Here is a 56,463-nt window from a genome sequence, read left to right as displayed (position 1 = left end):
GCCCGGACGGCGCGCGTTAATTCGCGTTGACACGTTTCCGGGCCCCTCCGTACGGTGTACGAGGTTCTGTTGCCGCCGATTGGAGAAGGACGTTGCTCGTCTGAGGTTCTGAGACACCGCGCTCACACCGGTGAGGTGTGCGTGGCGTACGACCTCGGCGTCCGAGCCGTCCTGCGGCACAGGCCTTTTTTCATGGCCTCCTGGCCCCTTTCGGGGCCTGCCTGCGTGCCCGGTCCTTCGGTTTCCGCCTCGCGGTGTCTCGACACGCGCTCGCCCGACCGCACCCAGCAACCGCGAGGCTCTCATGTCCACCTCCCTCACCTGCACCTCCCTCTCCTTCGCCTGGCCGGACGGCACCCCCGTCTTCGACGGCCTCGACATCGCCTTCGGCCCCGGCAGAACCGGGCTCGTCGGTGTCAACGGATCAGGAAAGTCGACCCTGTTGAAGCTGCTCGCCGGGGAACTCACCCCGACCGGCGGCACCGTCAAGGTGACGGGCGAGGTCGGCTACCTGCCGCAGAACGTCACCCTGGACACCTCGCTGCGCGTCGACCGGGCGCTCGGTATCGCCGAACGGCGTGCCGCCCTGCGCGCCATCGAGGCGGGCGACGTGTCCGAGGAACACTTCGAGACGGTCGGCGACGACTGGGACGTGGAGGACCGCGCCCTGGTCACCCTCGGCGAACTCGGCCTCGGCCACGTCGGACTCGACCGCACGGTCGGCGAGTTGTCCGGCGGCGAGTCGGTGCTGCTGCGCCTGGCCGCGCTGCTGCTGCGCCGCCCGGACATCCTGCTCCTGGACGAGCCGACCAACAACCTCGACCTGTACGCGCGCCGCCGCCTGTACACGGCCGTCACCTCCTGGTCCGGCGTCCTGGTCGTGGTCAGCCACGACCGTGAACTCCTTGACCTGGTCGACCAGATCGCGGACCTGCGCTCCGGTGAGGTCACCCGCTACGGCGGCAACTTCTCCGCCTACGAGGAGGCCCTCGCCGTCGAACAGGAGGCGGCGGAGCGGATGGTGCGCGTGGCCGAGGCGGACGTGCGCAGGCAGAAACGCGAACTGACCGACGCCCAGGTCAAACTGGCCCGCCGCAAGCGGTACGGGGAGAAGCTCGGCGAGTCCGGGAGCCTGCCGAGGATCCTCGTGGGCGGCCGTAAACGCGCCGCGCAGGAGTCTGCGGGCAAGCACCGCGTCATGCACGAGGAACGGCTCGCCGAGGCCCGGGAGCGGCTCGACGAGGCGGTGGAGGCCGTACGGGACGACGACGAGATCCGCGTCGAACTGCCGTACACGGCCGTGCCGCCCGGCCGGCAGGTGCTCACCCTGGAGAACCTGGAGACGGCCCACGGGGTGCGTGTCGAGGGGATCCTCGATCTGCGCGGCCCGGAGCGGATCGCGCTCGTCGGACGCAACGGCGCCGGGAAGACGACCCTGTTGCGGACCATCGCCGGGGAACTGGCGCCCGTGGCCGGTGAGGTGCAGGCGCACGTGCCGCTGCGCTTCCTGCCCCAGCGGCTGGACGTCCTGGACGACGAGGCGACCGTCGCCCAGAACGTGGCCCGGTTCGCGCCGGGTGCCACGAACAACCGGCTCCGGGCGCGGCTGGCCCGCTTCCTGTTCCGGGGTGCGCGCGCCGACCAGCAGGCGGGCACGCTCTCCGGCGGCGAGCGCTTCCGGGCGGCCCTGGCCGCCCTGATGCTCGCCGAACCCCCGACGCAACTGCTCCTGCTCGACGAGCCGACGAACAACCTCGACATGGCGAGCGTCCGGCAGCTGACCTCGGCGCTGGAGGCGTACCAGGGCGCGCTGTTCGTGGCCGGCCACGACCTGCCGTTCCTGGAGTCGATCGGCATCACCCGCTGGCTGCTGATCGAGGACGGCAAGCTGCGGGAGACGACCCTGGAGGAGATCGAGGACCCGGCGTAGCGGTTGCGTGAAGGGGGGATCCCCGGCGGCGTGTGCGGGCCCGGCGCCGGGGAGGGGACCCCTGCGCCGGGCCCGGGAAGCGTCTCAGGAGGGCCACATACGGACGACAAGGGTTTTGTGCGGGCCGGGGCGCCCTGCATGATGGCGGACCGGCGCCGCGACACGGGCGCCGAAGCCGCATGCCGATACGGAGATCGCTCGTGCCCAGCAAGAAGGCCCTCGTACGCCGTCCCAGCCCGCGCCTGGCCGAGGGCCTGGTGACGCACATCGAGCGGGAGAAGGTCGACGCGGACCTCGCCGCCGAGCAGTGGGAGGCCTACGTCGAGGCGCTGCGCGCACACGACTGGCAGACCGTCGAGGTCGAACCCGCCGACGACTGCCCGGACTCGGTGTTCGTCGAGGACACCGTCGTCATGTACAAGAACGTGGCGCTGATCACCCGGCCCGGCGCCGCGTCCCGGCGCCCGGAGACGGCCGGCGTCGAGGAGGCGGTGGCGAGCCTCGGCTGCTCGGTGAACTGGGTGTGGGAGCCGGGCACGCTGGACGGCGGTGACGTCCTCAAGGTCGGGGACACGATCTACGTCGGCCGGGGCGGGCGTACCAACGTGGCCGGCGTGCAGCAACTGCGGGCGGCGTTCGAGCCGCTCGGCGCGCGCGTGGTGCCGGTGCCCGTGAGCAGGGTGCTGCATCTGAAGTCGGCGGTCACCGCGCTGCCGGACGGGACGGTCGTCGGGCACATCCCGAAGGTGGACCGGCCGTCGCTGTTCCCGGGCTTCCTGTCGGTGCCCGAGGAGTCCGGCGCGCATGTGGTGCTGCTCGGCGGGCACGAGCTGCTGATGGCGTCGAGCGCGCCGAAGACGGCGGAGCTGCTGACCGACCTCGGCTACGACGTGGTCACCGTCGACATCAGCAAGTTCGAGAAGCTGGAGGGGTGTGTGACGTGCCTCTCGGTGCGGCTGCGGGGGCTGTACGCCTGATCCGATGATCCCTTCAGTTCGGCAACCCCGGGACCTGCGGGTCCCGGAGCCGCTGCGCGCGCCCGGGAACCACGGCCCGGTCGGGCTCTGACGCGTTCCTTACGGCGAACTTAACCTACGGCTTCGTAACCTACGGCTTCGTAGCTTACGATCTCGTAGGTTTCCCGGCACCGCTCGCCGGAACGTCCCCCTTCTCCCCGTTTGTTCGGCGCCATCTGGAGTTCTCGTGACGATCACCTCCCCTCACCTCGGCAGCCCGTCCGTCTGGACCGACGCCCGGCTGCTGTACGCGCTGGAAGAAGTGGTCGAGAAGGAGCTGAACCGGCATCTGCAGGTCGCCAAGGACTGGATGCCGCACGAGTACGTGCCCTGGAGCGACGCCCGTAACTTCCCCGGCCTCTTCGAGGACGGTGTGGCCTGGGAGAAGGAGCAGTCCCAGGTGACCGAGGTCGGCCGGATCGCGCTCATCGTGAACCTGCTGACCGAGGACAACCTGCCGAGCTACCACCACGAGATCGCCTCGCTCTTCGGCCGTGACGGCGCGTGGGGTACCTGGGTGCACCGCTGGACGGCCGAGGAGGGCCGGCACGGCATCGTCATGCGCGACTACCTGCTCGCCTCGCGCGCGGTGGACCCGGACAAGCTCGAAGCGTTCCGCATGTCGCACATGAGCGAGGGCTTCGAGTCCGACAACCGGCACTCGATGCTGCACTCGGTCGCGTACGTCGCCTTCCAGGAGCTGGCGACCCGGATCTCGCACCGCAACACCGGCCACCAGTCGGGCGACCCGGTCTGCGACCGCATGCTGGCGCGCATCGCCACGGACGAGAACCTGCACATGGTTTTCTACCGCAACCTCCTGAAGGCCGCCTTCGAACTCGCCCCCGACCTGACCATGCAGGCCGTCCGCGACGTCGTGATCAACTTCCGTATGCCCGGCCACGGCATCCCCGGCTTCGAGCGCGCCGCCGCGCAGATGGCGATCGGCGAGGTCTACAACCTGCGCATCCACCACGACGACGTCCTCCAGCCGGTGCTCCGCTTCCTGAAGATCATGGAGATCGACGGCCTCGGCCCCGAGGGCCGTCAGGCGCAGGAGGAACTCGGCCTGTTCATGGGCGGCCTGGACGCGGAGGCCCTGAAGTTCGACGAGAAGCTGGCGGCCCGCAAGGCCCGCATGGCGGCCCGCGCCGCGAGCTGAGGCGTTCACCGACCGCAAGACGTTCGCGCGCGTGGGGGCCTCGGTCCGCACGCGCGCGTGTCGTTCACCGTCCGGATACGCGCGCGTTGCGGCTCCGGAGCCCCGACGACGGCGCGGGAAGCGTCAGTTCGAGGTGCGGCGCAGGGCGAGGCGTTCCTTCTCGGACAGACCGCCCCAGACGCCGAAGCGTTCGTCGTTGGTGAGGGCGTAGTCGAGGCAGGCGGACCGCATCTCGCACATGCCGCAGATGCGCTTCGCCTCGCGCACCGAGCTGCCGGGCTCGGGGAAGAAGAAGTCCGCCCCGGTCTGCGCGCACAGGGCCTGGGCCTGCCAGGCGGTGTCGGCCGGGGTGATCGTGTCGATGTGCATGGCCAGGATCGTGCCGTGCGGCGAAAAACGTTCGATCAACGCGCGCTCAACGGCACGGCCGAAGGCCCCTGGCCGCCCCGATGATGCTCCGCCGCGACCGGCCCGCGCACGGCGGCGCGCGGAAGCGGAAGGAAATCGCGGGAGAACCCGCCGGCCCGCCGAGCGGGCGGCGGACATCCGTCGGGCGCGGCGTGCTGGGGCGGCGATTGTCAGTGGGCGGTGCCAGACTCGGCAGTGCACAGGACAGGAGCCCCTTCGCCGACCCCCTGTCGCCGGCCCCTATCATCGACCCCTTGCACGTACCCCCTCTCACCGGCTCACTTTCACCAACTCCCTTCCAAGGAGGGCGAGATGCTCACCACTCGTTTCGTGAACGGCGCCCCGAACTGGATCGACGTCGGCTCCCCCGACCTCGACGGCGCCATTTCCTTCTACGGCGGCCTCTTCGGCTGGGAGTTCCGGTCGGCGGGTCCGGACGCCGGCGGCTACGGCTTCTTCCAGCTGGACGGACGGACCGTCGCCGGTGCCATGCAGACCGGCCCGGAGCAGGGTCCGCCGGCCTGGACGGTGTACTTCGAGAGCAAGGACGCACAGGCCACCGCCAAGGCGGTCGAACAGGCCCACGGCACCGTCCTGTTCCAGCCCATGGACGTGATGGGGCAGGGGCACATGGCGGTCTTCGCCGACAGGACGGGCGCGCCGTTCGGGATCTGGCAGCCCGGCATGACCAAGGGTGTGGACGTGGCGGGCGACCCGGGCTCGCTGTGCTGGGTCGAGCTGCACACCACGGACGTGGCGGGGGCGTCCGCCTTCTACCACCAGGTCCTCGGCCTGGAGACCTCGTCCACGCCGCTCCCGGGTGGCACGTACACCTGCCTGAACCCGGTCGGTGCCGATGAGGAGGCAGTGTTCGGCGGCGTCGTCTCGCTGTCCGACCTCCCGGCGGACGAGGGGGTCGCCCCGCACTGGCTGCCGTACTTCGAGGTCGAGAGCACCGACGCCGTCGTCGCGGACGCCGAGCGGCTGGGCGGCACGGTGCGGATGCCGGCGACCGGCGTGGCGGGCGTCGGCCGTATGGCCCATCTCGCCGACCCGTACGGCGTCCGCTTCGCCGTCATCACGAGCGAGGCGCCGCAGGCCTGAGCGGATGTCGGGGCTAGGCGGACGCGCGCCGTACCAGCGTCGTCGGCAGGACGACGCTCGACGGCGCCGGGTCCGCCGTCGCCTCGGAGGTACGCAGCAGGAGGCGGGCCATCAGGCGTCCCATCTCCTCGATGTCCTGGCGGACGGTGGTCAGTGGCGGGTCGGTCTGCTCGGCGACGGGCAGCACGTCGTCGAAGCCGATCACGGCCACGTCCTCGGGCACGCGCCGGCCGCTCTCGCGCAGCACGCGCAGGGCGCCCATCGCGGTGAGGTCGTTGGCGGCGAACACCGCGTCCACGTCCGGGCGGCGGTCGAGGAGGAGGCGCATGGCACGTTCGCCGCAGTCCGGGGTGAAGTCGCCCTCCACGACGAGGCGGGGGTCTCCGTCGCCGACGACGTCCCGGTAGCCGTCGAGACGGTCGACCGCCGAGGTCTGGTCCAGGGCGCCGGTGATGTGCGCGATCCGGGTCCGGCCGAGGGCCACGAGATGGCGTACGGCCGCGCGGGCCCCGCCCCGGTTGTCGCAGTCGACGTACACCGGGCTGCCGCCCGCATCCTCGCTCCAGTCGGGCCGGCCGCCGAAGACGGTGCGGACGCCTGCCTTCCGTATCAGGCCGGGCAGCGGGTCGTCGACGTGGAGGGAGAAGACGAGGGCGCCGTCGACGTGCCCGCCGGCGAGATAGCGGGCCACGCGGGCGTGGTCGTCCCTGCCCTCGGTGAGCAGCAGCACGAGCTGGTTGTCGTGAGCCGTCAGTTCCTTGCTGATGCCACGCAGCTGGAGGGCGAAGAAGGGGTCGGCGAAGACCCGGGTCTCGGGTTCGGCGATGACCACCGCGACGGCGTCGTGCCGCCTGGTGACCAGGCTGCGCGCCGCCCGGTTGGGGACGTAGCCGAGTTCCTCGACCGCTTCCAGCACCCTGGCGACGACGGGCTCCCGGACGCCGTCCCCTCCGTTGACGACCCGGGACACGGTGGCCCGGGACACTCCGGCCCGCGCGGCCACGGCCTCCAGCGTGGGGCGCGGCACTGCCTCGGTCACTTCCGACTCCTCATCGGCGGCGAACGATCAGGATAACCGCGGGCCCGCGGGACGGTACCGGTCAAGGGCATTGGTCGAGGAAGGCCACCGGTCACGGAAGCGCACCGGTCGCGGAAGGGCACCGGTCGCGGGCGTCCGGAGGGCGTGGTCAGGAAGCCTCTTCCCGGCGGGCCCGGCTCGGCTGGACCCGTTTCGGTTCGCCGGGCATCTTCGGGTACTCGGGCGGGTACGGCAGGTCGCCCAGGCCGTGGTCCTGCTCGTCGCGGCGGGCCAGTTCCAGGAGGGCGTCCAGGGAGTAGGCGTGCTCGTCCATGCCGGCGTGGACGTCGCCGAGTTCGGCGAAGCGCGCCGGCATGGTGACGATGTCGAAGTCACGGGGGTGGGCCACGCCGACCTCCTCCCAGCGCAGGGGTGCGGAGACGGGGGCGCCGGGGAGGGGGCGTACGGAGTAGGCGGAGGCGATGGTGCGGTCGCGGGCGGTCTGGTTGTAGTCGACGAAGATGCGCTCGCCGCGCTCCTCCTTCCACCACTTGATGGTGACCTGATCGGGCATCCGGCGTTCCATCTCCCGGCCCACGGCGATCGCGGCGCGCCGCACCTGGGTGAAGGTCCAGCGCGGTTCGATGGGCACGAAGACGTGCAGGCCGCGGCCTCCGGAGGTCTTGGGCCAGCCGCGCAGACCGCCGAACTCGTCCAGGACGGAGCGTAGTTCGAGGGCGGCGCGGGCCGCGTCGGCGTAGTCGGTGCCGGGCTGCGGGTCGAGGTCGATGCGGAGTTCGTCGGGGTGGTCGACATGGCCGCGGCGCACCGGCCAGGGATGGAAGGTGAGGGTGCCGTACTGGGCGGCCCACACCACGGCGGCCTCCTCGGTCGGGCACATCTCGTCGGCGCTGCGCCCGCTGGGGAAGGTGATGTGGGCGGTCGGGATCCAGTCGGGCATGCCCTTGGGGGCCCGCTTCTGGTAGAACCACTCGCCGTCGATGCCGTCCGGGTACCGCTGGAGGGTGGTGGGACGGTCGCGCAGGGCGCGAAGGATGCCGGGGCCGACGGCGATGTAGTACTGGGCGACGTCCAGCTTGGTGTATCCGCGTTCCGGGAAGAAGATCTTGTCCGGGCTGGACAGCCGTACGGTCCGGCCGGCCACGTCCAGTTCCACAGCAGCACCCATGCGGCCACCGTAGGCGTCCCCCGCAAAGCTCGCATACCGGGCGATATCGGATGCGGGCGAGCAGAATCGGACCCATGGATCTGCCGGTGATGCCGCCCGTGAGGCCGATGCTCGCCACGTCGGTGGCGAAGATCCCGCCGGGCATGCGGTACGAGGCGAAGTGGGACGGGTTCCGGGCGATCGTGTTCCGCGACGGGGACGAGGTCGAGCTGGGCAGTCGTACCGGAAAGCCGTTGACCAGGTACTTTCCCGAGCTGGTCGGGGCGTTGAAGGAGCGGTTGCCCGCGCGGTGCGTGCTGGACGGGGAGATCGTGGTCGCGCGGGGCGGGCGGCTCGACTTCGACGCGCTGTCGGAGCGGATCCATCCGGCGGACTCACGGGTGCGGATGCTGGCCGAGAGGACCCCGGCCTCCTTCGTCGCCTTCGACCTGCTGGCGCTGGACGACCAGTCCCTGCTGGACGTTCCGCTGACCGGCCGGCGGGCCCTGCTGGAGCGGGCGCTCGCCGGCGTCACCGCCCCCGTGCATCTGGCGCCCGCGACGACGGACGTCGAGGTGGCGCGGCAGTGGTTCGAGAGGTTCGAGGGCGCGGGCCTGGACGGGGTCGTCGCCAAGCCGCCCGGCCTGCGCTACCTCCAGGGCGAGCGCGCCATGTTCAAGATCAAGCACGAGCGGACGGCGGACGTGGTCGTCGCCGGTTACCGCTTCCACAAGAGCGGCCCGGTGGTGGGCTCGCTGCTGCTCGGTCTGTACGACGACCGGGGCGCCCTCCAGCACGTGGGCGTGGCGGCCGCGTTCTCCATGAAGAGGCGCGCCGAACTGGTCGAGGAATTGGAGCCGTTGCGCATGGAGGACGTCTCCGGGCACCCGTGGGCGGCCTGGTCGGAAGAGGCGGCGCATGAGACGGCCCGGCTGCCCGGGGCGCCGAGCCGCTGGTCGGGCAAGAAGGACCTGTCGTGGGTGCCGCTTCGGCCGGAGCGGGTCGCCGAGGTCGCGTACGACCACATGGAGAACGGCGCCCGTTTCCGTCACACGGCCCGCTTCCGCCGCTGGCGCCCGGACCGCACCCCGGAGAGCTGCACGTACGCCCAGTTGGAGGAGCCGGTGCGGTACGACCTCGCGGAGATCCTGGGGACGGCCGGGCAGAGCTGACACAGGGCTCGCCGCCTCTCCCCCACGTCTTGCGCTACGCGGGTGATCGGCACCGGCCGGGTATGGCCTGCGGTGAGTCGACGAGCGCACAATCGACCACACGAACGGGGTGGGAACAGTGGGCATGAGACACAGGGCGCGGACGCGACGCGCCGTTTGGGCGGCGGCGCTCCTGGCCGTGACGATGGCGGCGTCCCTCACGGCGGGCTGCTCGCTGCGGGGCGCGAGGGACGACGGCCGTCCGGGGACGAGCACAGCACCGACCGCCGGAGGCAGCGGCGGCTCCGTACTGGCCGTGAAGATCGACAATGTGGGCGCGGCCCGCCCGCAGACCGGGCTCGACGCGGCGGACGTCGTCTACGTGGAGCAGGTCGAGGGCGGCCTGAGCCGGCTGATGGCGGTGTTCGCCACAAGGCTCCCCAAGGCCGTGGGCCCGTTGCGCAGCGCCCGCGAGTCCGACCTGGAGCTGTTGCGTCAGTTCGACGAGCCGACGCTGGCCTTCTCGGGAGTCCAGCGCAAGCTGCTGCCGCTGGTCCGTCAGGCGCCGCTGCGGGCGAAGTCGCCGGACGAGGCCTCCGACGCGTACTACCGGTCCACCGGCAGGGCCGCACCGCACAACCTGTTCCTCCACCCCGGCCGGCTGCTGCCCTCCGCGCCCGGCAAGGCGGCGCTGACCACCGGCTTCCACTACGGCGCGGCCCCGTCCGGCGGCACTCCGCGGACCACGCGCACGGTGCGCTACCCGTCGGCCCGCTTCACCTTCGACTGGTCCGCCGGACAGCACCGCTGGCTGGTGTCGATGGACGGCACCGCCGCGACGACGACCGACGGGGGGCGGATGGCGACGGCGACGGTCGTCGTGCAGTACGTGAGGATCCGCTCCTCGCAGTACCACGACGTGCTCGGGAACAGCACGCCGTACACCGAGACGGTCGGTGCGGGGAAGGCACAGGTGCTGCGGGACGGGCGGTCCTTCGACGCCACCTGGTCACGGCCGGCGGCCACGGACGGTACGACGTTCACCGCGGCGGACGGCAGCCCGATGAACTTCGCCGACGGCCAGGTGTGGGTGGTGTTCGCCCAGGCCTAGAGCGAGGGGGGAAGTCTGCTGGGGCAGGCTCGAAGAAGGGAACCCTGCTGGGGCAAGCCCGAAAAACAGAGGGCCTGCTGTGGCAGCGGGCTCCCTCAGCGCAGTCCCCGCCCCGTGTCCAGCGCCTCGCGGGCCCGGGCGGCCAGCCCGTCCGCGCCGCAGGTGTCGGCGAGGGCCAGGCCCCGGTTGAGTTCGGCGACCGAGCGGGTCGCGATGCCGTACTCGACGCGGGCCGCCGCGTGTTCGTACTGGCAGGGGGAGGCCTCCAGGTAGGCGACCGCCTGGGCGGCGAGGCGCACGGCGGCCTGGCCGGTCTCCAGGGCGGCGGCGCAGCGCAGGGCCTCGCCGATGGCGGTGTCCGTGCCGAAGCGTTCGGCCTGCCGGCGGGCGTCCGCGGCGAGTTGTGCGGCTCGGGCGGGGTCCTGGGTGGCGAGGGCCTTGGCGAGGTCGATGGACCAGGGCGAGAGCACGGGGTTGTGGCCGCCGCGGGAGGCCGCGGTCTTCTCGGCGGCCTCGAGTTCGTTGATGCCTTCCTCGGTGCGGCCGACGGCGAGCAGCAGACGCCCGCGGACGGAGCGGATGTCGGGGAGCACGATGGTGGACGGGTAGGGCGGGGCGAAGCCGTACTGCTCGGCGAGCCTGAAGGCCTCGTCGACGTGGCCGCGGGCCAGCAGGGTGTCGACGAGTCCGCAGGTCGCCGACCAGTACAACGGCAGGCGCCGGCCCACGCGTTCGGCGAGGGTCAGCGCTTCGCGCAGGGCTTTCTCGGCGTCGCGCAGCCGGCCCTGCCGGCGGTAGGCGAGGCCGAGGAAGGCGTTGGCCAGGGAGAGGTGGCCGCCGCGCCAGCCGGCGCCGGTGTAGGCGCGCAGTGCCTCGGCGAAGAGGCTCTCGGCGCGGTCGAGCCGGTCGGTGTAGGCGTACGCGCTGCCGAGCATCATCAGCAGCTCGATGCCCCACTCGCCGTCGGTCCAGCCGAGACCGGGGGCGAGACGGCCGTTGACCAGGGCCCGGTCGCACAGTTCGACGACCTCTTCGGCGTTCTCGCCGTGGGTCATCGCGTCGAAGCCGCGCAGGATCAGCAGGGCGCGCTCGGAGTTGTCGCGGCCGGTGCAGGTGGCGGCGAGTTCGGCCAGGCGCCGGGAGCGTGCCGGGGAGACGGTCTCGCCGTGGATGCCCTCCCACATGAACTGCACGGCCTGGAGCCGCAGCCGCACGGGGCTCGTCTCGTGCCGGGCGGCCTCGGCCTCGACCGTGCGGACGGCCTCTTCCAGCTGGTCGTTGTGGAGCAGCGCCTGGCTGAGCCGGATCACGGCGTCCACGCGCCGGTCGCCGTCGAGGCCGGGCATGCCGAGTGCGTACTGCAGGTGCTCGATGGTGACGGCGGGCGCGGTGAGCAGGGTGGCGCAGCCCAGCTCGTAGAGCACGTGCGCGTGCACGTCGGGGCGCGGCGGCTCAACGAGGGCGCGTTCCAGACAGCGGCGGGCGGCGTCGGGCGCGCCGACGGCGAGGTGTTCGCGGGCGGCCTCGCGCAGCTGCTCGACGAGTTCCTCGTCGTCGTCAGGATGGACCTTGAGCAGGTGCCGGGCGGCCTCGGCGGCGCCGCGTCCGGTCTCGGCGACGATCTGCGCGGCGATGCCGTGCATGGCGGTGCGCACGCCCTCCGGGATGGAGTTGTAGACGGCGGAGGCGATCAGCGGGTGGACGAACTCCAGCGCGACGTCCTCTATGCCGGGCACCAGCGGTTCGGCATCGGTCTCGGTGAGGATACGGGCGTTGCAGAGCAGTTCGGCGCAGTACCCGGCGGTGTAGGGGCTCATGGAGGCGAGTTGGGCGACGAGGTCGACGGAGATGCCGGTGCCGAGGATGGCGGCCGCCCACGCGAACCGGGTCGCCTCGATGCCGAGGCCCTTGAGGCGGTCGACGAGTCCGCCGCCGCGCGCGGAGCGGTTCAGGGCACGCAGCTCGCCGGCCTGTGCGTCGACGGGCTGGAGTTCGCTGTCCTGGACCTTGGCGAGGAGTTCGACGGTCTCGTAGGGGTTGCCGCCGGTGACGGCCCACACCTCGCGGCAGAACGGGTCGTCGGCGTGCCGGCCGACGGTGGCGCGGGTGAGCCCGGCGGTGGCGCTCGGGGTGAGGGCGCTGAGGTTGCTGACGGGGCGGGCGACCGCGGCCACCGCGTCGAGGTGGCCGGCACTCTCGCCGCTCACCTCGCCGGGCCTGCGGGCGACCACCACCAGTACGGACAGATCGTCCAGTCGTTCGGCGAACGCGGCCAGCCAGCGCAGGGTCTCCTGGTCGGCCCAGTGGGCGTCGTCGATCAGGAGCACCAGCGGCCACTCCCGGCGGGCGAGCCGGCGTACGGCGGCGACGAGTCCGTCGCACACGTACTGCGGGTCGGCGCTGCCCTCGCCGGGGTCCACTATGCCGAGGGCGGGGCCGGCGATGTCGTACCAGTCGCCGAGGTACTCGCGGGCCTCTTCCGGCAGCAGGGAGATCAGGGCGGGCTGGAGCAGTTGCCGCACCACGTGGAACGGGACGGACTTCAGGGTCTCGCCGCCGCGGGCGGACCAGACGGCGCAGCCGCGTCGTTCGGCGATGCGGCGGGTCTCGTTGAGCAGCGCGGTCTTGCCGAGTCCGGCCTCGCCCCGGAAGACGAGGAGGCTGCCCGCGGGCGACTGGTCGGCGCACAGGCCGTCGAGCGCCTCCGTGACCGTGGCGATCTCCGCGTCCCGCTCCCACAGGGAAGCCGAGGCGGCCGCCGGCGGCCTTCCCTCCGTCATCCCGTTACCTCCCCAGGTCGCCCGAATGACGTACAGACCCCGAGCGTAGCCGTCCGGTGCGACAAGTGGAGGCCGCTCGTGGCAGGTGTTGCCCCGCCGGGTGAAACAGTGTGCGGACCCACGACGCGTACCCCGCCCGACCAGCGGTCGCGCTGTCGACGGATCGTCAGCAGTGCCTGGACGGGGCCGGTTTCCGAAGAACGCGGGGGTCGCGCCGCGAACGGCGGTGCCGCGCGCCGCTCGTCGCCGCGCACCGCCGCTCACCGCCGCGCGCTGCCGCGCCGGCCGCCGGTGCGGCTCGGGGCGGACGGCCGCCGCGCCGAGACCGAGCCGTGACCTGGAAAACGGAGCCGAAATGAACCGGTCCGCGCACTTGGCGGTGGATCCTCTCATCACACTTTCACCGATGCCTCATACGGTGGGGGCATGACGCAGGTGACTCCTCCCGGGTGGTACCCCGACCCCGGGCACACGAATGCCGGTCCGCCCACCGAGCGCTGGTGGGACGGCACGGCCTGGACGGACCAGACCCGCCCGGCCGGAACAGCCGGCATGTGGGGTCCCCCGACGCAGTCGGCGCCCCCGGGACAACCGTTCCCGCCAGGGCAGCCGGCTCCCCCGGCGTATCCCGCCGGCTCCGCCTACCCGGGCGCTCCGGACTACGCGGCGTACCCGGGCCATCCGGGGTATCCCGGCCGGCCGCCGGCCCCGTCGCGGCGCGGGCTGCGTACCGGCATAGCCGTCGCGGCGGCGGCCGCGGTCCTGGCGAGCATCGGGGTCGGCGTGTACGCCCTCACCAAGAACGACGGCGGCGGCAGCGACCGCGCCGGCTCGCAGCAGGGGCAGGACGGGACCGGTGGTTCGGACGGCGGTCCGGGCGGTGGATCGGGCGGGTCGGGCGGCTCGGACGGGTCCGGTGGGATCGGAGGCTCGGGCGGGTCCGGCGGGCAGGACCAGTCGCCGGCTCCCGACCGGTCCGGGACGCCCAGGGTCGAGGGCGGCGGGAACGTGCCGGATCCGTTCAACGGGATCAGCCTGCCCGTGCCGCAGAACTGGGTCGGTGAGGTGATCAGCGTCGGCGCGCAGGTGACCAGCCAGAAGTCGTACAAGTGCCCCGGCAACAACTCCCAGACCTGTACGGCCGGTGGCGCCTACTCGGCGTCCGCGGACGACCTGGGCACGAAGGGCGCCACGGCCGAGGCGGTCGCCAAGGCGGACGTCTCGGTCAACGCCGCGCACGCCTACGGCGGCACCACCTACGGCAGTGTCACCTCGCACGAGGCGCTGGCCTCGCAGGCGGTGACGGTGGCCGGGCAGAAGGGCTATCTGGTGCGCTGGAAGGTGATCACCAGCAAGGGCGCCGACGGCTACGTCGAGTCGGTCGCCTTCCCCTCGCCCAACGACCCCCGGCAGATCCTCGTCGTGCGCTTCGGGCTCGACGTCGGGCAGAACGTGTCCGTCATCGACGAGATCCTGAAGGGGATCAAGGCCTCGTCCGGCGGCAGCGGCCAGAACGTCTGAGGACGCCGGGCGTCGAGCACCCGCCGGGCGACGGGCGCTCCTGGGCGCCGGTCGCCGGTCGCCGACGAATGAATCGGCCGGGTGGGGTGCCCCTCCGCTCAAGGGGAGCCCCACCCGGCCGGGGGGGTGCGCGCCGCCCCCGTCCCCACGGTGCGGCGCGAGCAGGTCACCGTTCAGTCATCCCGTGAACGGCGGCCTGGTTCCTGGGTCAGTCCGAGTGCGGGCAGCACCGCCGCCTCGACGAACCGGACGAGATAGTCGGCGTCGGCGTACTGGCCGCTCAGCACGGGCCGTACGCGCAGCACACCGAACATCATGGCCGGGACGTACTCCAGCGCGGGATGCCCGGCCCGCACCTCGCCCCGCCGCACGCCCCGGTCCAGCATCTCCTGGAGCGCCTTGATCTCCGGGTCGACCAGCGCCGCACGCAGCGCCTGCGCCAGTTCATGGTCTCCGGTGACCGCGTGTCCCAGCGCCTGCAGCAGCCCGGTGTCCTTGCCCGACCAGTTGCCCGCGGAGCGCGCGGCCTGGCGCAGGTCCTCCGCGAGGGAACCGGTGTCGATCCCCTCGAAGCGCACCCGGCCGCTGGCGCGCAGCGCGGCGGCGACGAACTGGGGCTTCGTCTTCCACTGCCGGTAGAGCGTGGACTTGCTGCAGCGGGTGCTGGCGGCGACTCCTTCCATGGTCACGGATTCGTAGCCGCACTCGCGGATCTGTTCCAGCACGGCGTCGAAGAACTCCCTCTCACGCTCGGGCGTGATCTTGGAGCGGCGCGTGGCGGTGACCGTCTCCGGTCCGTCCTCGGCCTGCGACGTCATGCGGGGCATCTCCTCACTTGTGGACGGCCGCCCCAGCGTCACTCGACGGGCGGCCTCGAACCTGCTTCCAGTGTGTGTCGCACATCAATCGGTACGCAAGTGTACCGGTACTCAAGCGTATCGGTACACTGACGTATCGGTACGGCGACGTATCGATGAGTTCCGCGCCTCGGCGGGGTCTCAGCACCATTCCACGCAGCACTGTCATGAAGGGGCCGGGGATGAATGGCCGAACCGAGCCCGCGGAAGCGGACCCTGACGCGATAGCCACAGCGCGTCCTCCACTCCTCCGGGAGTTCCTGCTCGTCGCGGGACTCTTCCTCGTCTACAAGCTCGGGCGGCAACTGGCCGACGGCCACACCGCGCAGGCGTTCCGTAACGGCCACCACGTGTGGAACCTCGAACGGGCCGTGCGTCTTCCCAGCGAGAGCGACGTGCAGTCCGTGCTGCTGCACGGCGACACGCTCGTCCATCTGGCGAACACCTACTACGCGACCGTCCACTTCCCGGCCACCCTGGCCTTCCTGGTCTGGATGTACCTGCGCAGGCCCGCCCACTACGTGTGGGCCCGCCGGGTGCTCGCGGCCGTGACCGGCGCGGCCCTCGTGCTGCCGTTCACCTTCCCGCTGGCCCCGCCGCGGATGCTGACCGGCACCGGCCTCATCGACACCGCCCGCGTCTACGGCCCCTCCGTGTACGGGCCGCCGTCCAGCGACCACCTCTCCAACCAGTTCGCCGCGATGCCCTCGCTGCACTTCGGCTGGGCCCTCATGGTGGCCATCGGTCTCATCGCGGCCACCCGCTCGCCCTGGCGCCGGCTGTGGCTCCTGCACCCCCTGATCACCCTGCTGGTCATCGTGGGCACGGCGAACCACTACTGGATCGACGCGATCGTCGCGACGGCCATGCTGGGCGTCGCCCTCGCCCTCATCCACCCGCCGCACCGCACCAGGACCACCGCGGGACGCGGCACCCGGCACCTCGCTCCCAAGGAGTCCGTCCTGGTCGGAGCGGGCCGATGAGCGCCGCCGCCCTGGCCGCCGTCGGCCTCTCCCTGATCTCCGCCGTCGCCTACGCCGCCGCCGCCGTCGCCCAGGAACGCCTCGCCTCCCGCACCGCCGGCACGGGCCTGCCGCGACTGCTCGGCACCGGCGCCTGGTGGTCGGCGGTCGGCCTGAACGCGGCCGCGGCGCTGCTGCACGTCGTCGCCCTCAAGTACGGCCCCCTCACCCTGGTCCAGCCGCTCGGCGCGCTCACCCTGGTCGCGGCCGTGCCCCTCGGGGCGCGGGCGGCGGGCCGGCGGGTCAGCGCGGTGGAGTGGCGCGGTACGGCGCTCACCCTGCTGGGTCTCGGCGCACTGCTGGTCAGTGCCTCGGGCCCGGCGCCCGAGCGGGTGCTGAGCCTGACCGAGGCGCTCGCGGTCGCCGGGACGACCGCCGCCCTGATCGGCATGCTGTCCCGGCCCGGCGCCCGGCCCGGCCTGCGGCACGCGACCGCCTCCGGGTTCGCCTCGGGTGTCGCCTCCGCGCTCACCCAGACCGTGACCGTGGCGGCGACGGACCGTTCGGGTCCGGCGCTGAGCCCGGAGGTGATCGTGGTCGCGGTCCTCGTCGCCGCGTTCGCCGCCGGCGGGCTGCTGCTGTCCCAGACCGCCTACCGCGAGGGCCTCGGCGCCCCGCTGGCCGTGGTCACCCTGGCCAACCCGGTGGCCGCCGCCGTGATCGGCCTGACCCTGCTCGGCGAGGGGCTGCGGGGCGGTGCGGGCGGCGTCGCGCTGGCGGTGGCCGGAGCGGGCCTCGCCTCCTGGGGTGTCGTCCTGCTCACCCGGGTGACACCGGCACCGGAGCCCGAGCGCGAGCACGAGCACGAGCACGACGAGGAGCACCCCGTCGCGGCGGTCCTCGCGCTGGAGCCGGCGACGGCGACCGCCGAACCGGCGCTGGCCCGCAGGCGCGCGGAGCCGGGGCACCTCACCCCGCTCTGAGCGGCCACGCCCCCAGGCGGGGGGGCCGCGTAAACAGAGGGCCGCGTAAAGACGACGGCGGCCGGTGTACGCAAGTTCGCGTGCACCGGCCGCCGTTTGCCGTACTCCCCCGTGGGGATCCGGTCAGCCGAGACCCCTGGAGTCCTGCTTGAGCGCGGTGTCCACCGTCAGGGCCGTGGCGACCACGAGGCTCAGGAGCGGCTCGGGCAGCTGGTAGTGGATCTGCAGGACGTAGTTGTCCGCCGTCGTGAACAGCGTCTTGGCAAGGCCTTCCCAGGTCTTGGTGATCCGGGCGACCTCGTTGTCCGCGTGGTCGACGATGGCGAAGTTCCAGGCCCGCCAGTTCTCCGCCTTGATCGCGCCGACCTGTTGGCCGTTCGCGTTCATGGCGAAGTTGATCTTCCCGATCATGTTCTGCTGGACGATCTCACCGACCGGCGAACCGTCCGGGCGGGTCACGATCACGCGCGACTTGAAGAACTTCGCGGGCCGGGTCAGCACCAGCTGGGGCTGACCGTAGGCATCGCGGATCTCCAGCCGGTGGGTCATGAACTGGTCGAGGCTGGAGACGAAGCGCAGGACCTTCTTCAGCGCGCTCTGTCCGACCTCGGTGACCGAGCCGATCTCGCGGCCACTCTGGTCCATGACCTTGTACTCGTTGGTCAGCTCGATCAGCTTGGCCTTCTGGTTCACCACCAGGACCGGCTCGGTGAACAGGCTGCCGCCGCCGGGGCCGCCGGCCGCGACACCGGCCTGCTGCTGCACCTGGTGCTGCACCTTGGGGTCGGCGGCCTGCTGCTGAGGAACAGCCTGCTGGGGAGCGGCCTGCTGCTGAGGCGCGGCCTGCTGGGGAGCGGCCTGCTGCGCCGCGTTCGTGTGCTCGGTCCACTGGGTTCCGTCCCAGTAGCGGAGGGTCTGGGGAGCCCCGTGCGGGTCGGGATACCAGCCTGCGGGAGTGTTTGTCTGCATGGTCACCGGGGCACACTACCTTCTTCTGTCCGGTACCTGACCAGCCCGCACGGGGCGTGACTCATGCCCGGTTCACCCCGTGATGATCGCCGGGTCGGAGACGCCCGCCTGCCCGTTCTCGACGTGGCCGGCGAAGCCGCGCAGGAAGGCCGGGTCGGCGTCCGAGGTGACCGTGAGGTCGTACCAGCGCTTGCTCGCGGTGAGGGCGACGGTCCGCTTCACGGTGGCGCCGGGCCGCACGGACACGGCGACGGGGCCCCCGCCGTAGCCGCTGACGAGCTTCAGCCGCGCCGTGCCGGAGCCCGCGTTGGTGAAGGTGAGTTCGATGTCGTCACCGACGTGGCGGGCGACGACCTCGGGGCCGGCGACCTTGTTGCGGCCCTTGAAGACGCGCAGGAAGCCGTTGGGGCCGTATACGGAGAGGTCGTAGGAGCCGCCCGAGTAGAGCGAGTTCCAGGTGTCGGAGAGGGTCTTGCCGGCCTCGGTGGTGTAGGGCCAGGGGCCGTCGGTGCGGTTGTTCGAGGTGACCAGGAACGCGGCGCCCGCCTGCGCGCCGGAGGCGAAGGTGAGCGTGAACTTCCCGGCCGCCGTGTCCGCCGAACCGTCCACCAGGGGGGCGTACTTCAGGGGGCGGGTCAGGCGGCTGCCGCGCTCCTGCTTGGGCAGGGCGGGGTCGGCGGGCGGGGTCGGCACGTAGTCGGGGTGCCGGTTGTGGTCCGGGGGCCGGTAGCCGGCGGTGGAGGGCAGCGCGACGGCGGCCGTGTCCTTACGGGAGAAGTCGAAGGCGGAGGTCAGGTCGCCGCAGACGGCCCGCCGCCAGGGGGAGATGTTCGGCTCCTGAACACCGAAGCGGCCCTCGATGAAGCGGATGATCGAGGTGTGGTCGAGGGTCTCGGAACAGACGTAGCCGCCCTTGCTCCAGGGGGAGACGACGATCATCGGCACCCGCTGGCCGAGCCCGTAGGGGCCGGCGCTGTGGCTGATGTCGCCCTTGTACAGGTCGAGGGCGGGGTCCACGGTCGACAGGCCCTGGGCGGCGGAGGCCGGCGGGTAGGGCGGGATGACGTGGTCGAAGAAGCCGTCGTTCTCGTCGTAGGTGATGAACAGCGCGGTCTTCCCCCACACGTCGGGGTTGGAGGTGAGCGCGTCCAGGACCTGGGAGACGTACCAGGCGCCGTAGTTCGCGGGCCAGTTGGGGTGCTCGGTGAAGGCCTCGGGGGCGACGATCCAGGAGACCTGGGGCAGGGTGCCCGCCTTGACGTCCGCCGTGAGCCGGTCGAAGAAGCCCTCGCCCTTGCTCGCGTCGGTGCCGGTGCGGGCCTTGTCGTACAGCGGGTCGCCGGGCTTGGCGCTGCGGTACTGGTTGAAGTAGAGCAGGGAGTTGTCGCCGTAGTTGCCGCGGTAGGCGTCGTTGATCCAGCCCCAGCCGCCGGCGGCGTCCAGGCCGTCGCCGACGTCCTGGTAGATCTTCCAGGAGACCCCGGCCTGCTCCAGGCGCTCCGGGTACGTCGTCCAGGAGTAGCCCTTCTCGTCGTTGCCGAGGACCGGGCCGCCGCCCTTGCCGTCGTTGCCGGTGAAGCCCGTCCACATGTAGTAGCGGTTGGGGTCGGTCGAGCCGATGAAGGAGCAGTGGTACGCGTCGCAGATGGTGAAGGCGTCGGCGAGCGCGTAGTGGAAGGGGATGTCGTCGCGGGTCAGGTACGCCATCGTCGTCGACGACTTGGCGGGCACCCACTTGTCGTACTTGCCGCCGTTGAAGGCGGTGTGGCCGTCGTTCCAGCCGTGCGGGAGGTCCTGGATGAAGGCCAGGCCCAGGTCGTCCGCGTCCGGGTGGAAGGGGAGGACGTCCTTCGTGCCGTCGGACTGCTTCCAGACGGAACGGCCGTTCTGCGTCACCGGGCGCGGGTCGCCGAAGCCCCGCACGCCGCGCAGCGAGCCGAAGTAGTGGTCGAAGGACCGGTTCTCCTGCATGAGGACGACGACGTGCTCGACGTCCTGGACCGAGCCCGTGCGGTGGTGGGCGGGGAGCGCGGCCGCGCGCTGGATGCTGCTGGACAGCGCGGTGAACGCGGTGGTCGCGCCCGCCAGTTGCAGGAATCTGCGCCGATTGACTTCGGACATGCGTGAGAACCCTCTCATCCTGACGAACTGCTCGGTCCGGAACCTGCGCACGTGTGCGCGGTGCGAGTGTTCCAAGGGCACCGAACGCCAGGGAAGGGTCGGGCGGCACTTACATGAAAGTTGTCTGTACAAGTGAGGGCGTGCGGGTGCGTCCCTACGCCTCCGCACCACCCCCGAAGAGGAGGTCCAGGGTGACTTCGCGGTAGTGACGCACATGTCCGTAGGCGCACCGGGCCGCCGCGTCCGCGTCGGCGGCGGCGATCGCCTCGTACAACTCCCGGTGCTCGTCCCACAGATGACGCGCGTCGTCGACCTGGTGCAGCAGCCAGCGCAGCCGGCCCTCCAGCGAGCCGAGCGCGGAGGTGAGCAGTTCGTTGCCGGCGATGTCCACGATGTGCTGGTGGAAGGCGACGTTCGCCTTCGTGACGCGGTCGGGCCTGCCGGACAGGGTGGCGCGGCGCGCGGTCTCCAGCAGCCGTTCCAGTGCGCACAGTTGGGCGGCGTCGGCCCGCTCGGCGGCGCGGCGCACGGCGACGACCTCAAGGGCCTCGCGGATGTCGAAGAGGTTCTCGACGTCGGTCCGCGTCATCTGCTTGACGATGATCCTGCGCGGCGAGGGTGCGTGAAGGAAGCCTTCGCCGAGCAGGATGCGGATGGCCTCGCGCACGGGGACCCGGGAGACGCCGAACTCCTCGGCCACGTCGCGCTCGATGAGCCGGTCGCCGGGGCGGAGCATGCCGCTGATGATCCGGTCGCGCAGCCCCTCGCAGACCTGGTCGCGCAGCCAGCCCACACCCTGCGCGGAGCCGTCGCCCACCGAGCCGTTCGCGCTGGTCCGGCCGGTTCTGCCGGTGACCGGGGGCGTCGCGTCCGGCACGCGTACGACCGTGCGCCCGCTCGATGCGGCGGTCCGTTCCGTCCCTTTTTCGCGGGTCACGCGGCCTCCCATGTCGATGAGATTACGGTATACCAAAGCCTTGACGACACTCCGATTCACTCCCATCCTCGGTATACCAAAACGCGGAAGCCGCACGTCCGTGTCCTGCCGATCGCCCTGTGGCGCTCAGCGAATCGAGGGTATTCCATGTCCAGTTCGTCCGCGGCAGAGACAGCCGCAACCGCCGGGGCCGCCGGCACCCCGGGCACCAGAGCCAAGCCCACCCGCGTCCGCTGGAAGATGTTCGTCCTGCTGCTCGGTGTGGTCGCTCTCAACTACATCGACCGCGGCTCGGTCTCCGTGGCCCTGCCCGTCATCACGGAGGACCTGCATCTGTCCAAGGAGACGACGGGCTTCGTACTCAGCGCGTTCTTCTGGACGTACGCGCTGATGCAGATCCCGAGCGGCTGGCTCGCCGACCGGTTCGGCCCCCGCAAGATGGTGTCCGGCGCCTGTGTCGGCTGGGGCGTCGCGCAGGGCCTCACCGCCGCCGCGACCGGCGCCGGATCGCTGCTCGGCTACCGGCTGCTGCTCGGCGCGGTCGAGGCCCCGGTCATGCCCGCGGGCGGCAAGCTCAACGCGGGCTGGCTGCCCGCGAAGGAACGCGGACGCGGTGCCGTCCTGCTCGACGGCGGCGCACCCCTCGGCGCGGCCCTCGGCGGCATCATCATCTCCGCCCTCCTGGCCTGGACGGGGAGCTGGCGCATCAGCTTCCTCATCACCGGTGTGCTCACGGTCGCCGCCGGACTGCTCGCCGGCTGGTACATCCGCAACACCCCGCGCGAGCACCCCGGCGTGAACGACGCCGAGGCCACCTACATCGAGAAGGCGCACGAGGAGGAGGACGCCGAGGGCCCGGCCAACGAGCGCGCCGGTCTGCGGCCGTACCTGCGCTACCGCTCCTTCTGGGCGATGTGCCTGGGCTGGATGGGCTTCAACGGCGTCTTCTACGGACTGCTCACCTGGGGTCCGCTCTACCTCTCCGAGGCCAAGGGCTTCGACATCAAGACCATCGGCTGGTCCACCCTCGTCATCTTCGGCTCCGGCTTCGTCGGCGAACTCACCGGCGGCTGGCTCTGCGACCGCTGGAAGGCGACCGGCGGCGGCGCGAACCGGGTGATGCGCACGCTGATGGGCATCGCCGGTGTCTCCGTGATCGCCGGTCTGCTCGGCGTCGTCCTGGTACCGGACGCGATCACCGCGGTCGTCCTGCTCTCGGTCGTGATGTTCTTCCTGCGCTGGGCGGGCCTGTTCTGGTCGCTGCCGTCCATCCTCGGCGGACGCGCCAACGCGGGTGTCGTCGGCGGCGCGATGAACCTGTCCGGCAACATCGCCGGCGTCGTCACGCCGATCGCGGTCGGCTACATCGTCGGCGGCACCGGTTCCTACACGTGGGCGCTCCTCTTCTTCGTGGGCTCGGGCGTCCTGTTCACCCTCTCCTCCCTCGTTCTCGACTACAGCAAGAGGCTGGCCGTCCGATGACCGCACCCTCCCGATCCCCCCGTCCGTACCGGATCGGCATGCTCACCCCGTCGTCCAACACCTGTCTTGAGCCGGTCACCTACCGTCTCCTGGCCGGTACGGACGTCGCCACCGCGCACTTCGCCCGGGTCGGCGTCACCCGGATCGCCCTCGACGAGGGCTGCGACGCGCAGTTCGACCTCGAACCGATGCTCACCGCCGCCCGGCAGCTGGCCGACGCGCAGGTCGACGTCATCGTCTGGAACGGCACCTCGGGCTCCTGGCTCGGGGTCGACCGGGACCGTGCGCTGTGCGCCGCGATCACGGAGGCGACCGGCGTCCCGGCGACCACGTCGACGCTCGCGATCCTCGACGCGTGCGCCGCGTACGGCGTGACCCGGCTCGGGCTCGCCGTGCCGTACACGCGTGACGTGGCCGAGCGGATCGTGACCACGTACGCACGGGAGGGCCTTGACTGCACGCTCGCCGAGCCGTTCGGCGTCAGCGACAACGAGGCCTTCGCGCGCATCCCCGAGGCCGAGGTCGCCCGGCAGATCGAGGCCGCCGCCGAGGACGTGCACGCGGTCGCCGTCGTCTGCACCAACGTGTACGGGGCCGCTGCCGCCGCCGGGCTCGAAGAGGCCCTCGGCATCCCGGTGTTCGACAGTGTGAGCGCGACCCTGTGGCGGGCCCTCGACCTCGCGGGCGCCGATCCGGTCGTCACCGGGCACGGTGAACTGCTGCGCTCGGGCAGCCTGCGCGCCCGCTGCCAGCGCGTCCTCACCGCCCTGCGCGAGGCGACCGGCGCCGACCGTACGACGCTCCGGCTCGACGTGCCCGCCCACGCGCTGCACGTCGACCTCACGGCAGGCGAGTGCGTCGGCCCCGAGGTCCGCTCCATCCGCCGCGACTCCTCGCTGGACCAGCGGCGCCTGAACACCGTCGAGTGGCTGGAGGAGCACCGCGTACCGCTCGTCCAGCCGCACTTCCGGGACGACCCGCACCCGCCGCAGGCCCTGGTCGACGTGTACGGCGTCAACGCCCAGATGCTCTCGCCGCTCGTCCGTGACGGCGCGATGGCCGGATGGATCTCGGTCCACTCGCTCGCCGAACGGGAGTGGACCGCCCCCGACCAGGACCAGCTGGCCTCGGCCGTCGAGCAGGTGCAGTCCCTGCTCGACACCTACGACACCCACGGCACCCACGGCACCGACGGCACCCGCGCCCCCCGGGCCGGCGCCGCCGCCGCACTCACGAAAGAGGCTTCCCTCGCATGACGGGCACCACCAAGGACATCCAGATCGCCCTCGGCGTGGACGTCGACGCCGTCGCCGGCTGGCTCGGCTCGTACGGCGGCGAGGACTCGCCGAACGACATCCAGCGCGGTGTCTTCGCCGGTGAGGTGGGCACCCCCCGGCTGCTCAAGCTGTTCGAGCGGCACGGGATCCGGACCAGCTGGTTCATCCCCGGGCACTCCATCGAGACGTTCCCCGAGCAGACCAGGATGGTCGTGGAGGCGGGCCACGAGGTCGGCGCGCACGGCTACTCGCACGAGAACCCGATCGCCATGTCGCCGCAGCAGGAGGAGGACGTCCTCGCGCGGTCGGTGGAGCTGATCGAGGAGTACACCGGGCGCAGGCCGAAGGGCTACGTGGCGCCGTGGTGGGAGATGTCGCCCCACACCGCCGCCCTGCTGCACAAGTACGGCTTCTCCTACGACCACAGCCAGAACTACCGCGACTTCACGCCGTTCTACGCCCGTGTCGGCGACAGCTGGACGAAGATCGACTACTCCAAGGACGCCAAGGAGTGGATGAAGCCGCTCGTGCACGGCCATGAGGTGGACCTCGTGGAGTTCTGCGGCAACTGGTACGTGGACGACCTGCCGCCGATGATGTTCAACAAGCACGCCCACAACAGCCACGGGTACGTCAGCCCGCGCGCCCTTGAACAGGACTGGAAGGACCAGTTCGACTGGGTGTACCGGGAGTTGGACTACGCGGTCGTCCCGGTGACGCTGCACCCGGACGTCAGCGGACGGCCGCAGGTGCTGCTGATGCTGGAGCGCTTCATCGCGTACGTGTCGGGGCACGAGGGCGTGCGGTTCGTGACGCTGGAGGACGCGGCCGACGACTTCCGGCGCCGCTTCCCGTTCGCGGGGGCGGACCGCCCGGCCGACATGCGCTGAGGCCGCGGCGCCACGGCGCATCCCACCGGGTACGGGGCCGGCCCCGTACCCGGGCGCCGGGCGTCGTCAGGGGACGCCCGGCGGTCAGGGGGTCAGAGGGTCAGGGATGCGAGGGTTGAGGGCTGAGGGTTGCTGAGGGCTGAGGGCTGCGGGACTCAGGGGTTCTGGTACGCCTCCACCTCACTGAACTGCCCGGCCGGCCAGCCCGTGTTGGCGCTGACGGTCAGCCGGAGTTGACGCAGGTTCGTGCCGCTGGGCAGGGAGACGGTGGCCGTGTTGCCGGAGGCCGGGTCGAAGCGGTAGTCCTGGGAACCGACGACCGTCGAGTAGGACGAGCCGTCGGTGCTGCCGAGCACCGTGATCGTCTGGGTGCGGGCGCCCCACGCCTGGGACGGCGGCAGCTTCAGCACCAGCCGCCGCACCGCGTAGGACGAGCCGAGGTCGACGGTCCAGGACTGCGGGAAGGCGTTGTTGGTGGACTCCCAGTAACTGCCCGCGTCACCGTCGACCGCGTTGCCGGGGCCGTAGACGTCCTGGCTTCCGGTCGCACTGGCCGGGCGGCCCTTGGCGAGGTTGCGGCCGGGGTCGGGGTCGGTGTTCCCCTGGCCCGGCTGGGGCCAGGTGGAGCAGTCCGACCAGGTGCTCGCCCAGCCGGAGTTGCCGCCGCCGTCGGTGAGCGTGAAGGCGCCGGAGCTCGCCGGGTAGGGGCAGTTGTAGATACCGGCGGCGCCGGTCTGGGTGGCGGTGACGTCGCGGAAGGCGGCGGCGCCCTGTGCCTCGGCCTGGACCACCACCGTCCCGGTGTTGCGCACGGTCGCGCCCGTCACGTTGACGTTCCTGACCGGGTACCCCTGGCCGCCGCCGGAGACGAACTCGAAGGCGCTGTAGGGGCTGTCGGTGATCGTCGTGTTGGTGATGTTCACGGTCGCGTTGATGGCGCTGTCGTAGGAGTCGACGCGCAGGGCGCCCATCGGATGGTTCCAGTTGGGGTTCATCGCGCCGGTGCGCACGAGCGTGTTGCCGTCGACCGTGATGGTGCCGGCGAGCGGGCTGAACGGGTCCATGAACTTCTGGTTGGAGATCGCGATGCCGCTGCCGAGGGAGTTGGTGTCGGAGATCAGGTTGCCCCGCACCGTGAGGTCCGTGCCGCCGTAGATGCCGATGCCGTTGGCGAGGTTGGGCTGCGAGATGGTGTTGTTCTCGAAGCTGGAGTTCGTGTCCGGGGAGTACAGCGACCACATGGCGAGCGCGTCGTCGCCCTGGTTGCGCAGGAAGTTGTTGCTGACGCGGACGCCCCGTGCGGTGCCGTTGAGGTTGAGGCCGTCGGCGGTGGTGTCGAGGATGCCGTTGTTCTCCACGACGAGGTTGTCGTTGTTGCCCGTCAGCCACAGCCCGACCTTCAGGTGCTGGATCCACATGCCGGAGACGGACGAGTTCGGGCCGAGGGAGCCGTTGACGAAGTTGTCGGGACTGGAGTCGACGCGCTCGGTGACCTCGCCGACGACGGCGAAGTCCTTGATGTGGACGCCGCCGGAGGAACCGGTCTGGTCGATGAACCGGGAGGTGTGCACGACCGAGTACCAGCTGCCCGCGCCCTGCAGGGTCACGTTCTGCACACCGCTGAGCGACGAGGTGATCCGGTAGTCGCCGGGCGGGATCCAGACCACGCCGCCCTGGGCGGAGGCGATGGCGTCGCGGAAGGCCTGCGTGGAGTCGCCGTTGCCGCTGGGGTCGGCGCCCCTGGAGACGACGGACACCGAACCGGCGGGCTGGGAGGCGGCCCCCGCGACCTGCTCGAAGTCGGCGACGTCCACGGTGACCTGGGGGCCGGCCGACTCGAAGGCGACCTTGTCGCCGGGCTGGACGTCCTGTCCGAGCAGGAGGCGGGCGTTGTCGAAGAAGTGGTGCGTGCGGGCGCCGGGGATCCAGCCCGTGTCGATGTAGGAGTACTTCGAGGTCACCGGGAGCGTCCTCGCGATCCTGGTGCCGTTGACGTACACGTTCAGGGTGCCGGACTGTCCGTCCGGGACGCTGTAGGCGACGTTCACGGCGTTGGACGCGCGCGGCACGGTGAACTCGACCCGTTGCCCGGAGGTGAGCTGTACGGCCTGGCGTCCGGAGGCCTCCGAGGCGAGGGTGCCCTGCGTGTAATCGGGGCCGATCTTCGTGCCGGTGGTGCTCGCCGACTCCGCTTCGACGGAGGTGAAGGGGAGGGAGGCGCCGGCGGCCGCGTGGGCTGCGGGGGCCACGGTGACGAGCATGCCGGCGGCGAGGGCGACGACCGCCCCGATGGCTGGCATGCGCCTGACATGTACGGCCATGCTGCGGTGCATGTGCTGATCCCTTCGTGTGGGGGTGCGGGATAGCAGGGTGATGCCGCGGTGCGTGCGGCTCAGGCGTGGGGCCGGGCCGCGGTGTCATGACAGGAGTGAGGGGTGCCGCACACTCAAGCACCGGGGACAGTCGACCACAATATGTCGTGCGGAGTCTGAAATTATTCGACAGCTCGGGCTGGATCTGGCCTCAGTCCCGCGGGGCCTGCCCGGTGGAGCCGCGGACCACCAGTTCCGGCTCGAACAGCAGTTCATCCCCGGGGACGGCGGTACCCCCGACCTGTGCGTTCAGCAGTTCCACGGCCGCGCGGCCCATGGCCTCGATCGGCTGGCGGACGGTGGTGAGCGGGGGCTCGGTGCAGTTCATGAAGGCCGAGTCGTCGTAGCCGACGACGGAGATCTGGCCGGGGACGTCGAGCCCCTTGCGGCGGGCGGCACGGACGGCGCCGAGGGCGAGGGGGTCGCTGGCGCAGATGATGCCGGTCACGCCGCGGTCGATCAGCCGGGCGGCCGCCGCGTGGCCGCCCTCGATGGAGAACATGGCACGCCCGACGAACTCGTCCGGCAGATCACCGGCGATCGCGCGCGCGGCGGCGAGTTTGCGGGCGGAGGGCACGTGGTCGCCGGGACCGAGGACCATGCCGATCCGCTCGTGGCCGAGGGAGGCCAGATGCCGCCAGGCCTGTTCGACGGCCACGGTGTCGTCGCAGGACACGGCCGGGAAGCCGAGGTGTTCGATGGCCGCGTTGACCAGGACGACCGGGATGTTGCGGTCGGCGAGCAGCCGGTAGTGGTCGTGCGGCGCGTCCGCCTGGGCGTACAGGCCGCCGGCGAAGACGACACCGGAGACCTGCTGCTGGAGGAGCAGTTCGACGTAGTCGGCCTCGGAGACACCGCCCTTGGTCTGCGTGCACAGCACCGGGGTCAGTCCGAGCTGGGCGAGCGCACCGCCGATGACCTCGGCGAACGCGGGGAAGATGGGGTTCTGCAGCTCGGGCAGGACCAGGCCGACGAGCCGGGCGCGCTCGCCGCGCAGCTGGGTGGGCCGCTCGTAGCCGAGGACGTCGAGGGCCGAGAGGACCGCCTGCCGGGTGGCTTCGGAGACCCCGGGCCTGCCGTTGAGCACCCGGCTGACCGTGGCCTCGCTGACCCCGACCTTCTTCGCCACTTCCGCAAGTCGTCGCGCCATGAACGCAAGAATATCGCAAGTGACGCGCATAGCTTGCGCAAGTGGCGGAATGCGGAGCGCAAGGCGGAGAACGGGCGGCGGAGTGCCGGGGAGCCGGGGAGCCGGGGAGGAGTTTCCGGCCCGGCGCCGTCGGCGACCTGAACGCCGACGGGGCCGGGTCAGTTCCGGGCGGCCGGGACGACCGTCAGATGCGCGGCCTCACCGCGCGGTCTGCGCGGCCTGCGTACCGTCGCGCCGGGGCGGCGGGCGGGCTCGCGCAGGATCATCGTCAGGCGCCGGTGGCCGAGGTCGCGCAGGGCCGGTGGTGTCTCGTCGACGATGCGGCACTCGGAGGAACCGCGGCGCGGATCCGGGTGGAGCAGGAGGCGTACGGCGCCGTCGAGCCGGGTCCCCGACTCACCGACGGCGCTGATCCAGTGCGCGAGGCCCTGCCGGTAGGCGGCGTCCATGATCGGGTCGTGGGCGATGTCCCGCCGGATGGCCTGGAGTTCGTGGTCGTGGCCGTGGTGGTCCACGGCGGTCTTGAACTGGGCGAGCATCGGCAGGCACCAGGCCGCCTCGTGCTCTCCGAGGATCTCGCCGGCGTCCGGGTGGAACAGGACGAACCGGAGGAAGTTCTCCCCGGGCATGGCCGTGGCATGGGGGCGGACGCCGCGGAAGAGTGTCTCGAACGCGCTGTTGGCCATGACCACGTCCCAGCGGTGGTCCACGACGAGCGACGGGAAGGGGACGGCCTCGACGAGCACGGCGTAGTCCTGGAGGTACGCCCGGACGTCACAGCTCTCGGGGACGGGCCGCGGTGCCGATCGCTGCCCTCCTGCCTGATGGTGCATCGGGCGGTCACCCCTTTTGCCTCTGCGGCCTTGACGCGGCTCTGCGATCCTGCGGCCCCCGGAGAGCCGTGTCAACTATCGTGGCATTTCATGCCGGTTGACGGCTGAAATTCGCCACAGTTGTGGCGGGACCTGGATGTGAGTTCGAGGCACGGGCTACTCTCCGGGAAGTTCACGGTGAGCACACATCGGAACTCACAAACTCAGAAACACGGACACATCTGAAACGCACGAGAGACGTAGGAGTTCTGTCGGTGACGGATGGCTTCGAGGATCCGGGCGCCGCGGCGACCGCTCAGCTGCCGGCCGTCGTCGCCCGCGTCACCGCGCTCGCCGACCGGCTCGGCGTGCCGCACGCCGAGGTCATCGACGTCGGGCGGCTCTCGGTCGCCTGCGGTGTCCCCGAACCGGTGGTGGGGGCCCTGCTCGGCGGCCGGCCCGCGGGCGGGCGGGACGTGCAGGCCCGTTTCCTGCAGCGCCTCGACCTGCTGCGCCGCACCCGGCTGAAGCCGGGTGGCCGGAAGTACACCCAGCAGGAGATCGCCGACGGCGCGGGCATGTCACGGCAGCAGGCCGGCGCCCTCATCAACGGCGACCGGCGGCCCACCATGGAGCACTGCGACGCGCTGCAGCGGTTCTTCCGCGTGCACGCGGGCTTCCTGACGGCGGAGGATCCGGAGGCGCTGGCGGGAGCGTTGCAGCGCACCGAGCAGGAGTTGCTGCACAAGCTCGCCGACCGGGAGCGGGCGGCGGAGGCCGCCGCCGAGGATCCGCTGGAGCGGCTGCTGCAGGACCACGGCGTGCGCGGAATCGCCTGGCGCGCGGCTCAACTCCCCACCGACCAGCACCGGGACAAGGTCGCGGAGTGGCTCGACATGCTGCTGGAGAGCGTCAAGCGCCCCGAGTCCTGAGCCGGTTGCGCCGCAGATGCCGCACGCCCCCGCGGGCGACGGTCCGCACGCCCCCGCGGGCGACGGTCCGCACGCCCCCGCGGGCGACGGTCCGCCTGCGCCGAGCGGGCGAACCCGCGCGCACGGACCCCCGGTCGGGCGACGACCCGCAGGCGGCCACAAGGGCGTTGTCAGCGGCGGACGGCAAGCTGGACACGTGCGCCGTACGACGCGGCGCACGGCGCCGCAGGGCGCGTGATCCGTGACGCCGAACCGGGGAGAGCCGACCGATGCACACCGCCGTACTGACGGACCGTGAACGCACCGCCGTCCAGGCCTATCTGCGCCTGCTGCACACCGTGCGCGCCGCCTTCGACGCACCGCCCGGCAGCCCCGGGCCCGTCGTCCTGCCGCCCGCCGTGCTGGCCGAGGCGGACGGGGCGCTGACGCGTGCCGGACTCGCGGGAAACGAGGAGGAGTTCTTCCGGCTGGTGCGCGAGTGGTGCCCGCGGGAGTGAGGCCGGCGCGCCCGGTTGTCGCGCGGGACGGAGTTGTCGCGCGGGGCGGACTGCGGGGGCCTGCGGAGGGTCTGCGGAGGGCTTCGCGTGGACGGTGCTCAGGGGTGAGGGACGCTCACCGCGGTCAGGACCAGGCCGTCCTGGATCAGCCAGCGGCCCTCGAAGCCGCTCAGGCGGGTGCCGCCCACCACCGGTCCGGGGACGAGGAGCCGGGCGTGGAAACGGCCGCGGGTGCCGTCGCCGGGAGCGGGGACGAGGTCGATGTCGGCCTCGGAGAAGTCGAGCCAGGCGCGCGTGAGCGGGAACCACGCCTTGTACACGGACTCCTTCGCGCTGAACAGCAGCCGGTCCCAGTGGACGGCGGGACGCTCGGCGCCCAGCGTGCGGTGCCGGTCCCGCTCCGGGGGCAGTGAGATGGCGGGGAAGACACCGTCCGGCAGTTCCGCGTGCTCCTCGCCGTCGATCCCGAGGGAGGCGAGGTCGGCGGTGCGCGCCAGGGCGGCGGCGCGGTAGCCGTCGCAGTGGGTCATGCTGCCGACCAGCCCCTGCGGCCAGCGCGGGGCGCCGCGCTCGCCGGTCAGGACGGGCTGCGGGGGCACTCCGAGCTTCTCCATGGCACTGCGGGCACAGACGCGGACGGCCGTGAACTCCAGGCGCCGCTTGGCCACCGCGCGTGCCACGAGCGGCTGTTCCTCCGGGTACAGCGAGCCGGTCTCCGCCCCCGGGTCACCGAACGCCTCCACGGCCACGACCGACTCCGGGAGCAGTTCCTCGATCACCGGGTCCGACCTCCATCGGCAGTATGCGGCGCAGTCGTCCGGGGCTGTCCGGGCGTTTCTGCCACTCGCGTGGGTACCCCACGGAGACCTCTTCGAAGCGGACGCCGTCCAGCCAGGTGGTCCGCGGGATGTGCAGATGGCCGTAGACGTTGGTGGTGACGCGGAACCGGCGGTGCCAGTCGGCGGTGAGCTCGGTGCCGCACCACATGGCGAACTCCGGGTGCCACAGCACGTCCATCGGGTGCCGGTCCAGCGGGTAGTGGCCCGCGAGCACGGTCGGCAGGTCCTCGGGCAGTTCGGCGAGCCTGCGCTCGGTCTCGGCGACGCGGGCGCGGCACCAGTCCTCGCGGGTCGGGTAGGGGTCGGGGTGCAGCAGGTACTCGTCGCTGCAGACGATGCCGGTGCTGTACGCGTATGCCAGGCCCTCCTCCTTGGTGGCGGAGCCGGCCGGCAGGAAGGAGTAGTCGTACAGCAGGAACAGGGGTGCGACGACGACCGGTCCGCCGGGGCCGCGCCACACGGGGTAGGGGTCCTCGGGGGTGAGCACGCCGAGTTCGCGGCACAGGGCGACGAGATGCTCGTAGCGAGCGACGCCGCGCAGGGTGACGGGGTCGCGCGGGTGGGTCCACAGGTCGTGGTTGCCGGGTGCCCACAGGACGGTGTGGAAGCGGTCCGCGAGGGTGGCGAGGGTCCAGCGGATGTCGTCGACCGTCTCGGCGATGTCCCCGGCCACGATCAGCCAGTCGTCGTCGCCGGTCGGGCGCATGCCCTCGACGAGGGCGCGGTTCTCGGGGTACGTGATGTGCAGGTCGCTGATGGCCAGCAGCTGTCCGGACCCGGCCGTCGGCTCCACCCCGTCTCCTTCCCAGCGTCGCGTCGCTCCACGACAGCACATGTCGCCGCACGGGGCAAGGGGAGCACGGACCGTGGAACGGCCGGACGGTAGCGGGTGAAGGCGCGGGCGCCGGGCGGCGAAGGGCCGGACGGGGGCCGGTGAAGGGCCGGACAGTGGCCGGAGAAGGGTCGGACAGTGGCCGGAGAAGGGCTGGAGAGTGGCTGTCCAGGGGGCGAAGAATTCCGTAACACCGGCGTTGCACGAGCACGCCTTTGAAAGCCGTATGATCGCCCCAACACCACCGCCCAACTCCCTTTTCCCCAGGGCGGTTCGGTGTCCCTTCCTCCCTCTTGCCCGGGCACGGGCCGCTGAGTCCTGCCGTCCTGCCCGAAAACCGTGAAAGGCGGCCTGCATGATCTCTCGCGTACGCGTCTGGCTCAACCGCACGTACGCGGAGAACGTGTTCTTCATGGATCAGCTGCGGAGAAATCCCAGCGACCGCGCGGTCGAGATCCACGCCACCCACGGTGACCCCGACTCCCCGGTGCTGGCCGCCGCCGACACCGCCGACCTGGAGCCGGAGGGCCTGTCCCCGGCCGCCTACGTCGAGTACGCGCTCGACCAGTGCCAGCGCCGTGGCATCGATGTCTTCGTGCCCCGGCTGCACCAGGCGGCGATCGTGGCGCACCGCGCCGACTTCGAGGCGGTGGGTACGGCGCTGCTGGCGCCGACGCCGCAGGCGATGGCCGTCTTCGAGGACAAGGCGACCGCGTACGAGGCGGTCAGCTCGGTGGGCGTCCCGGTACCGCCGTGGTTCCGGGTGCGTACGGCGGAGGAACTCGTCGCGGCCGTCGAGGAGTTGGAGGCGGAGGGGCACCGGGCCTGCTTCAAGCCGGCCGTCGGCGCGGGCGGGGTGGGCTTCCGGGTGATCACCCGCGCCCCCTTCTCGCTCATGCACCTGAACGGCTTCCCCGGCCCGCACGTCCAGCTGGACCTGGTCGTCGAGGCGCTGCGGCGGGCGGAGGAGCCGGTGGACTGGCTGGTGATGCCGAGGCTGGAGCAGCCGGAGGTGTCGGTGGACTGCCTGACCGGTGAGGACAACCTGATCCGGATGGCGGTGGGCCGCACCAAGAACGGCCGGCGGCGCGGCTTCACCCTGCACGAGCAGTGGCTGGAGCCGGCCCGGCTGATCGCGGAGGGGTTCGGGCTGCACCACCTGTCCAACATCCAGTTCCGGATGCTCGGTGACCGTCCCGTGCTGCTCGACGTCAACACGAGGCCCGCCGGCGGCCTGCACCAGCTGTCACTGTGTGGGGTGAACGCGCCGTGGGCCGCGGTGCGGCTGGCGCTGGGCGAGGACCCTGGGATGGTCGAGCCGCCGTTCCTGGGGCAGGACTACACGGTGGTGTCGGGGCCGCGTCCCCTGCTCATGGCGTCCCTGCCGCAGCAACGCGTCCAGGAGGCACAGGTGGTGGTGCCGGCGCCGCCGGCTCCTGTGCAACCCGCTTCGGCGGCCGAGGTCCTGCCCCTCTAGTCGGCACGCCGCGTGCGGGTCGCCATCGGCCGCCCGCGCCCACGCGGTGGAGCCGTGTCCCCCACAGCCCGGCGCCCCTCTCGCGGCGCCCCACCTCCCCGGTACGGACCAGTTCGGCTCATCTCCTTGACAGCTTGATTGGTCCATACCAACTTATGTGACGCACCGCTTCCGCACTCCCCTGCACTCCCGAACACCCCCATCCCCACAGGGAGATCGCGTGCGTCACACACTCGGGCGTCCCAGACGCCGGTTCCTCGCCCTGCTCGGCTCCGCCGCTCTCGCACTCGGCGGGGCCATCGCGCTGCCGGGCACCGCTCAAGCGGCCAACATCCTCACCAACGCCGGTTTCGAGTCGGGGAGTCTCTCCCCCTGGAGCTGTACCGGCAATCTCGGTTCCGTCGTCTCCTCTCCCGTCCACGGCGGCTCCAAGGCCCTTCAAGGCGCCGCGTCCGACAGCGACAACGCGCAGTGCACCCAGACCGTCGCGGTCCAGCCGAACACGACGTACAGCCTCAGCGGCTGGGTCCGCGGCTCGTACGTCTACCTCGGCGTGGACGGCGGCGCCTCCACCTGGACGACGTCCCCGTCCGCGTACAGCCCGCTCACCGTCTCCTTCACCACCGGCGCCTCGCAGACCAGCGCGACCATCTATGTGCACGGCTGGTACGCCCAGGGCACCTACTGGGCCGACGACATCAGCCTGGACGGTCCGGGCGGCGGCGGAGGCGGCGGGGACACCCAGGCGCCGACCGCGCCCGGCGGGCTCACCTCGACCGGCAAAACATCGTCCAGCGTGTCCCTCGGCTGGAACCCCGCGACGGACAACGTGGGCGTCACGGCGTACGACGTCTACAACGGCTCGTCCCTGGTCACCAGCGTCTCCGGCACGTCCGCCACCGTCGGCGGGCTCTCGCCGAGCACGTCGTACACCTTCACGGTGAAGGCACGCGACGCGGCCGGGAACACCTCGCCGGCCTCCAACTCCGTGAGCGTCACGACGGACGCGGGCTCGGGCGGCGGCACCGGGTTCAAGCAGGCGGCGCCGTACCTGTACGAGGGCTGGGGCGATCCGCCGGATCCGACGACGGTGATGAGCGCGACCGGGATCAAGTGGTTCACCATGGCGTTCGTGCTGGATTCCGGCGGCTGCACCCCCGCCTGGGACGGCAGCCGGCCGCTGACCGGCGGCGCGGACCAGAGCGCCATCAACAAGATCCGCTCGGCGGGCGGTGACATCGTCCCGTCGTTCGGCGGCTGGCAGGGCAGCAAGCTCGGCGCCAACTGCTCCTCCGCGAGCGCGCTCGCCGGAGCCCTGCAGAAGGTGATCAACGCATACGGCCTCAAGGCGATCGACATGGACATCGAGAACACGGACGAGTTCGAGAACGAGGCCGTACAGGCGAGGATCCTGACCGCGCTGAAGACGGTCAAGGCCAACAACCCCGGCCTGAAGACCATCGTCACCTTCGGCACCTCGACCACCGGCCCGACCTACTACGGCAACCGGCTCATCGAGCAGGCCCAGTCGCTCGGCGCGAACATCGACGTGTTCACGATCATGCCGTTCGACTTCGGCGGCGGCTCGGACATGTACGGCAACACGGTGAACGCGGCGGAGGGGCTGAAGGCCAAGCTCAAGTCGACCTTCGGCTGGGACGACGCCACGGCGTACTCCCACATCGGCATCTCCGGCATGAACGGCGTGTCGGACCAGCAGGAGACCACCACCGCGGCGATCTGGACCCAGATCCGCGACTACGCGAACGCACACCACCTCGCGCGGCTCGCCTTCTGGTCCGTCAACCGTGACCGCCCGTGCCCGGGCGGCGGCGTGGTCGAGAACTGCTCCGGCATCAGCCAGAGCACGTGGCAGTTCACCTCGATCACGGCCGGCTTCACCGGCTGACCCCTCCCGGATCCCCGGAAGTCCTGATCCCCGGAAGTCCGGCGGCAGGCCACCGCAGCGGGTCACAGGAAGCCCTCCGCCCAGGCCGCGTTCCAGGAGCGCGACCAGCACCGGAACGGCTGCCTGTGACCCGCTACCTCAGATACGCCAGGCCCGGGTGCACCGCGGTGTAGCCGTCGACGAGGCGGCGGGCCACGTCGACCGAGTCGACGAGGGGGTGCAGGGCGAACGCCTTGACGGCGGTCGCGCGCGAGCCGGACCCGGCGGCGGCGAGCACCTCGCGTTCGACGGCCTTCACCGCGCAGACCAGTCCGGTGGCGTGGCCGGGCAGCGGGTCGACGGTGAGCGGGTGGGCGCCGTTGGCGTCGACGAGACACGGCACCTCGATCACGGCGTCGGCGTCGAGTGCGGCGAGGGTGGAGCGGTTGCGGACGTTCAGGATGAGCGTGGCGCGCTCGTCCCGGGCGATGGCCCGCATCAGGGCGAGGGCGACCTTCTCGTACCCGCCGGACAGGTCGTCCTCCTCGCGTTCGCCCGCACCCGCCGCCTCCCGGTTCTCGGACATGTACGTCGCCTCGCGCTCGGCGCGGGTGCGGTCCCAGGCGGCCAGCGCGGGGACGCCGGGGTCCGTCGCCTCCTCGTAGAAGCGGGCCTGCTGGTCGCGCAGGAACGCGCCGCGTGTCTGCTCGGCCTCCTGGTAGGCGCGGACGGTCTCCCGGTTGAAGTAGTAGTAGTGCAGGTACTCGTTGGGGACGGCGCCGAGGGAGCGGAGCCAGTCGGCGCCGAAGAGCCGGCCCTCCTCGAAGGAGCCCAGCAGGGCCGGGTCGGCGAGCAGCCGCGGCAGTTCGTCGCGCCCGGCGATCCGCAGGCCGCGCACCCAGCCGAGGTGGTTGAGGCCGACGTAGTCGATATAGGCCTCGCCGGGGTCGGCGCCGAGGACGCGGGCGATACGGCGGCCGAGGCCGACCGGTGAGTCGCAGATGCCGATGACCCGGTCGCCGAGGTGCCGGGACATGGCCTCGGTGACGAGTCCGGCCGGGTTGGTGAAGTTGATGACCCACGCGTCGGGGGCGAGCCGCGCCACGCGCCGGGCGATGTCCACGGCGACGGGGACGGTCCGCAGGCCGTAGGCGATGCCGCCGGCGCCGACCGTCTCCTGTCCGAGGACGCCCTCGGCGAGGGCGACCCGCTCGTCGTCGGCGCGGCCCTGCAGACCGCCGACCCGGATCGCGGAGAAGACGAAGTCGGCGCCGCGCAGGGCCTCGTCGAGGTCGGTCGTGGCGGTCACCGTGGGCGCGTCCGGGACACCGGCGGCCTGTTCCGCCAGGACCCGGGTCACCGCACGCAGCCGGTCGCCGTCCAGGTCGTGCAGGACGACCTCCGTGACCCGCCCCTCGGCGTGGTCGGCCAGCAGTGCACCGTGGACGAGCGGCACCCGGAACCCGCCGCCACCCAGAATCGTCAGCCTCACAGTCGCACCCTAGAGGACGGCCGGGCCGGGCGGCCCGCTCCCGCCGACCACTGCGCGGCCATCGAGACCACGTCCGCCCTTCAGAGCGGCTTCATCCGCGGGTCCCGGGACCAGGGGATTCTGCGGAGCGTGAGCGAGGGAATTGCGCGAAGCGTGCGCGGGGGAAGAGACGTCGGGAGCGCGGCGTGCGCGCCCTTGGACGCGGTCGCCCAGGTCGCCCCAGCCGCCCTGGCTGCCCCGGTCGCCCCGGTCGGCATCCGGTGCTTCCGGCACGAGGGGATCGTCCTCACCAATCGGCAGCGCGGCCGTGGCCTGGAGTGGCTGGCGGGAGCGTGGGAGCTGGTTCCGGCCGACGGCCGCGTGCTGCGCGCACCGGCCGAGCTGCCCGCTCTGTGTGCGGGCGAGACCGCCGCCGTACCGCTCCCCTTCGCGCTGCCGCGGGACGGCGGCGAGATGTGGCTGACGTTGCGGGTGACGGCCGCCGTGGACGGGCCGTGGGCGCCGTACGGCACCGAGGTGTGCGCGCCCCGGGTACTCCTGTGCGGGGCGACCGCCGCACCGGAGCGGCAACCGGTCGACGCGCCCTCGGCACACCCCGGCGAACCGGTACGGCAGCCGGGCCGCCTGCTGCACCTCGCCCCCGCCCACCGGAGCCCCCGCACCACCACTCCCCCACGGCTTCACGCAGTGAACTCCCTTGAAGCAGACGGAGTTCGCTTGCTTTGACTCTTGACGACCGCGGAGGCGGGGAGCACATTGGCGGCACCCTTGAGAGCGCTCTCAAGGGTGCCCGCGCGTCTCATCGCGTACCCGAGAGGCACCCCCCATGAGTGAAACCTCCGGTATATCGCCCACGGACGGCAGACACCCGCACACCCCCACCCGGCGACGGCGTTCCGTCCGCCGCGCTCTTCGTGAACGTGAACTGGTTCGACTTCGGTCACTGACCGGACGCGGGCCGCCCTCGAACGGCCGAGTGGCCAAGCGGGTCCGGCGAAGTCCGGGGGCGGTTCAGTTGCCGAGGTGCCCGCCCCGGGGCTCTCGCCGCCCAGCCGGCCACCGCCGGTGTGCCGCGGTTCCTGCCGGGCCTGTCGACCGGCAGGCGGCCGGGGCGGTTCGCCGCCGCATCGATTTCACGTACGCCCCGGCCGAGGAACCGGACGATCCCGGCGGCTTCCGGCGCGCGGCTCCTGGTGCGAAGGCCACCGGTGGGTCCCTCGAAGGGATCCACCGGTGGCTTCGTCGCGCACCGGCCCGCGGCTACCCGGCCGTCCCGCCGAAGGGGCACAGCGCGGCGGCCCGTGCCTGCCAGCCGCCCGTACGCTCCGCCGCGGACGTCAGATAGGCGCCGCGACGTGCGCTCATGACCTGGTCGTCCGGGTGGACCTCGATGCCGTCGGTCACCTGCGTGGGGTCGTGCATGAGCACCGGGTCGCCCAGCTCCGCGGGGTCGGCGGCGCGCACCAGTTCCAGACGTCCGGCGACGATCCGTTGCCGGTCCTCGGGCCACAGTGCGGAAATGTCGGTGAGGGAGTCGCCCTCGGCCGACAGCTGCAGCTCCAACCGCCAGGACGCGGGCCCGGCTGCCAGCCGCTCGTCGAGCTCGTCGTAGAGGTACGTGCGCGGCTGCTCGGCCTGTTCCGCGACGGGCATGCCCGCCTCGCCCTCCTCGGGCTCCCAGTGGTAGCGCGCCCACACCCCGTCGCCCGCGCCGTCGACGAAGCGGAAGGCGTGCAGCGCGCGGAACGAGCTGTGGGCGAAACTCGTGGGCGCCGGCTGGGCGCCGAGCAGTTTCAGCACGCGCAGCGATCCCGGATGGGACACCACGAACTCGTGCAACGCCTCCGGGCTCTCGGCGCCCGCACCCAGCAGCCCCGCGACATCGTCCGGCGTGCCCACGGGGAACGCCGGCAGGGTGATGCCTATCAGGTCCGTCACCGTCCCGTCGGGCAGATAGAAACGGGTCGCCATGGCCACGACGGGGCTGGCGGGTGCCTCGGGATCCCCGCTGCCGAACGAGAAGCGTACGGAGGCCGGGACCGGGGTGGTGAAGTGCGCGGCGCGGGAGACCCCGGCCGCCTCGGGCGTCGGGACGAACCTGCCGACATAGAACCGGCCGTCGGCGTGCACCGCCCGGTAGCCGGGGTGGAAGCCGCCGAAGGTGCCGACGTTCTTGTGGATCAGCCCGACGAGTTCGCCGGATCGGTAGAACTGGCCGTGATTCATGTGCTCCCTCTTGTGCGGTGTGGTCAGGAGTCCGGGTCCGCGATCCAGCGCAGGGCCCTCAGGCCCGGTATGAAGCCGTAGTGGCCGCCGCGGGTGACGACGAAGGTCGGCAGGGCACTGAGCGTCCGGCGGATCGGCCGCTGCGGGACGGTGAACGTCCCCGCGCCGCCGTTGGCCCCGATCAGGGGGTCCTTCTGCCCGGTCGCCCCGATCGTGGTCCCCTCGTTGATCCACTGGGTCTGCACGAACTCGAACTGGCGGGACAGATGGGCCCCGATACCGATGAACACGAGGCCGCGGTCCGCTCCGTCGTCCTCGATCACCCCCTGCGGGAGCGGGGGCCCGTAACCGGTGCTGCGGCGCAGGATCCGGTGCAGCCGGTTCGTGCCGATCAGTTCGTCCGCGAAGGCGTCCCGGGGATTCGACCGGCGGATGTGCGAGCCGGCCGGGCAGCGCAGACCGCGGTGGTCCGTGCCGTACCCGAAGGCGTCGCGGCGTTCCGGGTCCGCGCCGAGGACGGGGTCGTCGGCGTCGGGGGCCAGCTCCAGCGGCGCACCGCTGGACCAGCGTCCGACCATCTTCGCCGCGAGGCGCTCCGGGGAGTCCCGGTCCGTCGCGCGGTCCCGTACGTAGCGGCGGAACTCGGCGACCCGCTGATGGAGTTTCAGGAACGCGACGTAACTGCCGTTCCTGCCCAGGATGTCCGGGCCGGGCATCGGCGGGAGCAAGCCGTTCTCGTCGGGATGGCCGAGGACGAACTCGCCTGCCTTCAGCGGGGTCTCGTACGGATCGCGGATGGGCGCTCCGGCGCCCTCGACGGCGGGATTGGCGATGCCGTCGCGGAACCCGAACTGCTCGCGTTCGGTGGGCAGCATGAACGCGTCCTGGCGGTGGATCATCTCCACGGCGCCGGGCCCCTCGCCCGCCCGGACGGCTTGTTCGAGCAGCCGTGCGTGAGGGGGCCCCGGGGGCGAGATGACGGTGAGCATGACGTGGACGTCGGACGTGCCCAGGGGCGCCTCCCAGCGCTCCGGGGCACTGTCGCCGGTCATGCCGAGGAGGTCCGCGCGGGCCGCCATCCCCTCCCGGAACGGCTCCGGGAACCCGGCCAGCGCGGCCTCGGGCACGCCCAGCGCCCGAAGGCCCGGGAACGTCAGGGCGACACTCAGCCAGCCCTCCCGGGAAGGCGCGTCTGTGTCGGCGGCGGACGCGATGTGCGGCACCAGCCGGCGCAGCATCTCCCGCCCGCCGCGGACATCTCTCACGCGGAACAGGTAGTACGTGGCGGCGTAGGGAAACGGGCGTGGGCGCAGGACGCCCGCCTGGATGTCGGCGAGGTCCAGCGTGACGGTGGACGGGGGAATGGTCGTCTCCTTCGCGGGGTGCCGGCCGACGGACCCTGGGCCGTCAGCCGGCCGCCTCGTCCAGCAGCGAGTTGAACGCGGAGACCACCCGCTGGGCTCGCAGCACGTCACGCACCGTCATGTCCGGGTAGACGCGGTAGTACTCGGTGGCCGTGACCTGGTGCCCGGTGAGGAACTCCTTGTAGTCGTCGATGGTGAGCGCGGCGACGCCGTCCTCCTCCGGGAAGCCCTCGCAGTGGATGAGGAAGCGCGACCAGTTGGCGAGTACCTTCGAGCGGGCGAAGTCCTCGATGTACGGGTCCCAGTCGCCGTCGAAGCTCGTCGCGATGAGCAGTCTCGTGTCGTCGTCGAACAGCACGTACCGCGACTCGTGGAGCGTGCCGACCGCGGTGAGGGTCTCCATGCTCACCTTGACGTGCTCCGGGTCGGCGCCCTCCCGGGCGAAGAACTCCCGCAGCGCCTGGCCGCGTCCCTCCTTGACCCGGAGAATGACGCTGAGCTCGCTCACCACACCGGTACGCAGCCCCTTGCGCGGCGTACGGGTCACTGTGGTCTCGGTCATCTCGATCCCCTGTCTCCGGTGGATCCGGTCCGCGCTCCGGTGCCGGGCGCGGCCGCGGGACTGTCCCGCGGCTCCACTGTGGGCGGGAGCGCGGGGCCCTGTGCAAGTCATCTGACTGGTCGGCGCAAAGTCGCTTTCCAGCCAGCTGACCTGCGGTAACACCAGTTAACGGCGGGTCAGGTCCGGTGTATTGGGCACCTGTCGGGCTCGGCGGCCCGCGCCCGCACCGCCCGGCCGGCCCGGTGCATCAGATGTCAGGCTCAGCGCAGTTCCGCCCGGAAGGCGACCGGTGTCTGGCCGGTGTGCAGGTGGAAGAACTTGGAGAAGTTGGCCGCGTCGGGGAAGCCGACGGCGACCCCGACGCGGCCGATCGGCAGGTCGGTGTGGGCGAGGAGCCGCTTGGCCTCCAGGATCACCCGCTTGTCGATGAAGCCCTTCGGGGTCTCGCCGGTGGCCGCGCGGACGGCGCGCACGAGGGTGCGGCGGGAGTAACCGAGCGCGTCCGCGTAGGCGTTGACGCTGTGGTTGGTGGCGAAGTCGCGCTCGACGGCGTCCCGGAAGAGGGTGAAGGTGGAGTCCGGCTGCTCCTGTGCGGCCTTGGCGGAGCTGGCCGCGAGATGGGCGAGGCGCAGCAGGAACGCGGTGAGGCCGTGCCGCAGGACGGCCGTGTGCAGGCTGAGCGGGAGCGTGGTGGTGTCCTCGTACTCGCGGCGCAGTTGGGCGAGAGCGGCGTCGAGGGCGTCGAGTTGGGCCGGGTCGGGGCGCAGCAGGGGCGGGAGGTCGTAGCGGTACAGGCCGGTGGCCTCGACGGTGGCGCGGGGCAGGAAGCCGGGCTGCATGGCGAGGACGGTGCCGCGGTACTCGCTGGTGCGGGAGAAGCGGTGGACCTGCCCGGGGCGGATCCACAGCAGGTCGCCGGCCGCGGCCTCGTACTCGGCGAAGTCGATCATGTGCCGTACGGGGCCGTCCGTGAAGAGCATGACCACGTGGAAGTCGATGCGGTGGACGCGGTCCAGCGGGGCCTCGCCGTGCCATGCGGCGTCGCCGCCCATGGTGCCGATCTGTATGCCGACGCCTCTGACGGCCAGTTCGGTCGGGAAGGGGAACGTCCTGATCCCGTCGCCGCCCTCACCGGCGTCGCCACCCTCACTCACCCGTCCGCCCTGACCGGCCTTTCCGCCCGCACCGGCCTTGCCGCCCTCACTCGCCCTGCCGCCCTCCCGCGTGCCGGCGTCGCCCGCCCTGCCGGTTCTGTCCCTCATGTTCTTTTCGTGCCGTCCCTGTCGCGCGCCGGTGTCCCAGATTCACCACAGGCTGACACACCCCGCCCTTCCGTCGAAAAAGTCAGACTTTTAAGTTTGAACGCGTCCGGCAGCAGAACCGCATCGAACGAGGATTCCTTGAAGATGAGCACGCAGACATCCGACGGCTTCGAGTGGACCGACCTCGACCGGCGAGCCGTGGACACGGCCCGTCTTCTCGCGGCCGACGCCGTGCAGAAGGTCGGCAACGGACACCCTGGCACCGCGATGAGCCTGGCGCCTGCCGCGTACACGATCTTTCAGAAGGTGATGAATCACGACCCGGCCGACCCCGAGTGGACCGGCCGTGACCGCTTCGTCCTCTCCCCCGGCCACACCTCCCTGACGCTCTACACCCAGCTCTTCCTCGCCGGGTACGAGCTGGAGCTGGACGACCTGAAGGCGTTCCGCACGCACGGTTCGAAGACGCCCGGTCACCCCGAGTACGGGCACACCGCCGGCGTCGAGACCACGACCGGGCCGCTCGGCCAGGGCGTGGCCAACGCGGTGGGCATGGCGATGGCGGCCCGATACGAGCGCGGCCTGTTCGACCCGGAGGCCCCCGAGGGCACCTCCCCCTTCGACCACACCGTCTGGGCGATCGTCTCGGACGGCGACCTGGAGGAGGGCGTCTCCGCCGAGGCCTCCTCGATGGCCGGTCACCAGCGGCTCGGCAACCTGGTCTTCCTGTACGACGACAACCACATCTCCATCGAGGGCGACACCGCCACCGCCTTCTCCGAGGACGTGCTGAAGCGGTACGAGGCCTACGGCTGGCACACCCAGCGCGTCGAGCCGACCGCCGAGGGCGACGTCGACGCGCCCGCGCTGTACGCGGCGCTGAAGGCGGCGCAGGCCGAGACCGGGCGGCCCTCGATCATCGCCATGCGCACGATCATCGCCTGGCCCGCCCCGAACGCCCGGAACACCGAGGCCTCCCACGGCTCGGCGCTCGGCGCCGAGGAGATCGCCGCCACCAAGCGTGTCCTCGGCTTCGACCCGGAGCAGAGCTTCGAGGTCGCGGACGAGGTCCTCGCCCACGCCCGCCGGGCCCTTGACCGGGGCGCCGAGGCGCACGCGGCCTGGGACAAGCGGATCGCCGAGTGGCGCACCGCGAACCCGGGGCGGGCCGCGCTCTTCGACCGGATCAGCAAGGGCGAGCTGCCCGAGGGCTGGCAGGACGCGCTGCCGGTGTTCGAGGAGGGCACGTCCGTCGCGACCCGCGCCGCGTCCGGCAAGACGCTGCAGGCGCTCGGCCCGGTCCTGCCCGAGCTGTGGGGAGGCTCCGCCGACCTCGCCGGGTCGAACAACACGACCATCGACAAGAACAGCTCCTTCCTGCCGAAGGGCAACCCGCTGCCCGAGGCCGACCCGTACGGCCGTACCGTCCACTTCGGCATCCGCGAGTTCTCGATGGCGGCGGAGATGAACGGCATCGCCCTGCACGGCAACACCCGCGTCTACGGCGGCACCTTCCTGGTGTTCTCCGACTACATGCGCAACGCCGTACGGATGTCGGCGCTGATGCAGCTGCCGGTGACGTACGTGTGGACGCACGACTCCGTCGGTCTCGGCGAGGACGGCCCCACCCACCAGCCGGTCGAGCACCTGGCCGCGCTGCGCGCGATCCCGGGCCTGAACGTCGTCCGCCCGGCGGACGCCAACGAGACCACGATCGCCTGGGCCGAGATCCTGAAGAGGCACGCCACCGACCCGGCCCCGCACGGGCTCGCGCTGACCCGCCAGGGCGTGCCGGTGTACGCGCCGAACGAGGACGCGGCCAAGGGCGGGTACGTGCTGCGCGAGTCCTCGACCGAGGTCCCGGAGGTGATCCTCATCGCGACCGGCTCCGAGGTGCAGATGGCCGTCGGCGCCCGGGAGCTGCTGGAGGCGGAGGGTGTCGGCACCCGCGTGGTGTCCATGCCGTCCGTGGAGTGGTTCGAGCAGCAGCCGCGCGCCTACCGCGAGAGCGTCCTGCCGCCCGCCGTGAAGGCGCGGGTCGCCGTCGAGGCCGGCATCGCTCTGACCTGGTACCGGTTCGTGGGCGACGCGGGACGGATCGTCTCGCTGGAGCACTTCGGTGCCTCCGCCGACGCGAAGACCCTGTTCGCCGAGTACGGCTTCACCCCCGAGAACGTCGCCGCCGCGGCCCGCGAGTCGCTCGCGGCCACGCGGATCTGATCCCCCGAGTTCGAGCGACGATGCGACAAAGAAGGACGCGACCAAGAAAGATGAGCACTGTGACCGAAGCAATCGCCACCCCCGGAGCCCTGAAGCGTCTCGCCGACGAGGGCGTGTCGGTATGGCTGGACGACCTGTCGCGTCAGCGCATCACCTCGGGCAGCCTCGCCGCGCTGGTGGAAAGCGGCGGCGTCGTCGGCGTCACCACCAACCCGTCGATCTTCCAGGCCGCCATAGGCTCCGGCGAGGGGTACGAGGAGCAGCTGACCGACCTCGCGGTGCGCGGTGTCACGGTCGACGAGGCCGTGCGGATGATGACGACCGCCGACGTGCGGGACGCCTCCGACCTGCTGCGCCCGGTGTACGACGCCTCCCAGGGCCGTGACGGCCGGGTCTCCATCGAGGTCGACCCGCGCCTCGCGCACGAGAGCGCGGCGACCGTCGCGGAGGCCAAGCAGCTGAACTGGCTGGTCGACCGCCCCAACGTGATGATCAAGATCCCGGCGACGAAGGCCGGCCTGCCGGCGATCACCGAGGTCATCGGCCTGGGCATCAGCGTCAACGTGACCCTGATCTTCTCCCTGGAGCGCTACCGCGAGGTCATGGCCGCCTACCTGGCCGGCCTGGAGAAGGCCCGCGAGCGCGGCCTGGACCTGTCGAGGATCCACTCGGTGGCGTCGTTCTTCGTCTCCCGGGTGGACTCGGAGATCGACAAGCGGCTGACCGCCCTCGGCACCGACGAGGCCCTCGCGCTGAAGGGCCGCGCGGCCCTCGCCAACGCCCGCCTCGCCTACGAGGCGTACGAGGAGGTCTTCTCCTCCGACCGCTGGCTGGCCCTCTCCGGTGACAAGGCGAACAAGCAGCGCCCGCTGTGGGCGTCCACCGGTGTGAAGGACCCCGCGTACAAGGACACCCTGTACGTGGACGAGCTGGTCGCGCCCGGCACCGTCAACACGATGCCGGAGGCCACGCTGAACGCCACATCGGACCACGGCGAGATCACCGGCGACACGGTGAGCGGCGGCTACGCGCAGGCCCGCGCCGACCTGGCCGCCGTCGAGCGGCTCGGCATCTCCTACGACGAGGTCGTCCAGCAGCTGGAGGACGAAGGCGTCGCCAAGTTCGAGACGGCCTGGCAGGAGCTGCTGGACGCCGTCACCGAGTCGCTGAGGAGCAAGGGAGTGGACGCGCGATGACCACCGAGCCCGCCGAGCCGAAGACACGCCCCGTCGCGGAGGCACCCGCGCCGGCCGCCCCGGTGGCCCCGGCCGCCCTGGCGGCCGACTGGGCGAACCCGCTGCGGGACGCCCGCGACCGCCGGCTGCCCCGCATCGCGGGCCCGTCCGGACTGGTCATCTTCGGCGTGACCGGCGACCTGTCCCGCAAGAAGCTGATGCCGGCCGTGTACGACCTGGCCAACCGCGGCCTGCTGCCGCCGGGCTTCTCCCTGGTCGGGTTCGCCCGCCGGGACTGGGAGGACCAGGACTTCGCGCAGGTCGTGCACGACGCGGTGAAGGAGCACGCCCGTACCCCGTTCCGGGAGGAGGTGTGGCAGCAACTCGCCGAGGGCATGCGGTTCGTGCCCGGCGACTTCGACGACGACACCGCCTTCAAGCACCTCAAGGGCGCGGTCGACGAGCTGAACGCGTCCCGGGGCACCGGCGGCAACTTCGCCTTCTACCTCTCGGTACCGCCGAAGTTCTTCCCGAAGGTCGTCCAGCAGCTGAAGAAGCACGGCCTGGCGGACGGCCCGGAGGGCTCCTGGCGGCGCGCGGTCATCGAGAAGCCGTTCGGCCACGACCTGGCCAGCGCCCGTGAGCTGAACGCGATCGTGCACGAGGTGTTCGAGCCGGACCAGGTGTTCCGGATCGACCACTACCTCGGCAAGGAGACCGTCCAGAACATCCTGGCGCTGCGCTTCGCCAACCAGATGTACGAGCCGATCTGGAACCGCAGTTACGTCGACCACGTGCAGATCACGATGGCCGAGGACATCGGCATCGGCGGCCGGGCCGGCTACTACGACGGCATCGGCGCCGCCCGTGACGTCATCCAGAACCACCTGCTGCAGCTGATGGCGCTGACCACCATGGAGGAGCCGATCGCGTTCGACGCGGAGGCGCTGCTCACCGAGAAGCTGAAGGTGCTCAAGTCGGTGCGGCTGCCCGACGACCTCGGCGCGCACACCGTACGCGGCCAGTACGCGGACGGCTGGCAGGGCGGCGAGCGGGTCGTCGGCTACCTCGAAGAGGACGGCATCGACCCGAAGTCGAAGACCGACACCTTCGCGGCGATCAAGCTCGGGATCGACAACCGCCGCTGGGCGGGCGTCCCCTTCTATCTGCGCACCGGCAAGCGCCTCGGCCGCCGGGTCACCGAGATCGCGGTCGTCTTCAAGCGGGCCCCGCACTCCCCGTTCGACTCCACCGCCACCGAGGAACTCGGCCAGAACGCGATCGTCATCCGCGTCCAGCCCGACGAGGGCATGACCGTCCGGTTCGGTTCCAAGGTGCCGGGCACGTCGATGGAGATCAGGGACGTGTCCATGGACTTCGCCTACGGCGAGTCGTTCACGGAGTCGAGCCCGGAGGCGTACGAGCGGCTCATCCTGGACGTGCTGCTCGGCGACGCCAACCTGTTCCCCCGGCACCAGGAAGTGGAAGAGTCCTGGAAGATCCTCGACCCCATCGAGGAGTACTGGGCCGCGAACGGCACGCCGGCGCAGTACCCCTCGGGCACCTGGGGCCCGCAGGAAGCGGACGAGATGCTCGCACGAGACGGACGGAGCTGGCGCAGGCCATGAAGATCGACCTGACCGACACCACGGCAAGCAAGATCAACAAGGCGCTGGTCGACGGGCGGCGCGCCATCGGCACCCCGGCCGTGGGCATGGTCCTGACGATGGTCATCGTCACGGACGAGGAGAACGCCTACGACGCGATCAAGGCCGCCGAGGAGGCCTCGCACGAGCACCCCATGCGGACGCTGGTGGTCATCAAGCGGCACGTGCGCACCCTGCGCGACCGCACCGCCTCCCGGCTGGACGCCGAGGTACGGGTCGGCAGCGAGGCCGGCACCGGCGAGACGGTCGTGCTGCGCACCTACGGAGAGGTGTCCGACCACGCCGACTCCGTGGTGCTGCCGCTGCTGCTGCCGGACGCCCCGGTGGTCGTGTGGTGGCCGGTGGACGCGCCCGACGCCCCCGCCAAGGACCCGCTCGGCGCGCTCGCCCAGCGGCGGATCACCGACCTGTACGCGTTCGACAAGCCCATGGAGGTCCTGGAGACCCGGGCGCGCAACTACGCGCCCGGCGACACCGACCTCGCCTGGACCCGGCTGACCCTGTGGCGCTCGATGCTCGCCGCCGCCCTGGACCAGGCGCGCGCGAAGGTGACGTCGGCGGCCGTGGAGGCCGAGGCGGACAACCCCAGCGCCGAACTCCTCGCGCGCTGGCTGGAGGCCCGGCTGAAGGTGCCCGTGGAGCGCGTGGTCACCGGGGGGCCGGTCGTGACGGCCGTACGCCTGGGCACCGCGAACGGCGAGGCCGTCATCGACCGTCCCGAGGGGCCGCTGGCCTCGCTGACCCTGCCGGGCCAGCCGCCGCGCACCCTGGCCCTGAAGGTCCGCCCCACCTCCGAACTCATCGCCGAGGAGCTGCGCCGCCTCGACGCCGACGAGATGTACGCGATCGCCCTCAAGGGCGAGGCCGGCAAGGAGAACGCCTGACATGTCCGACGCACCGTCAGACACCACCCCGCTCGACCGCCGGCCCGAGTGGACGGCGCTCGCCGGCCACCGCGCCGCGGGCGTGCCGTCCCTGCGCGAGCTGTTCGCGGCAGATCCCGGCCGCGCCGAGCGCTACGTCGCCCGGGTCGGCGACCTGCACATCGACTACAGCAAGCACCTGATCACCGACGAGACGCTGCGGCTGCTGCGGGAGTTGGCGGCGGCCACCGACGTCTTCGGCCTCCGCGACGCCATGTTCCGCGGTGACAGGATCAACGTCACCGAGTGGCGGGCGGTGCTGCACACCGCGCTGCGGGCCCCGCGTGACGCGGTGATCGAGGTCGACGGGGAGAACGTCGTCCCGCAGGTGCACGCCGTCCTCGACAAGATGGCAGGCTTCGCCGAGCGGGTCCGCTCGGGCGAGTGGACCGGTCACACCGGCAGCCGGATCCGCAACGTCGTCAACATCGGCATCGGCGGCTCCGACCTCGGCCCGGCGATGGCCTACGAGGTGCTGCGCAGCTTCACCGACCGCGACCTCACGCTCCGCTTCGTCTCCAACGTGGACGGCGCCGACCTGCACGAGGCGACCCGGGACCTGGACCCGGCCGAGACCCTGTTCATCGTCGCGTCCAAGACCTTCACCACGATCGAGACGATCACGAACGCGACCTCGGCCCGCTCCTGGCTGCTGAAGGCCTTCGGGGGCGACGAGAAGGCCGTCGCCAAGCACTTCGTGGCGCTGTCGACCAACGCTGAGAAGGTCGCCGAGTTCGGCATCGACACGGCCAACATGTTCGAGTTCTGGGACTGGGTCGGCGGGCGCTACTCGTACGACTCCGCGATCGGCCTGTCCCTGATGATCGCCATCGGCCCGGACGGCTTCCGGGAGATGCTGAACGGCTTCCGGCTGGTCGACGACCACTTCCGCACCGCCCCGGCCGAGGACAACGCCCCGCTCCTGCTGGGCCTGTTGGGGATCTGGTACGGCAATTTCTTCGACGCCCAGTCGCACGCGGTCCTGCCGTACAGCCACTACCTGTCGAAGTTCACCGCGTATCTCCAGCAGCTGGACATGGAGTCCAACGGCAAGTCGGTGCAGCGCGACGGCCGTCCGGTTCAGTGGCAGACCGGCCCCGTCGTGTGGGGCACCCCGGGGACCAACGGGCAGCACGCGTACTACCAGTTGATCCACCAGGGCACGAAGATCATTCCGGCCGACTTCATCGGCTTCGCCCGGCCGGTGGCCGAGCTGAGCGGTGAACTCGCCGCCCAGCACGACCTGTTGATGGCCAACTTCTTCGCCCAGACCCAGGCCCTCGCCTTCGGCAAGACCGCCGAGGAGGTCCGCGCGGAGGGCGTGCCCGAGGAGCAGGTGGCGCACCGCACCTTCGCCGGCAGCCACCCCACCACCACGATCCTCGCCCGCGAGCTGACCCCGTCCGTGCTCGGTCAGCTGATCGCCCTCTACGAGCACAAGGTGTTCGTGCAGGGCGCGGTCTGGAACATCGACTCCTTCGACCAGTGGGGCGTGGAGCTGGGCAAGGTCCTCGCCAAGCGCATCGAGCCCGCGCTCACCGGGACGTTCGCGTCGGCCGCCGCCGCGGCGGACGCCGTCCCCGGTCTCGACCCCTCCACCACGGCCCTCGTCGCCGCCTACCGCACCCTCAAGAACGCTCAGGAAGTGAACTGACATGACAGCGATGCAGTTGGGCCTCATCGGTCTCGGCAAGATGGGCGGCAACATGCGCGAGCGGATCCGCCGCGCCGGCCACACCGTCATCGGCTACGACCGCAACCCCGAGGTCTCCGACGTCAAGAGCGTCGCCGAACTGGTCGAGAAGCTGGACGCGCCGCGCACGATCTGGGTGATGGTCCCGGCCGGCACCGCCACCCAGATGGTCATCGACGAGCTGGGCGACCTGCTCTCCCCCGGCGACGTCGTGGTGGACGGCGGCAACTCCCGCTGGACGGACGACGAGAAGCACGCCGCCGCCCTCGGCATCAAGGGCATCGGCTTCGTCGACGCGGGCGTCTCCGGCGGCGTGTGGGGCCTGGAGAACGGCTACGCGCTCATGGTCGGCGGCGACAAGGGGAACGTGGACCGGCTGCTCCCGATCTTCGAGGCGCTCAAGCCGGAGGGCCCGTACGGCTACGTCCACGCGGGCCGGGTCGGCGCCGGGCACTTCTCCAAGATGGTCCACAACGGCATCGAGTACGCCATGATGCAGGCCTACGCCGAGGGCTGGGAGCTGCTGGAGAAGGTCCACTCCGTGGAGAACGTCCGCGAGGTGTTCCGCTCCTGGCAGGAGGGCACGGTCATCCGCTCCTGGCTGCTCGACCTCGCGGTCAACGCCCTGGACGAGGACGAGCACCTGGACAAGCTGCGCGGCTACGCCGAGGACTCGGGCGAGGGCCGCTGGACCGTCGAGGCCGCCATCGACAACGCGGTCCCGCTGCCGGCGATCACCGCCTCCCTGTTCGCGCGGTTCGCCTCCCGCCAGGAGGACTCGCCGCAGATGAAGATGATCGCGGCGCTGCGCAACCAGTTCGGCGGCCACGCCGTGGAGAAGAAGGACTGATCACCGTGGGCGACCTCCTGCTGGTCCGCCACGGCGAGACGGAGTGGAGCCTGTCGGGGAAGCACACCAGCCACACCGACCTGCCGCTCACCACGCGCGGCGAGGAACAGGCCACGTCCCTCGCTCCACTCCTGTCCGGACGGACCTTTGCCCAGGCGCTGACCAGCCCGCTGGACCGCGCGATACGCACCGCCCGACTGGCGGGTCTGACCGGCACGTCGACCGATCCCGACCTCCACGAGTGGGACTACGGCGGCTACGAGGGCATCACCACCGCCGAGATCCACCGCACCCGCCCCGGCTGGGACCTGTGGACCGACGGCGTTCCGCCCGGCCCCGAGGGGCGCCTCGGCGAGACGCCCGAGCAGGTCGGGGAACGCGCCGACCGGGTGCTGGCCCGGCTGGAGAAGTCCCTCATCGGGGACGACGGTGACGTCGTCCTGGTCGCGCACGCCCACTTCCTGCGGGTGCTCACCGCCCGCCGGCTGGGCCTTGCGCCCGCCGACGGCCGCCTGTTCCAGCTGGCGACGGGCACGGTGAGCCGGCTGTCCACGGAACACGGGCGGCCCGTGATCGCCGAGTGGAACAGACACGCCTGAGCGCGGCACCTGCCGTGTCACCGGCCCGGGTCACCTCGTGTGACCCGGGCCGGTGTCGTACGGCCGCCGGGGCGACCGCCGTCGCGGATGAGCTGGTGGACGGATGAGCCGGTGGAAGGCGCCCGGCGCCGGGTACGGGTGTCGGACGCTGGGGACGGGTGTCGGGGGTGTTCGCCGAGTTGACGTAGGGCGCGGGGCCGTCTGCCGGCCGGGGAAGGCCGCCGGCAGGCGGGGGAAGGGCGCCGGTCCGCAGGCGCCGTCACGATGGGCCGTCGTCACGTACGCCCGCGCCGTGGCCGCCTCTCACCGGGCGAGCGCCTGCCTCTACAATCACCGGCGCGTGCCCTGCATCACCGGCGCGTGCCCTGCATCCGGGGGCGCAGGTCCCGTCACCGCCGGCATCTGCCCCCGCCGTCCCGAAGGAATCCGATGGCCAGCGTCGACGAACCGGCACCACCGGACGGGCGGGCACGGGACGCCGCCCGCACCCGGGCCGAGATCCTCGATGTGGCGACCCAGGAGTTCGCGCGGGCGGGTTTCGACGGCGTCCGCGTCGACGAGATCGCGGCCCGCACCCGCACCACCAAGCGGATGATCTACTACTACTTCGGCGGCAAGGAGCAGTTGTTCACGGCCGTGCTGGAACGGGCGTACGGCGTGCTCCGCGAGGCCGAACGGCAACTGGACGTCGCGCATCTGGACCCGCTCGCGGCGATCCGCCGGCTGGCCGAGCTGCTCTTCGACCATCACGAGCGGCACCCGGACTTCGTGCGCCTGGTCAGCATGGAGAACATCCACGGCGCCCAGCACCTCGCCCGCTCCCGGGAACTCGGCCGGCTCGGCTCGCCCGTACTCGACGCGATCGGCCGCATCCTCGTCTGCGGGCAGGAGTCCGGGCTGTTCCGCGCCGACGTGGACGCCGTCGATCTGCACGCCGTGATCAGCTCGTTCTGCTTCTTCCGCGTCGCCAACCGGCACACCTATGGCACCCTGTTCGGCCGCGACCTGGTGCACCCGGCCCGACGGGACCACTACCGCACCATGCTCGGCGACCTGGTGACGGCATACCTCACCGCGGACACGCCCCCGGCCTGAGAACCTGTCCACCTGTACGGCGCCGGGGCCCGGCCGGGGCGAACGGCGCGTCAGCGTGCCGGGACTCCGTACGCCCGGTCGACATGCAGGCGTACCACCAGGCGGCGGTCGCGGACCATGGCGGCGCGGTAGTCGTCCCAGTCAGGGTGCTCGCCGAGGACGTCCCGGTAGAGCTGGATCAGTTCCTCGACGGTGTCGTCGTGCGGGTCGGCGGCGACCGGTGACAGTTCCGCCGTGCCCTCGGCGACCGTGTACGCCCACCGGTCACCGCTGGTCACGTGGTACGAGGCGCGCGGGTCGCGGCGCAGGTTGCGCGTCTTGGCGCGGCCGTCGGTGACCGAGACGCGGATGATCCGCTCGTCCGGGTCGTAGGCGTGGCTGACGTTGGACAGCTGGGGGCGGCCGTCTCTCCTGAGGGTGACCAGCACGCCGCCGTGCCCGGCCGAGAGCAGTTCGAGCAGTGCGTCCTGCTGCGAGTCCTGAGTCATACGACGGAAAACCCGCCGCAGCGGGCCGCGCATTCCCGTGCCGGGGGCCCGACGTCATGTCGATCACAAAACTCCCTGATGAGCGGGCCCGCGGCGGTGTTCCTGAGCGACGATGAGGTGTGAGGTCGTCCCGGCGCAGGGAGCCGGACCGCACGCGTACGACGCGACCGGAGGAGAGCGATGGCACAGCTGCGGCAGGACGTCGACCCGGGTGAGGCCGGTCTCGACCCGAAGGGCCTCGACCGCCTCGACCGGCATCTCGCCCGCCACGTCGACGAGGGGCGCCTGCCCGGCTTCCTGGTGGCCGTGGCGCGTGGCGGCCGGGTCGCCCACCTCACCACGTACGGGCACCGCGACCTCGCGGCCGGGCTGCCGGTCGAGCCGGACACGCTGTGGCGGATCTACTCCATGACCAAGCCGGTCACGGCGGTCGCGGTGCTGCTGCTGGTGGAGGAGGGCCGGCTGTCCCTGGACGACCCGCTGGAGCGGTATCTGCCCGAGTTCGCCAACCCCCGGGTGTACGAAGGGGGTTCGGGTCCCGACGTGCGTACCCGTCCGGCGGCCGGACCGATCCTGATCCGGCATCTGCTCACCCATACGGCGGGCTTCACCTTCGGCTACTACTTCAGGCATCCCGTGGACGCCCTCTACCGCGAGGCCGGCCTGGAGTCGTCCGTGCCGCCGGGTGCGGACCTCGCCGAGACGGTGGCGGTGTACGCGCGCCTGCCGCTGCAGTTCGAGCCGGGCACGCGGTGGAACTACTCGGTCGCGTGCAATGTGCTGGGCCGGGTGATCGAGGTGGTCTCCGGGCAGCCGCTGGACGCGTTCTTCACCGAAAGGATTCTGCGCCCGCTCGGCATGACCGACACCGGCTTCCACATCACGCCCGAACAGGCCGAGCGGCTGGCCGAGTTGTACGGCGAGACGGACGACGGCGGCATCGAGCCGGTCCCCGGACTGCCGGTTCACGGGCGGCCCCGGTTCCTGTCCGGCAGCGGGGGCCTGGTCTCCACGGCCGGCGACTTCCACCGGTTCATGGAGATGCTGCGCCGGGGCGGCGAGCTGGACGGAACCCGCCTGCTGCCCCCGGCCGCCGTCGCCCGGATGACCAGCAACCAGCTCCCCGGCAACGCCGTCCTGCGCACCTTCGGCGCCCCCGCGCACCAGGAACGCGCCAACGACGGCCTCGGGTTCGGCTTCAACGTCTCCGTCGTCACCGACCCCACCCGCACCCTCGCCCCCTCCAGCCTCGGCACCTACGGCTGGACCGGCGTCGCGACGACCGCCTTCTGGGTCGCTCCCCACCGCGATCTGACCGTGCAGTTCATGACCCAGGTCCGCCCGAAGAAGCTGAAGGTCTTCCCGGAGCTACGACGCCTGGTGCACGAGGCGCTGACGGACTGACGGCCTGATGGATGGCCCGACGGTGCGACAGCCGACGCACGGACCGGGGGCAGGGGGACGGGGCGCCGGCCGCGCACGTCAGGAGCCGTGGGCGAGCGCGTCCAGGTGGGGCAGGATGTGGTCCATCCGCTCGCGCTTGGTCCGCAGATAGGTGATGTTGCTCTCGCACGGCTCGATCAGCAGCGGCACCCGCTCGGCGACCTGGATGCCGTGCCGGGTCAACGCCTCCCGCTTGCGCGGATTGTTGGACATCAGCCGGACCGAGCGCACCCCGAGGTCGCGCAGGATCTCGGCGGCCACGCCGTAGTCGCGGGCGTCGACGGGCAGCCCGAGCGCCACGTTCGCCTCGACCGTGTCCAGGCCCTCCGCCTGGAGCGCCATCGCGCGCAGCTTGGCCAGCAGGCCGATGCCGCGGCCCTCGTGACCCCGCAGATAGACGACGACACCACTGCCCTCGGCGACCACCGCGCGCATGGCGGAGGCCAGTTGGTCGCCGCACTCGCAGTGCCGGGAGCCGAACGCGTCCCCGGTCAGGCATTCCGAGTGCAGCCGGGTCAGCACGTTCTCGGTGCCGATCTCGCCGTGCACCAGGGCGACTTGCTCGTCACCGCGGTCGTGGTCCAGGTATCCGATCGCCCGGAATTCCCCGTACACGGTGGGCAGCGGGGTATTCACGACGCGTTCCGCGCCGGAACGCCGCGCGGGCTTCGCGGACGTCACGGACTTCGCGGACTTCGTGCCGAGGACGTCGATGTTTTCTGTCATGATCTGATTCCTAAGCAGAGGCAACACAGACAAGCTGAGACAGGCTGAGATGAAAGGCCGGGAAAAGATGAGCGGTTCGGGCGGGCGGGCGGTCGCGCACGGGGTGATACCGGCGGACACCACGCAGGACGTACGGGCGCGGGGAGCCGGCGCGGCACCTCAGGTCGCCGTCCTTCCGGTCGGCAGCTTCGAACAGCATGGCCCGTACCTGCCGTTGGCGACCGACACCCTCGTGGCCTGTGCCGTGGCGCGGGAGATCGCCGCCGCCCACCAGGTGCACCTCCTCCCTCCGGTGACCGTCTCCTGCTCGCACGAGCACGCGGCCTGGCCGGGGACGGTCAGCATCTCCGCCGTCACCCTGCACGCGGTGGTGGGGGACATCGCGGCCTCGCTGCGCCGCTCCGGCGTCGACGCCCTCGTCGTCGTCAACGGACACGGCGGCAACTACGTACTCGGCAACGTCGTCCAGGAGGCCTCCGCACGCGGGGAGCGGATGGCGCTGTTCCCCGCCGTCGAGGACTGGGAGACGGCCCGGGAGCGGGCGGGCGTGGAGACCTCGCTGCTCACGGACATGCATGCCGGCGAAATCGAGACCTCGATTCTGCTGCACGCTCATCCCGAATTCGTCCGCCCTGGTCACGAGTCCGCCGATTTCACTGCTGACGACCGTCGCCATCTGCTCACCACGGGAATGTCCGCCTATACCGAATCGGGGGTCGTCGGCCGCCCTTCCCTGGGGTCGGCGGAAAAGGGAAAGGTACTGCTGGCGAGCCTGGCGGAGGCCTTCGGACCGTATTTCGAGCTGCTCCGGGAATCCCGGGGCTGACGGAGCGCACCGGACTCAGGGGACGCACCGGACCCGCGGGACGCACCGGACTCGCCGGACGCACGAAGATGGTGGCGAAGCCCGTCGCGCTCCCGGCGGCGGTCGCGCAGGCCGTCGTACCAGCGCACGACGAGGACGACGGCGCCCGGCAGGCTCGCCACGAGGCTCAGCACGCCGTACACGACGGCGACGGCGACACCACTGCT

At 71.6% G+C, this 56,463-nt stretch carries 47 protein-coding genes and 1 pseudogene (1 of these 48 only partly in view); 27 read left to right on the top strand and 21 right to left on the bottom strand.

The window, feature by feature from the left end; all coding sequences use genetic code 11:
• Positions 1–304 precede the first annotated feature (304 nt).
• The 3 genes from ACGFYV_RS23435 (at position 305) to ACGFYV_RS23425 (ending at position 4,108) form a co-directional block, all read left to right on the top strand.
• A complete protein-coding gene (locus ACGFYV_RS23435) occupies positions 305–1,930 on the top strand; it encodes an ABC-F family ATP-binding cassette domain-containing protein (RefSeq protein ID WP_393880382.1) in 1,626 nt (541 codons plus the stop codon).
• Between the two features lie 200 nt (positions 1,931–2,130).
• Positions 2,131–2,907: a dimethylargininase gene (ddaH, locus tag ACGFYV_RS23430; protein ID WP_393880381.1), complete on the top strand. Its 777-nt coding sequence runs from the start codon at positions 2,131–2,133 to the stop codon at positions 2,905–2,907.
• 226 nt (positions 2,908–3,133) lie between these two features.
• Positions 3,134–4,108: an acyl-ACP desaturase gene (locus tag ACGFYV_RS23425; RefSeq protein ID WP_393880380.1), complete on the top strand. Its 975-nt coding sequence runs from the start codon at positions 3,134–3,136 to the stop codon at positions 4,106–4,108.
• A 123-nt stretch (positions 4,109–4,231) separates the two neighbouring features.
• Here ACGFYV_RS23425 and ACGFYV_RS23420 read toward each other — a convergent pair whose 3' ends face one another.
• Positions 4,232–4,477, bottom strand: coding sequence for a WhiB family transcriptional regulator (locus tag ACGFYV_RS23420; RefSeq protein ID WP_393880379.1), 246 nt, complete (start codon positions 4,475–4,477; stop codon positions 4,232–4,234).
• Positions 4,478–4,828: 351 nt separating this feature from the next.
• Here ACGFYV_RS23420 and ACGFYV_RS23415 point away from each other — a divergent pair, with 351 nt between their 5' ends.
• Positions 4,829–5,620 (top strand): VOC family protein, encoded by a 792-nt coding sequence (locus tag ACGFYV_RS23415; RefSeq protein ID WP_393880378.1) that lies wholly within the window; start codon positions 4,829–4,831, stop codon positions 5,618–5,620.
• A gap of 13 nt (positions 5,621–5,633) precedes the next feature.
• Here ACGFYV_RS23415 and ACGFYV_RS23410 read toward each other — a convergent pair whose 3' ends face one another.
• Complete coding sequence (locus ACGFYV_RS23410) at positions 5,634–6,659, bottom strand: LacI family DNA-binding transcriptional regulator (RefSeq protein WP_393880377.1); 1,026 nt, start codon at positions 6,657–6,659, stop codon at positions 5,634–5,636.
• A gap of 148 nt (positions 6,660–6,807) precedes the next feature.
• On the bottom strand, positions 6,808–7,827 hold the full coding sequence (ligD, locus tag ACGFYV_RS23405; RefSeq protein ID WP_393880376.1) for a non-homologous end-joining DNA ligase: 1,020 nt from the start codon (positions 7,825–7,827) through the stop codon (positions 6,808–6,810).
• A gap of 74 nt (positions 7,828–7,901) precedes the next feature.
• On the opposite strand from ligD, the gene ACGFYV_RS23400 reads away from it, so the two are divergent.
• Complete coding sequence (locus tag ACGFYV_RS23400; RefSeq protein ID WP_393880375.1) at positions 7,902–8,978, top strand: ATP-dependent DNA ligase; 1,077 nt, start codon at positions 7,902–7,904, stop codon at positions 8,976–8,978.
• Between the two features lie 124 nt (positions 8,979–9,102).
• Positions 9,103–10,068, top strand: a complete 966-nt coding sequence (locus tag ACGFYV_RS23395) for a DUF3048 domain-containing protein (protein ID WP_393880374.1) — start codon at positions 9,103–9,105, stop codon at positions 10,066–10,068.
• Positions 10,069–10,163: 95 nt separating this feature from the next.
• On the opposite strand, the gene ACGFYV_RS23390 is transcribed toward ACGFYV_RS23395, so the two are convergent.
• Positions 10,164–12,848, bottom strand: a complete 2,685-nt coding sequence (locus ACGFYV_RS23390) for an ATP-binding protein (RefSeq protein ID WP_393880373.1) — start codon at positions 12,846–12,848, stop codon at positions 10,164–10,166.
• 426 nt (positions 12,849–13,274) lie between these two features.
• Here ACGFYV_RS23390 and ACGFYV_RS23385 point away from each other — a divergent pair, with 426 nt between their 5' ends.
• Entirely contained in the window at positions 13,275–14,369 is a 1,095-nt protein-coding gene (locus ACGFYV_RS23385) for a DUF2510 domain-containing protein (RefSeq protein WP_393880372.1), read from the top strand.
• A gap of 173 nt (positions 14,370–14,542) precedes the next feature.
• Here ACGFYV_RS23385 and ACGFYV_RS23380 read toward each other — a convergent pair whose 3' ends face one another.
• On the bottom strand, positions 14,543–15,187 hold the full coding sequence (locus ACGFYV_RS23380; RefSeq protein WP_393880371.1) for a TetR/AcrR family transcriptional regulator: 645 nt from the start codon (positions 15,185–15,187) through the stop codon (positions 14,543–14,545).
• Positions 15,188–15,408: 221 nt separating this feature from the next.
• Between ACGFYV_RS23380 and ACGFYV_RS23375 the strand changes: the two genes are divergently transcribed.
• The gene (locus tag ACGFYV_RS23375) at positions 15,409–16,209 is read left to right on the top strand and encodes a phosphatase PAP2 family protein (RefSeq protein WP_393880370.1); all 801 of its coding nucleotides are present in this window, start codon (positions 15,409–15,411) and stop codon (positions 16,207–16,209) included.
• Positions 16,206–17,171, top strand: coding sequence for a hypothetical protein (locus ACGFYV_RS23370; protein ID WP_393880369.1), 966 nt, complete (start codon positions 16,206–16,208; stop codon positions 17,169–17,171). The genes ACGFYV_RS23375 and ACGFYV_RS23370 overlap by 4 nt, the downstream gene beginning before the upstream one ends.
• Before the next feature lie 123 nt (positions 17,172–17,294).
• Here the strand turns inward: ACGFYV_RS23370 and ACGFYV_RS23365 are convergent, their stop codons facing one another.
• The 3 genes from ACGFYV_RS23365 to ACGFYV_RS23355 form a co-directional block, all read right to left on the bottom strand.
• The gene (locus ACGFYV_RS23365; RefSeq protein ID WP_393880368.1) at positions 17,295–18,146 is read right to left on the bottom strand and encodes a phospholipid scramblase-related protein; all 852 of its coding nucleotides are present in this window, start codon (positions 18,144–18,146) and stop codon (positions 17,295–17,297) included.
• A gap of 66 nt (positions 18,147–18,212) precedes the next feature.
• Positions 18,213–20,261: a phosphocholine-specific phospholipase C gene (locus tag ACGFYV_RS23360; RefSeq protein WP_393880367.1), complete on the bottom strand. Its 2,049-nt coding sequence runs from the start codon at positions 20,259–20,261 to the stop codon at positions 18,213–18,215.
• Positions 20,262–20,415: 154 nt separating this feature from the next.
• Positions 20,416–21,198, bottom strand: coding sequence for a GntR family transcriptional regulator (locus tag ACGFYV_RS23355; RefSeq protein ID WP_393880366.1), 783 nt, complete (start codon positions 21,196–21,198; stop codon positions 20,416–20,418).
• A gap of 147 nt (positions 21,199–21,345) precedes the next feature.
• Here ACGFYV_RS23355 and ACGFYV_RS23350 point away from each other — a divergent pair, with 147 nt between their 5' ends.
• From ACGFYV_RS23350 to ACGFYV_RS23340, 3 genes are read left to right on the top strand one after another with little or no spacing between them, the layout of a single operon-like run.
• Positions 21,346–22,680, top strand: coding sequence for an MFS transporter (locus ACGFYV_RS23350; RefSeq protein WP_393880365.1), 1,335 nt, complete (start codon positions 21,346–21,348; stop codon positions 22,678–22,680).
• A 38-nt stretch (positions 22,681–22,718) separates the two neighbouring features.
• Positions 22,719–23,936 carry a GAF domain-containing protein gene (locus ACGFYV_RS23345; protein WP_393880364.1) on the top strand — a complete coding sequence of 406 codons (1,218 nt, stop codon included), beginning with the start codon at positions 22,719–22,721 and terminating at the stop codon, positions 23,934–23,936.
• Positions 23,933–24,847 carry a polysaccharide deacetylase gene (locus tag ACGFYV_RS23340; RefSeq protein ID WP_393880363.1) on the top strand — a complete coding sequence of 305 codons (915 nt, stop codon included), beginning with the start codon at positions 23,933–23,935 and terminating at the stop codon, positions 24,845–24,847. Before ACGFYV_RS23345 ends, ACGFYV_RS23340 begins: the two co-directional genes overlap by 4 nt.
• 155 nt (positions 24,848–25,002) lie before the next feature.
• Here ACGFYV_RS23340 and ACGFYV_RS23335 read toward each other — a convergent pair whose 3' ends face one another.
• The 3 genes from ACGFYV_RS23335 to ACGFYV_RS23325 all read right to left on the bottom strand — a co-directional run bounded on the left by ACGFYV_RS23335 (position 25,003) and on the right by ACGFYV_RS23325 (position 29,202).
• The gene (locus ACGFYV_RS23335; protein WP_393880362.1) at positions 25,003–27,147 is read right to left on the bottom strand and encodes a discoidin domain-containing protein; all 2,145 of its coding nucleotides are present in this window, start codon (positions 27,145–27,147) and stop codon (positions 25,003–25,005) included.
• Positions 27,148–27,370: 223 nt separating this feature from the next.
• On the bottom strand, positions 27,371–28,369 hold the full coding sequence (locus tag ACGFYV_RS23330) for a LacI family DNA-binding transcriptional regulator (RefSeq protein WP_393880361.1): 999 nt from the start codon (positions 28,367–28,369) through the stop codon (positions 27,371–27,373).
• Between the two features lie 158 nt (positions 28,370–28,527).
• Positions 28,528–29,202 carry a hypothetical protein gene (locus ACGFYV_RS23325; protein ID WP_393880360.1) on the bottom strand — a complete coding sequence of 225 codons (675 nt, stop codon included), beginning with the start codon at positions 29,200–29,202 and terminating at the stop codon, positions 28,528–28,530.
• 254 nt (positions 29,203–29,456) lie between these two features.
• On the opposite strand from ACGFYV_RS23325, the gene ACGFYV_RS23320 reads away from it, so the two are divergent.
• Both ACGFYV_RS23320 and ACGFYV_RS23315 read left to right on the top strand, forming a co-directional pair.
• On the top strand, positions 29,457–30,113 hold the full coding sequence (locus ACGFYV_RS23320; RefSeq protein WP_393880359.1) for a helix-turn-helix domain-containing protein: 657 nt from the start codon (positions 29,457–29,459) through the stop codon (positions 30,111–30,113).
• Between the two features lie 269 nt (positions 30,114–30,382).
• On the top strand, positions 30,383–30,610 hold the full coding sequence (locus ACGFYV_RS23315) for a hypothetical protein (RefSeq protein ID WP_393880358.1): 228 nt from the start codon (positions 30,383–30,385) through the stop codon (positions 30,608–30,610).
• Positions 30,611–30,708: 98 nt separating this feature from the next.
• Here ACGFYV_RS23315 and ACGFYV_RS23310 read toward each other — a convergent pair whose 3' ends face one another.
• Positions 30,709–31,389: a 4'-phosphopantetheinyl transferase gene (locus ACGFYV_RS23310; protein ID WP_393880357.1), complete on the bottom strand. Its 681-nt coding sequence runs from the start codon at positions 31,387–31,389 to the stop codon at positions 30,709–30,711.
• On the bottom strand, positions 31,337–32,242 hold the full coding sequence (locus ACGFYV_RS23305) for a metallophosphoesterase family protein (protein WP_393880356.1): 906 nt from the start codon (positions 32,240–32,242) through the stop codon (positions 31,337–31,339). Before ACGFYV_RS23305 ends, ACGFYV_RS23310 begins: the two co-directional genes overlap by 53 nt.
• 394 nt (positions 32,243–32,636) lie before the next feature.
• Between ACGFYV_RS23305 and ACGFYV_RS23300 the strand changes: the two genes are divergently transcribed.
• Positions 32,637–33,758 carry an ATP-grasp domain-containing protein gene (locus tag ACGFYV_RS23300; protein ID WP_393880355.1) on the top strand — a complete coding sequence of 374 codons (1,122 nt, stop codon included), beginning with the start codon at positions 32,637–32,639 and terminating at the stop codon, positions 33,756–33,758.
• A 220-nt stretch (positions 33,759–33,978) separates the two neighbouring features.
• Positions 33,979–35,667 carry a carbohydrate binding domain-containing protein gene (locus ACGFYV_RS23295; RefSeq protein ID WP_393880354.1) on the top strand — a complete coding sequence of 563 codons (1,689 nt, stop codon included), beginning with the start codon at positions 33,979–33,981 and terminating at the stop codon, positions 35,665–35,667.
• A gap of 133 nt (positions 35,668–35,800) precedes the next feature.
• Here ACGFYV_RS23295 and ACGFYV_RS23290 read toward each other — a convergent pair whose 3' ends face one another.
• The gene (locus ACGFYV_RS23290) at positions 35,801–37,138 is read right to left on the bottom strand and encodes a 6-phospho-beta-glucosidase (protein ID WP_393880353.1); all 1,338 of its coding nucleotides are present in this window, start codon (positions 37,136–37,138) and stop codon (positions 35,801–35,803) included.
• Between the two features lie 153 nt (positions 37,139–37,291).
• Between ACGFYV_RS23290 and ACGFYV_RS23285 the strand changes: the two genes are divergently transcribed.
• Positions 37,292–37,864 (top strand): DUF4981 domain-containing protein, encoded by a 573-nt coding sequence (locus ACGFYV_RS23285; RefSeq protein WP_393880352.1) that lies wholly within the window; start codon positions 37,292–37,294, stop codon positions 37,862–37,864.
• Between the two features lie 534 nt (positions 37,865–38,398).
• Here ACGFYV_RS23285 and ACGFYV_RS23280 read toward each other — a convergent pair.
• The 4 genes from ACGFYV_RS23280 to ACGFYV_RS23265 all read right to left on the bottom strand — a co-directional run bounded on the left by ACGFYV_RS23280 (position 38,399) and on the right by ACGFYV_RS23265 (position 42,552).
• Positions 38,399–39,364: a catalase gene (locus ACGFYV_RS23280; RefSeq protein ID WP_393880351.1), complete on the bottom strand. Its 966-nt coding sequence runs from the start codon at positions 39,362–39,364 to the stop codon at positions 38,399–38,401.
• Positions 39,365–39,387: 23 nt separating this feature from the next.
• Positions 39,388–40,629 carry a Dyp-type peroxidase gene (locus ACGFYV_RS23275; RefSeq protein WP_393880350.1) on the bottom strand — a complete coding sequence of 414 codons (1,242 nt, stop codon included), beginning with the start codon at positions 40,627–40,629 and terminating at the stop codon, positions 39,388–39,390.
• A gap of 142 nt (positions 40,630–40,771) precedes the next feature.
• Positions 40,772–41,290: a hypothetical protein gene (locus ACGFYV_RS23270; protein ID WP_393880349.1), complete on the bottom strand. Its 519-nt coding sequence runs from the start codon at positions 41,288–41,290 to the stop codon at positions 40,772–40,774.
• 260 nt (positions 41,291–41,550) lie between these two features.
• Positions 41,551–42,552: a helix-turn-helix domain-containing protein gene (locus ACGFYV_RS23265; RefSeq protein ID WP_393880348.1), complete on the bottom strand. Its 1,002-nt coding sequence runs from the start codon at positions 42,550–42,552 to the stop codon at positions 41,551–41,553.
• A 144-nt stretch (positions 42,553–42,696) separates the two neighbouring features.
• On the opposite strand from ACGFYV_RS23265, the gene tkt reads away from it, so the two are divergent.
• From tkt to ACGFYV_RS23225, 8 genes are all read left to right on the top strand, one after another.
• Positions 42,697–44,772, top strand: coding sequence for a transketolase (gene tkt / locus ACGFYV_RS23260; RefSeq protein ID WP_393880347.1), 2,076 nt, complete (start codon positions 42,697–42,699; stop codon positions 44,770–44,772).
• 50 nt (positions 44,773–44,822) lie between these two features.
• Positions 44,823–45,968: a transaldolase gene (tal, locus tag ACGFYV_RS23255; protein WP_393880346.1), complete on the top strand. Its 1,146-nt coding sequence runs from the start codon at positions 44,823–44,825 to the stop codon at positions 45,966–45,968.
• The gene (gene zwf / locus ACGFYV_RS23250) at positions 45,965–47,575 is read left to right on the top strand and encodes a glucose-6-phosphate dehydrogenase (RefSeq protein WP_393880345.1); all 1,611 of its coding nucleotides are present in this window, start codon (positions 45,965–45,967) and stop codon (positions 47,573–47,575) included. Before tal ends, zwf begins: the two co-directional genes overlap by 4 nt.
• Positions 47,572–48,498 (top strand): glucose-6-phosphate dehydrogenase assembly protein OpcA, encoded by a 927-nt coding sequence (gene opcA / locus ACGFYV_RS23245; RefSeq protein ID WP_393880344.1) that lies wholly within the window; start codon positions 47,572–47,574, stop codon positions 48,496–48,498. The genes zwf and opcA overlap by 4 nt, the downstream gene beginning before the upstream one ends.
• Before the next feature lies 1 nt (position 48,499).
• On the top strand, positions 48,500–50,191 hold the full coding sequence (gene pgi, locus ACGFYV_RS23240) for a glucose-6-phosphate isomerase (RefSeq protein WP_393880343.1): 1,692 nt from the start codon (positions 48,500–48,502) through the stop codon (positions 50,189–50,191).
• A gap of 10 nt (positions 50,192–50,201) precedes the next feature.
• Positions 50,202–51,080 (top strand): phosphogluconate dehydrogenase (NAD(+)-dependent, decarboxylating), encoded by an 879-nt coding sequence (gene gnd, locus ACGFYV_RS23235; RefSeq protein ID WP_393880400.1) that lies wholly within the window; start codon positions 50,202–50,204, stop codon positions 51,078–51,080.
• Between the two features lie 5 nt (positions 51,081–51,085).
• Positions 51,086–51,679: a histidine phosphatase family protein gene (locus ACGFYV_RS23230; RefSeq protein ID WP_393880342.1), complete on the top strand. Its 594-nt coding sequence runs from the start codon at positions 51,086–51,088 to the stop codon at positions 51,677–51,679.
• A 429-nt stretch (positions 51,680–52,108) separates the two neighbouring features.
• The gene (locus ACGFYV_RS23225; RefSeq protein WP_393880341.1) at positions 52,109–52,774 is read left to right on the top strand and encodes a TetR/AcrR family transcriptional regulator; all 666 of its coding nucleotides are present in this window, start codon (positions 52,109–52,111) and stop codon (positions 52,772–52,774) included.
• A 50-nt stretch (positions 52,775–52,824) separates the two neighbouring features.
• On the opposite strand, the gene ACGFYV_RS23220 is transcribed toward ACGFYV_RS23225, so the two are convergent.
• A complete protein-coding gene (locus ACGFYV_RS23220) occupies positions 52,825–53,262 on the bottom strand; it encodes a PPOX class F420-dependent oxidoreductase (protein WP_393880340.1) in 438 nt (145 codons plus the stop codon).
• Between the two features lie 180 nt (positions 53,263–53,442).
• Here ACGFYV_RS23220 and ACGFYV_RS23215 point away from each other — a divergent pair, with 180 nt between their 5' ends.
• Positions 53,443–54,666 (top strand): serine hydrolase domain-containing protein, encoded by a 1,224-nt coding sequence (locus tag ACGFYV_RS23215; protein ID WP_393880339.1) that lies wholly within the window; start codon positions 53,443–53,445, stop codon positions 54,664–54,666.
• A 78-nt stretch (positions 54,667–54,744) separates the two neighbouring features.
• Here ACGFYV_RS23215 and ribA read toward each other — a convergent pair whose 3' ends face one another.
• Positions 54,745–55,431: a GTP cyclohydrolase II gene (gene ribA / locus ACGFYV_RS23210; RefSeq protein ID WP_393880338.1), complete on the bottom strand. Its 687-nt coding sequence runs from the start codon at positions 55,429–55,431 to the stop codon at positions 54,745–54,747.
• 67 nt (positions 55,432–55,498) lie between these two features.
• Here ribA and ACGFYV_RS23205 point away from each other — a divergent pair.
• A pseudogene (locus ACGFYV_RS23205) lies at positions 55,499–56,239 on the top strand (creatininase family protein); the annotation flags it as partial.
• On the opposite strand, the gene ACGFYV_RS23200 reads toward ACGFYV_RS23205, so the two are convergent.
• Positions 56,131–56,463 carry the final stretch of a lysylphosphatidylglycerol synthase transmembrane domain-containing protein gene (locus tag ACGFYV_RS23200; RefSeq protein WP_393880337.1) on the bottom strand. Its footprint extends 1,017 nt past the window's final position, so the window shows 333 of its 1,350 coding nt (coding positions 1,018–1,350); the start codon falls outside the window, past its right edge — the gene reads right to left on this strand; the stop codon is at positions 56,131–56,133. The pseudogene ACGFYV_RS23205 and the gene ACGFYV_RS23200 sit on opposite strands and share 109 nt — an antisense overlap.

Origin of the sequence: Streptomyces sp. NPDC048297 (assembly GCF_043201585.1) — a bacterium.
Classification (GTDB): Bacteria; Actinomycetota; Actinomycetes; order Streptomycetales; family Streptomycetaceae; genus Streptomyces.
The sequence above is the reverse complement of the archived record's forward strand: the minus strand, read 5'-3'. Positions and strand labels throughout refer to the sequence as shown.

What these genes read in the sequence shown, in the direction of transcription:
- ACGFYV_RS23340 (WP_393880363.1), top strand. Translation starts at nt 23,933, where the DNA reads ATGACGGGCACCACCAAGGACATCCAGATCGCCCTCGGCGTGGACGTC.
- ACGFYV_RS23325 (WP_393880360.1), bottom strand. Translation starts at nt 29,202, where the DNA reads ATGCACCATCAGGCAGGAGGGCAGCGATCGGCACCGCGGCCCGTCCCC.
- ACGFYV_RS23330 (WP_393880361.1), bottom strand. Translation starts at nt 28,369, where the DNA reads ATGGCGCGACGACTTGCGGAAGTGGCGAAGAAGGTCGGGGTCAGCGAG.
- ACGFYV_RS23335 (WP_393880362.1), bottom strand. Translation starts at nt 27,147, where the DNA reads ATGCCAGCCATCGGGGCGGTCGTCGCCCTCGCCGCCGGCATGCTCGTC.
- ACGFYV_RS23345 (WP_393880364.1), top strand. Translation starts at nt 22,719, where the DNA reads ATGCTCACCCCGTCGTCCAACACCTGTCTTGAGCCGGTCACCTACCGT.
- tkt (WP_393880347.1), top strand. Translation starts at nt 42,697, where the DNA reads ATGAGCACGCAGACATCCGACGGCTTCGAGTGGACCGACCTCGACCGG.
- pgi (WP_393880343.1), top strand. Translation starts at nt 48,500, where the DNA reads ATGTCCGACGCACCGTCAGACACCACCCCGCTCGACCGCCGGCCCGAG.
- ACGFYV_RS23415 (WP_393880378.1), top strand. Translation starts at nt 4,829, where the DNA reads ATGCTCACCACTCGTTTCGTGAACGGCGCCCCGAACTGGATCGACGTC.
- ribA (WP_393880338.1), bottom strand. Translation starts at nt 55,431, where the DNA reads ATGACAGAAAACATCGACGTCCTCGGCACGAAGTCCGCGAAGTCCGTG.
- ACGFYV_RS23220 (WP_393880340.1), bottom strand. Translation starts at nt 53,262, where the DNA reads ATGACTCAGGACTCGCAGCAGGACGCACTGCTCGAACTGCTCTCGGCC.
- tal (WP_393880346.1), top strand. Translation starts at nt 44,823, where the DNA reads ATGAGCACTGTGACCGAAGCAATCGCCACCCCCGGAGCCCTGAAGCGT.
- gnd (WP_393880400.1), top strand. Translation starts at nt 50,202, where the DNA reads ATGCAGTTGGGCCTCATCGGTCTCGGCAAGATGGGCGGCAACATGCGC.
- ACGFYV_RS23270 (WP_393880349.1), bottom strand. Translation starts at nt 41,290, where the DNA reads ATGACCGAGACCACAGTGACCCGTACGCCGCGCAAGGGGCTGCGTACC.
- ACGFYV_RS23385 (WP_393880372.1), top strand. Translation starts at nt 13,275, where the DNA reads ATGACGCAGGTGACTCCTCCCGGGTGGTACCCCGACCCCGGGCACACG.
- ACGFYV_RS23400 (WP_393880375.1), top strand. Translation starts at nt 7,902, where the DNA reads ATGGATCTGCCGGTGATGCCGCCCGTGAGGCCGATGCTCGCCACGTCG.
- ACGFYV_RS23215 (WP_393880339.1), top strand. Translation starts at nt 53,443, where the DNA reads ATGGCACAGCTGCGGCAGGACGTCGACCCGGGTGAGGCCGGTCTCGAC.
- ACGFYV_RS23395 (WP_393880374.1), top strand. Translation starts at nt 9,103, where the DNA reads ATGAGACACAGGGCGCGGACGCGACGCGCCGTTTGGGCGGCGGCGCTC.
- ACGFYV_RS23390 (WP_393880373.1), bottom strand. Translation starts at nt 12,848, where the DNA reads ATGACGGAGGGAAGGCCGCCGGCGGCCGCCTCGGCTTCCCTGTGGGAG.
- ACGFYV_RS23420 (WP_393880379.1), bottom strand. Translation starts at nt 4,477, where the DNA reads ATGCACATCGACACGATCACCCCGGCCGACACCGCCTGGCAGGCCCAG.
- ligD (WP_393880376.1), bottom strand. Translation starts at nt 7,827, where the DNA reads ATGGGTGCTGCTGTGGAACTGGACGTGGCCGGCCGGACCGTACGGCTG.
- ACGFYV_RS23375 (WP_393880370.1), top strand. Translation starts at nt 15,409, where the DNA reads ATGAATGGCCGAACCGAGCCCGCGGAAGCGGACCCTGACGCGATAGCC.
- ACGFYV_RS23315 (WP_393880358.1), top strand. Translation starts at nt 30,383, where the DNA reads ATGCACACCGCCGTACTGACGGACCGTGAACGCACCGCCGTCCAGGCC.
- opcA (WP_393880344.1), top strand. Translation starts at nt 47,572, where the DNA reads ATGAAGATCGACCTGACCGACACCACGGCAAGCAAGATCAACAAGGCG.
- ACGFYV_RS23300 (WP_393880355.1), top strand. Translation starts at nt 32,637, where the DNA reads ATGATCTCTCGCGTACGCGTCTGGCTCAACCGCACGTACGCGGAGAAC.
- ACGFYV_RS23265 (WP_393880348.1), bottom strand. Translation starts at nt 42,552, where the DNA reads ATGAGGGACAGAACCGGCAGGGCGGGCGACGCCGGCACGCGGGAGGGC.
- ACGFYV_RS23360 (WP_393880367.1), bottom strand. Translation starts at nt 20,261, where the DNA reads ATGTCCGAAGTCAATCGGCGCAGATTCCTGCAACTGGCGGGCGCGACC.
- ACGFYV_RS23380 (WP_393880371.1), bottom strand. Translation starts at nt 15,187, where the DNA reads ATGACGTCGCAGGCCGAGGACGGACCGGAGACGGTCACCGCCACGCGC.
- ACGFYV_RS23225 (WP_393880341.1), top strand. Translation starts at nt 52,109, where the DNA reads ATGGCCAGCGTCGACGAACCGGCACCACCGGACGGGCGGGCACGGGAC.
- ACGFYV_RS23350 (WP_393880365.1), top strand. Translation starts at nt 21,346, where the DNA reads ATGTCCAGTTCGTCCGCGGCAGAGACAGCCGCAACCGCCGGGGCCGCC.
- zwf (WP_393880345.1), top strand. Translation starts at nt 45,965, where the DNA reads ATGACCACCGAGCCCGCCGAGCCGAAGACACGCCCCGTCGCGGAGGCA.
- ACGFYV_RS23435 (WP_393880382.1), top strand. Translation starts at nt 305, where the DNA reads ATGTCCACCTCCCTCACCTGCACCTCCCTCTCCTTCGCCTGGCCGGAC.
- ACGFYV_RS23370 (WP_393880369.1), top strand. Translation starts at nt 16,206, where the DNA reads ATGAGCGCCGCCGCCCTGGCCGCCGTCGGCCTCTCCCTGATCTCCGCC.
- ACGFYV_RS23280 (WP_393880351.1), bottom strand. Translation starts at nt 39,364, where the DNA reads ATGAATCACGGCCAGTTCTACCGATCCGGCGAACTCGTCGGGCTGATC.